General features: G+C 71.4%; 53 protein-coding genes (2 of these 53 cut by a window edge). 29 read left to right on the top strand and 24 right to left on the bottom strand.

All coding sequences use genetic code 11. The annotated features are described in order from the left end of the window. The 8 genes in view from ACFQZY_RS03205 to ACFQZY_RS03170 are tightly spaced (at most 46 nt apart) and all read left to right on the top strand, a layout consistent with a single transcriptional unit that may run on beyond the window. Positions 1-849, top strand: the 3' portion of a protein-coding gene (locus ACFQZY_RS03205; protein WP_377412495.1) for an MFS transporter. Its footprint begins 789 nt before the window's first position; only the last 849 of its 1,638 coding nucleotides appear in the window; the start codon falls outside the window, past its left edge; its stop codon occupies positions 847-849. 46 nt (positions 850-895) lie between these two features. Further along, positions 896-4,678, top strand: coding sequence for a nitrate reductase subunit alpha (locus ACFQZY_RS03200; RefSeq protein WP_377412493.1), 3,783 nt, complete (start codon positions 896-898; stop codon positions 4,676-4,678). Between the two features lie 20 nt (positions 4,679-4,698). Next, complete coding sequence (gene narH / locus ACFQZY_RS03195; RefSeq protein ID WP_377412491.1) at positions 4,699-6,231, top strand: nitrate reductase subunit beta; 1,533 nt, start codon at positions 4,699-4,701, stop codon at positions 6,229-6,231. A 16-nt stretch (positions 6,232-6,247) separates the two neighbouring features. Next, positions 6,248-6,934, top strand: coding sequence for a nitrate reductase molybdenum cofactor assembly chaperone (gene narJ, locus ACFQZY_RS03190; RefSeq protein ID WP_377412488.1), 687 nt, complete (start codon positions 6,248-6,250; stop codon positions 6,932-6,934). Then, the gene (gene narI / locus ACFQZY_RS03185; RefSeq protein ID WP_377412486.1) at positions 6,931-7,659 is read left to right on the top strand and encodes a respiratory nitrate reductase subunit gamma; all 729 of its coding nucleotides are present in this window, start codon (positions 6,931-6,933) and stop codon (positions 7,657-7,659) included. The genes narJ and narI overlap by 4 nt, the downstream gene beginning before the upstream one ends. After that, positions 7,659-8,432: a peptidylprolyl isomerase gene (locus ACFQZY_RS03180; protein ID WP_377412484.1), complete on the top strand. Its 774-nt coding sequence runs from the start codon at positions 7,659-7,661 to the stop codon at positions 8,430-8,432. The genes narI and ACFQZY_RS03180 overlap by 1 nt, the downstream gene beginning before the upstream one ends. A 7-nt stretch (positions 8,433-8,439) precedes the next feature. Beyond that, positions 8,440-9,150 (top strand): carbonic anhydrase, encoded by a 711-nt coding sequence (locus ACFQZY_RS03175; protein WP_377412482.1) that lies wholly within the window; start codon positions 8,440-8,442, stop codon positions 9,148-9,150. Between the two features lie 35 nt (positions 9,151-9,185). Then, positions 9,186-9,872: a nitroreductase gene (locus ACFQZY_RS03170; RefSeq protein WP_377412480.1), complete on the top strand. Its 687-nt coding sequence runs from the start codon at positions 9,186-9,188 to the stop codon at positions 9,870-9,872. A 55-nt stretch (positions 9,873-9,927) separates the two neighbouring features. Here ACFQZY_RS03170 and ACFQZY_RS03165 read toward each other — a convergent pair whose 3' ends face one another. Then, positions 9,928-10,545: an ATP-binding cassette domain-containing protein gene (locus tag ACFQZY_RS03165; RefSeq protein WP_377412478.1), complete on the bottom strand. Its 618-nt coding sequence runs from the start codon at positions 10,543-10,545 to the stop codon at positions 9,928-9,930. Positions 10,546-10,604: 59 nt separating this feature from the next. Here ACFQZY_RS03165 and dmeF point away from each other — a divergent pair, with 59 nt between their 5' ends. Further along, positions 10,605-11,570 carry a CDF family Co(II)/Ni(II) efflux transporter DmeF gene (gene dmeF / locus ACFQZY_RS03160; protein WP_377412475.1) on the top strand — a complete coding sequence of 322 codons (966 nt, stop codon included), beginning with the start codon at positions 10,605-10,607 and terminating at the stop codon, positions 11,568-11,570. 10 nt (positions 11,571-11,580) lie between these two features. Here the strand turns inward: dmeF and ACFQZY_RS03155 are convergent, their stop codons facing one another. From ACFQZY_RS03155 to ACFQZY_RS03105, 11 genes are all read right to left on the bottom strand, one after another. Continuing rightward, positions 11,581-11,970: a hypothetical protein gene (locus ACFQZY_RS03155; RefSeq protein ID WP_377412473.1), complete on the bottom strand. Its 390-nt coding sequence runs from the start codon at positions 11,968-11,970 to the stop codon at positions 11,581-11,583. Between the two features lie 114 nt (positions 11,971-12,084). Then, on the bottom strand, positions 12,085-14,331 hold the full coding sequence (locus ACFQZY_RS03150) for a molybdopterin cofactor-binding domain-containing protein (protein ID WP_377412471.1): 2,247 nt from the start codon (positions 14,329-14,331) through the stop codon (positions 12,085-12,087). Between the two features lie 13 nt (positions 14,332-14,344). Continuing rightward, a complete protein-coding gene (locus ACFQZY_RS03145) occupies positions 14,345-14,806 on the bottom strand; it encodes a (2Fe-2S)-binding protein (RefSeq protein ID WP_377412469.1) in 462 nt (153 codons plus the stop codon). Between the two features lie 40 nt (positions 14,807-14,846). After that, positions 14,847-15,821: a Bug family tripartite tricarboxylate transporter substrate binding protein gene (locus tag ACFQZY_RS03140; protein ID WP_377412467.1), complete on the bottom strand. Its 975-nt coding sequence runs from the start codon at positions 15,819-15,821 to the stop codon at positions 14,847-14,849. Positions 15,822-15,870: 49 nt separating this feature from the next. After that, a complete protein-coding gene (locus ACFQZY_RS03135; RefSeq protein WP_377412465.1) occupies positions 15,871-16,632 on the bottom strand; it encodes an Asp/Glu racemase in 762 nt (253 codons plus the stop codon). A 5-nt stretch (positions 16,633-16,637) separates the two neighbouring features. Next, complete coding sequence (locus ACFQZY_RS03130; RefSeq protein WP_377412462.1) at positions 16,638-17,585, bottom strand: hydroxymethylglutaryl-CoA lyase; 948 nt, start codon at positions 17,583-17,585, stop codon at positions 16,638-16,640. Then, positions 17,582-18,817 carry a CaiB/BaiF CoA transferase family protein gene (locus ACFQZY_RS03125; protein ID WP_377412460.1) on the bottom strand — a complete coding sequence of 412 codons (1,236 nt, stop codon included), beginning with the start codon at positions 18,815-18,817 and terminating at the stop codon, positions 17,582-17,584. Before ACFQZY_RS03125 ends, ACFQZY_RS03130 begins: the two co-directional genes overlap by 4 nt. A gap of 34 nt (positions 18,818-18,851) precedes the next feature. Then, positions 18,852-19,790, bottom strand: a complete 939-nt coding sequence (locus ACFQZY_RS03120; RefSeq protein ID WP_377412458.1) for a LysR family transcriptional regulator — start codon at positions 19,788-19,790, stop codon at positions 18,852-18,854. 50 nt (positions 19,791-19,840) lie between these two features. After that, positions 19,841-21,043 (bottom strand): 3-oxoadipyl-CoA thiolase, encoded by a 1,203-nt coding sequence (pcaF, locus tag ACFQZY_RS03115; protein WP_377412456.1) that lies wholly within the window; start codon positions 21,041-21,043, stop codon positions 19,841-19,843. Between the two features lie 32 nt (positions 21,044-21,075). After that, positions 21,076-21,726, bottom strand: a complete 651-nt coding sequence (locus ACFQZY_RS03110) for a 3-oxoacid CoA-transferase subunit B (RefSeq protein ID WP_377412454.1) — start codon at positions 21,724-21,726, stop codon at positions 21,076-21,078. Positions 21,727-21,738: 12 nt separating this feature from the next. Further along, positions 21,739-22,437 carry a 3-oxoacid CoA-transferase subunit A gene (locus ACFQZY_RS03105; RefSeq protein ID WP_377412452.1) on the bottom strand — a complete coding sequence of 233 codons (699 nt, stop codon included), beginning with the start codon at positions 22,435-22,437 and terminating at the stop codon, positions 21,739-21,741. A 93-nt stretch (positions 22,438-22,530) separates the two neighbouring features. On the opposite strand from ACFQZY_RS03105, the gene ACFQZY_RS03100 reads away from it, so the two are divergent. Next, the gene (locus ACFQZY_RS03100; RefSeq protein WP_377412450.1) at positions 22,531-23,331 is read left to right on the top strand and encodes an IclR family transcriptional regulator C-terminal domain-containing protein; all 801 of its coding nucleotides are present in this window, start codon (positions 22,531-22,533) and stop codon (positions 23,329-23,331) included. Between the two features lie 33 nt (positions 23,332-23,364). Here ACFQZY_RS03100 and ACFQZY_RS03095 read toward each other — a convergent pair whose 3' ends face one another. The 5 genes from ACFQZY_RS03095 to ACFQZY_RS03075 form a co-directional block, all read right to left on the bottom strand. Then, entirely contained in the window at positions 23,365-24,285 is a 921-nt protein-coding gene (locus ACFQZY_RS03095) for an SMP-30/gluconolactonase/LRE family protein (RefSeq protein ID WP_377412448.1), read from the bottom strand. 13 nt (positions 24,286-24,298) lie between these two features. Continuing rightward, a complete protein-coding gene (locus tag ACFQZY_RS03090) occupies positions 24,299-25,264 on the bottom strand; it encodes a Bug family tripartite tricarboxylate transporter substrate binding protein (RefSeq protein WP_377412446.1) in 966 nt (321 codons plus the stop codon). 73 nt (positions 25,265-25,337) lie between these two features. Beyond that, positions 25,338-26,315, bottom strand: a complete 978-nt coding sequence (locus tag ACFQZY_RS03085; RefSeq protein WP_377412444.1) for a Bug family tripartite tricarboxylate transporter substrate binding protein — start codon at positions 26,313-26,315, stop codon at positions 25,338-25,340. A 15-nt stretch (positions 26,316-26,330) separates the two neighbouring features. After that, complete coding sequence (locus ACFQZY_RS03080; protein ID WP_377412442.1) at positions 26,331-27,566, bottom strand: CaiB/BaiF CoA transferase family protein; 1,236 nt, start codon at positions 27,564-27,566, stop codon at positions 26,331-26,333. Beyond that, positions 27,563-28,549, bottom strand: coding sequence for a hydroxymethylglutaryl-CoA lyase (locus ACFQZY_RS03075; RefSeq protein ID WP_377412439.1), 987 nt, complete (start codon positions 28,547-28,549; stop codon positions 27,563-27,565). The genes ACFQZY_RS03080 and ACFQZY_RS03075 overlap by 4 nt, the downstream gene beginning before the upstream one ends. A 105-nt stretch (positions 28,550-28,654) precedes the next feature. On the opposite strand from ACFQZY_RS03075, the gene ACFQZY_RS03070 reads away from it, so the two are divergent. Beyond that, on the top strand, positions 28,655-29,386 hold the full coding sequence (locus ACFQZY_RS03070) for an IclR family transcriptional regulator (protein WP_377412436.1): 732 nt from the start codon (positions 28,655-28,657) through the stop codon (positions 29,384-29,386). 37 nt (positions 29,387-29,423) lie between these two features. On the opposite strand, the gene ACFQZY_RS03065 is transcribed toward ACFQZY_RS03070, so the two are convergent. After that, the gene (locus ACFQZY_RS03065) at positions 29,424-30,098 is read right to left on the bottom strand and encodes a GntR family transcriptional regulator (protein ID WP_377412433.1); all 675 of its coding nucleotides are present in this window, start codon (positions 30,096-30,098) and stop codon (positions 29,424-29,426) included. A 148-nt stretch (positions 30,099-30,246) separates the two neighbouring features. Between ACFQZY_RS03065 and ACFQZY_RS03060 the strand changes: the two genes are divergently transcribed. The 6 genes from ACFQZY_RS03060 to ACFQZY_RS03035 all read left to right on the top strand — a co-directional run bounded on the left by ACFQZY_RS03060 (position 30,247) and on the right by ACFQZY_RS03035 (position 36,389). Beyond that, entirely contained in the window at positions 30,247-31,287 is a 1,041-nt protein-coding gene (locus ACFQZY_RS03060) for a hydroxyacid dehydrogenase (RefSeq protein ID WP_377412430.1), read from the top strand. Positions 31,288-31,327: 40 nt separating this feature from the next. After that, entirely contained in the window at positions 31,328-32,314 is a 987-nt protein-coding gene (locus tag ACFQZY_RS03055) for a tripartite tricarboxylate transporter substrate binding protein (RefSeq protein WP_377412427.1), read from the top strand. Between the two features lie 3 nt (positions 32,315-32,317). Further along, positions 32,318-33,496 carry an alpha-hydroxy acid oxidase gene (locus tag ACFQZY_RS03050; RefSeq protein ID WP_377412424.1) on the top strand — a complete coding sequence of 393 codons (1,179 nt, stop codon included), beginning with the start codon at positions 32,318-32,320 and terminating at the stop codon, positions 33,494-33,496. Positions 33,497-33,581: 85 nt separating this feature from the next. Next, positions 33,582-34,082, top strand: a complete 501-nt coding sequence (locus ACFQZY_RS03045) for a plastocyanin/azurin family copper-binding protein (protein WP_377412421.1) — start codon at positions 33,582-33,584, stop codon at positions 34,080-34,082. 216 nt (positions 34,083-34,298) lie between these two features. Further along, complete coding sequence (locus tag ACFQZY_RS03040) at positions 34,299-35,066, top strand: class II aldolase/adducin family protein (protein WP_377412418.1); 768 nt, start codon at positions 34,299-34,301, stop codon at positions 35,064-35,066. 117 nt (positions 35,067-35,183) lie between these two features. Next, positions 35,184-36,389 (top strand): YbfB/YjiJ family MFS transporter, encoded by a 1,206-nt coding sequence (locus ACFQZY_RS03035; RefSeq protein WP_377412415.1) that lies wholly within the window; start codon positions 35,184-35,186, stop codon positions 36,387-36,389. Positions 36,390-36,474: 85 nt separating this feature from the next. On the opposite strand, the gene ACFQZY_RS03030 is transcribed toward ACFQZY_RS03035, so the two are convergent. Both ACFQZY_RS03030 and ACFQZY_RS03025 read right to left on the bottom strand, forming a co-directional pair. Then, entirely contained in the window at positions 36,475-37,209 is a 735-nt protein-coding gene (locus ACFQZY_RS03030) for an ABC transporter substrate-binding protein (RefSeq protein WP_377412412.1), read from the bottom strand. Between the two features lie 239 nt (positions 37,210-37,448). Further along, on the bottom strand, positions 37,449-37,820 hold the full coding sequence (locus tag ACFQZY_RS03025) for a response regulator transcription factor (RefSeq protein WP_377412409.1): 372 nt from the start codon (positions 37,818-37,820) through the stop codon (positions 37,449-37,451). An 82-nt stretch (positions 37,821-37,902) separates the two neighbouring features. Between ACFQZY_RS03025 and ACFQZY_RS03020 the strand changes: the two genes are divergently transcribed. The 9 genes from ACFQZY_RS03020 to ACFQZY_RS02980 all read left to right on the top strand — a co-directional run bounded on the left by ACFQZY_RS03020 (position 37,903) and on the right by ACFQZY_RS02980 (position 49,364). Further along, complete coding sequence (locus ACFQZY_RS03020) at positions 37,903-38,382, top strand: HugZ family protein (protein WP_377412406.1); 480 nt, start codon at positions 37,903-37,905, stop codon at positions 38,380-38,382. A 225-nt stretch (positions 38,383-38,607) separates the two neighbouring features. Next, positions 38,608-39,138 carry an Lrp/AsnC family transcriptional regulator gene (locus ACFQZY_RS03015; protein ID WP_377412403.1) on the top strand — a complete coding sequence of 177 codons (531 nt, stop codon included), beginning with the start codon at positions 38,608-38,610 and terminating at the stop codon, positions 39,136-39,138. Between the two features lie 23 nt (positions 39,139-39,161). Further along, complete coding sequence (locus tag ACFQZY_RS03010; RefSeq protein WP_377412400.1) at positions 39,162-39,947, top strand: 2-keto-4-pentenoate hydratase; 786 nt, start codon at positions 39,162-39,164, stop codon at positions 39,945-39,947. A gap of 30 nt (positions 39,948-39,977) precedes the next feature. Then, the gene (gene sbmA / locus ACFQZY_RS03005) at positions 39,978-40,994 is read left to right on the top strand and encodes a peptide antibiotic transporter SbmA (protein ID WP_377412398.1); all 1,017 of its coding nucleotides are present in this window, start codon (positions 39,978-39,980) and stop codon (positions 40,992-40,994) included. Between the two features lie 34 nt (positions 40,995-41,028). Then, complete coding sequence (gene serC, locus ACFQZY_RS03000) at positions 41,029-42,114, top strand: 3-phosphoserine/phosphohydroxythreonine transaminase (protein WP_377412395.1); 1,086 nt, start codon at positions 41,029-41,031, stop codon at positions 42,112-42,114. Between the two features lie 87 nt (positions 42,115-42,201). Next, entirely contained in the window at positions 42,202-45,099 is a 2,898-nt protein-coding gene (acnA, locus tag ACFQZY_RS02995) for an aconitate hydratase AcnA (RefSeq protein ID WP_377412392.1), read from the top strand. A gap of 85 nt (positions 45,100-45,184) precedes the next feature. Next, the gene (locus tag ACFQZY_RS02990; protein WP_377412390.1) at positions 45,185-46,372 is read left to right on the top strand and encodes an FAD-dependent monooxygenase; all 1,188 of its coding nucleotides are present in this window, start codon (positions 45,185-45,187) and stop codon (positions 46,370-46,372) included. A gap of 90 nt (positions 46,373-46,462) precedes the next feature. Next, positions 46,463-48,409, top strand: a complete 1,947-nt coding sequence (locus tag ACFQZY_RS02985; protein ID WP_377412387.1) for a hypothetical protein — start codon at positions 46,463-46,465, stop codon at positions 48,407-48,409. A gap of 139 nt (positions 48,410-48,548) precedes the next feature. After that, positions 48,549-49,364, top strand: a complete 816-nt coding sequence (locus ACFQZY_RS02980; protein WP_377412384.1) for a class I SAM-dependent methyltransferase — start codon at positions 48,549-48,551, stop codon at positions 49,362-49,364. 33 nt (positions 49,365-49,397) lie between these two features. Here ACFQZY_RS02980 and ACFQZY_RS02975 read toward each other — a convergent pair whose 3' ends face one another. The 3 genes from ACFQZY_RS02975 to ACFQZY_RS02965 are packed head-to-tail and all read right to left on the bottom strand — an operon-like array spanning position 49,398 to position 51,868. Continuing rightward, the gene (locus ACFQZY_RS02975; protein WP_377412382.1) at positions 49,398-49,724 is read right to left on the bottom strand and encodes a YkgJ family cysteine cluster protein; all 327 of its coding nucleotides are present in this window, start codon (positions 49,722-49,724) and stop codon (positions 49,398-49,400) included. 19 nt (positions 49,725-49,743) lie between these two features. Further along, on the bottom strand, positions 49,744-50,661 hold the full coding sequence (argF, locus tag ACFQZY_RS02970) for an ornithine carbamoyltransferase (RefSeq protein WP_377412379.1): 918 nt from the start codon (positions 50,659-50,661) through the stop codon (positions 49,744-49,746). 13 nt (positions 50,662-50,674) lie between these two features. Then, positions 50,675-51,868 carry an aspartate aminotransferase family protein gene (locus tag ACFQZY_RS02965; protein ID WP_377412376.1) on the bottom strand — a complete coding sequence of 398 codons (1,194 nt, stop codon included), beginning with the start codon at positions 51,866-51,868 and terminating at the stop codon, positions 50,675-50,677. A 211-nt stretch (positions 51,869-52,079) separates the two neighbouring features. Here ACFQZY_RS02965 and ACFQZY_RS02960 point away from each other — a divergent pair, with 211 nt between their 5' ends. Continuing rightward, complete coding sequence (locus ACFQZY_RS02960) at positions 52,080-52,397, top strand: DUF3579 domain-containing protein (protein WP_377412373.1); 318 nt, start codon at positions 52,080-52,082, stop codon at positions 52,395-52,397. A 176-nt stretch (positions 52,398-52,573) separates the two neighbouring features. Here ACFQZY_RS02960 and rpsT read toward each other — a convergent pair whose 3' ends face one another. Beyond that, positions 52,574-52,876, bottom strand: a complete 303-nt coding sequence (gene rpsT, locus ACFQZY_RS02955; protein ID WP_377412370.1) for a 30S ribosomal protein S20 — start codon at positions 52,874-52,876, stop codon at positions 52,574-52,576. Positions 52,877-52,985: 109 nt separating this feature from the next. Between rpsT and murJ the strand changes: the two genes are divergently transcribed. Then, positions 52,986-54,551 (top strand): murein biosynthesis integral membrane protein MurJ, encoded by a 1,566-nt coding sequence (murJ, locus tag ACFQZY_RS02950; RefSeq protein WP_377412367.1) that lies wholly within the window; start codon positions 52,986-52,988, stop codon positions 54,549-54,551. A 52-nt stretch (positions 54,552-54,603) separates the two neighbouring features. Continuing rightward, positions 54,604-55,243, top strand: the 5' portion of a protein-coding gene (locus tag ACFQZY_RS02945) for a SirB1 family protein (protein ID WP_377412364.1). The gene runs 212 nt beyond the window's last position; the window shows 640 of its 852 coding nt (coding positions 1-640); it begins with the start codon at positions 54,604-54,606; the stop codon falls past the right edge of the window.

Genomic DNA, 55,243 nt, shown 5'->3' with positions numbered 1-55,243 from the left:
ATCGTCTGGCTGTACACCCTGGCCTTCATCCCCGCCGGCGTCGGCCTGTACCTGTACCTGCCCGCCCCCAGCGGCCTGGGCCTGCTGAACATGTGGGTGGCCATGCCCCTGATCATCGTGAGCACGCTCATGGTGATGAAGCTCACCGCGTTCGGCACGATGAAGGACAACATCGCCGCGCAGTTCGCGATCTTCCGCAACAAGCACACCTGGTCGATGACGGTGCTCTACATCGTCACCTTCGGCAGCTTCATCGGCTTCTCGATGGCCCTGCCGCTGTCGATCACCGTGATCTTCGGTTTCAGCCACGTGCCGGACGCGCAGGGCGTGATCCAGCACACGCTGAAGAACCCCAACGCCCCCTCGGCCCTGACCTATGCCTGGATCGGCCCCTTCGTGGGCGCGGCGGTGCGTCCCATCGGCGGCTGGGTGTCCGACCGCGTCGGCGGCTCCATCGTCACCCAGGTCATCTCGGCCGTGATGGTGGTGGCCTCCGCCGCCGTCGGCTACGTGATGTGGCTGGCCTACCAGTCGGCCACGCCCGAGACCTACTTCCTGGCCTTCATGGCGCTGTTCGTGGTGCTGTTCACCGCCAGCGGCATCGGCAACGGCTCGACCTTCCGCACCATCGCCGTGATCTTCGACCGCCAGCAGGCCGGTCCCGTGCTGGGCTGGACCTCGGCCGTGGCCGCCTACGGCGCGTTCGTGGCGCCGGTGGTGATCGGCCAGCAGATCAAGTCCGGCACGCCCCAGGTGGCGATGTACGGCTTCGCGGTGTTCTACGCCCTGTGCCTGCTCCTGAACGGGTGGTTCTACCTGCGCCGCGGCGCGGAGATCCACAACCCCTGATGACAACGACCGGGGCCTTCGCAGCCCCGGCACCCCTGGAGAAACCATGAGCCACTTCCTGGACCGACTGACCCATTTCTCGGCGCCCAAGGAGTCCTTTTCCGGCGGTCACGGCGTGACCCTCGGCGAGGACCGCACCTGGGAGGACGCCTACCGCAACCGCTGGGCCCATGACAAGGTCGTGCGCAGCACCCACGGCGTGAACTGCACGGGCTCCTGCTCGTGGAAGATCTACGTCAAGGGCGGCATCGTCACCTGGGAAACCCAGCAGACCGACTACCCCCGCACCCGCGCCGACCTGCCCAACCACGAGCCCCGCGGCTGCGCCCGCGGCGCCTCCTACTCCTGGTACCTGTACAGCGCCAACCGGGTGAAGTACCCGATGGTCCGCGGCCGCCTGCTGCAGCACTGGCGTGCCGCCCTGGCCGTGGCCAGGAGCCCGGTGGACGCCTGGGCCAGCATCGTCGAGAGCGAGCCGGCGCGCCGCGAGTGGCAGCAGCAGCGCGGCCTCGGCGGCTTCGTGCGCAGCACCTGGGACGAGGTCAACCAGCTGGTCGCCAGCGCCAACGTCTACACCGCCAAGAAGTACGGCCCCGACCGCATCATCGGCTTCTCGCCCATCCCCGCCATGTCCATGGTGAGCTACGCGGCCGGCAGCCGCTACCTCTCGCTCATCGGCGGCGTCTGCATGAGCTTCTACGACTGGTACTGCGACCTGCCGCCGGCCAGCCCGCAGATCTGGGGCGAGCAGACCGACGTGCCCGAGTCGGCCGACTGGTACAACTCCACCTACCTGATCGCCTGGGGCTCCAACGTGCCCCAGACCCGCACCCCCGACGCGCACTTCTTCACCGAGGTCCGCTACAAGGGCGCCAAGACGGTGGCGATCACGCCGGACTACGCCGAGATCAGCAAGCTCGCCGACCTGTGGATGCACCCCAAGCAGGGCACGGACGCGGCGATCGCCATGGCCATGGGCCACGTGATCCTCAAGGAGTTCTACTTCGACAAGCGCAGCGCGTACTTCGACGACTACGTGCGCCGCTACACCGACATGCCCAACCTGGTGCAGCTCGAGGAGCGCACCCTGCCGGACGGCCGCACCGTCGTGGTCCCGGGCCGCTACCTGCGCGCCAGCGACTTCAACGGCAAGCTCGGCCAGGACAACAACCCCGAGTGGAAGACCGTCGCCCTGGACATGGACGACAAGGTGGTCCTGCCCAACGGCTCCATCGGCTTCCGCTGGGGCGCCGAGGGCCGTGCCGACGCCGGCAAGTGGAACCTGGAGAACAAGGAGGCGCGCCACGGCGACGAGGTCAGGCTCAAGCTGAGCCTGATGGAGGGCGAGGGCAGCGCCTATGAGGTGGGCGAGGTCGCCTTCCCGTACTTCGGCGGCATCGACACGCCCAACTTCCCCTCCAACAAGCAGGATGACGTGCTGGTGCGCCAGGTGCCGGTGCGCCGCATCAAGCTGGGCAAGGCCGGCGAGGAGCGCCACGCCCTGGTGGCCACCGTGTTCGACCTCACCGTCGCCAACTACGGCGTGGCCCGCGGCCTGGCCGGCGAGAACGCCGCCACCGGCTACGACCACGACACCCCCTACACGCCCGCCTGGCAGGAGAAGATCACCGGCGTGCCGCGTGACCAGGTGGTCGCGGTGGCCCGCCAGTTCGCCGACAACGCGGACAAGACCCGGGGCAAGTCGATGGTGATCATCGGCGCGGCCATGAACCACTGGTACCACAGCGACATGAACTACCGCGGCATCATCAACATGCTGATGATGTGCGGCTGCATCGGCCAAAGCGGCGGCGGCTGGGCGCACTACGTGGGCCAGGAGAAACTGCGCCCGCAGACCGGCTGGACCGCGCTGGCCTTCGCGCTGGACTGGGTCCGCCCGCCGCGCCAGCAGAACAGCACCAGCTTCTTCTACGCCCACACCGACCAGTGGCGCTACGAGAAGCTGGGCGTGGAGGAGATCCTCTCGCCCCTGGCCGACAAGTCCAAGTTCGGCGGCAGCCTGATCGACTACAACGTGCGCGCCGAGCGCATGGGCTGGCTGCCCAGCGCGCCGCAGCTGCAGACCAACCCGATGCAGGTCGTCAGGGATGCCAACGCCGCCGGCATGGACCCGAAGGACTACGCGGTCCAGGCCCTGAAGGACGGCCGCCTGAAGATGTCCTGCGAGGACCCGGACCACCCGCTGAACTGGCCGCGCAACATGTTCGTGTGGCGCTCCAACATCCTGGGCTCCTCGGGCAAGGGCCACGAGTACTTCCTCAAGCACCTGCTGGGCACCAGCCACGGCGTGCAGGGCAAGGACCTGGGCCCCGACGAGGCCAAGCCCGCCGAAGTGGCCTGGCACGACCGCGCCCCGGAGGGCAAGCTGGACCTGCTGGTCACGCTGGACTTCCGCATGAGCACGACCTGCCTGTACTCGGACATCGTGCTGCCCACCGCCACCTGGTACGAGAAGAACGACCTCAACACCAGCGACATGCACCCCTTCATCCACCCGCTGTCGACCGCGGTGGACCCGGCGTGGCAGAGCAAGAGCGACTGGGAGATCTACAAGGGCTTCGCCAAGGCCTTCAGCGAGGTCTGCGTCGGCCACCTGGGCGTGGAGAAGGAGCTGATGCTCACGCCCCTGATGCACGACACCGCCGCCGAGCTGGCCCAGCCCTTCGAGGTGAAGGAATGGCACAAGGGCGAGTGCGACCTGGTGCCCGGCAAGACGGCGCCCCAGATCAGCGTGGTCGAGCGCGACTATCCCAACACCTACAAGCGCTTCACCGCCCTGGGCCCGCTGATGGACAAGGTCGGCAACGGCGGCAAGGGCATCGGCTGGAACACCGCCACCGAGGTCCAGCAGCTGGGCGAGCTCAATGGCGAGGTGAAGGAGGCCGGCGTGACGCAGGGCCGCCCGCGCATCGACACCGACATCGACGCCTGCGAGGTGGTGCTGCAGCTGGCCCCCGAGACCAACGGCCATGTGGCCGTGAAGGCCTGGGAGGCCCTGGGCAAGGTCACCGGCCGCGACCACACGCACCTGGCGCTGCACCGTGAGGACGAGAAGATCCGCTTCCGCGACATCCAGGCGCAGCCGCGCAAGATCATCAGCTCGCCGACCTGGTCGGGCCTGGAGAGCGAGAAGGTCTCCTACAACGCCGGCTACACCAACGTGCACGAGCTGATCCCCTGGCGCACCCTCACCGGCCGCCAGCAGTTCTACCTGGACCATCCGTGGATGCTGGCCTTCGGCGAGGGCTTCTCGAGCTACCGCCCGCCGGTGGACCTGAAGACGGTGGACGAGATGATCGACCGCCGCCCGAACGGGAACAAGGAGATCTCGCTGAACTTCATCACCCCGCACCAGAAGTGGGGCATCCACAGCACGTACAGCGACAACCTGCACATGCTGACCCTGAACCGCGGCGGCCCGGTGATCTGGCTCAGCGAGACCGACGCCAAGAGCGCGGGCATCGAGGACAACGACTGGGTGGAGCTGTTCAACACCAACGGCGCCATCGCGGCCCGCGCGGTGGTGAGCCAGCGGATCAACCCGGGCCTGGTGATGATGTACCACGCCCAGGAAAAGATCATCAACACGCCCGGCTCGGAGATCACCGGCACCCGCGGCGGCATCCACAACTCGGTGACCCGCATCGTGACCAAGCCGACCCACATGATCGGCGGCTACGCGCAATTCAGCTACGGCTTCAACTACTACGGGACCATCGGCACGAACCGTGACGAGTTCGTGGTCGTACGCAAGATGCGCAGGATCGACTGGCTCGACGGCGAAGCCGCCGCCACCACCCAGGCCTGAACCGCGAGAAGGAGATAACCATGAAAGTTCGCGCACAGATCGCGATGGTCCTGAACCTGGACAAGTGCATCGGCTGCCACACCTGCTCGGTGACCTGCAAGAACGTCTGGACCAGCCGGCCCGGCGTCGAGTACGCCTGGCTCAACAACGTCGAGACCAAGCCCGGCATCGGCTACCCGAAGGACTGGGAGAACCAGGACCGCTGGAACGGCGGCTGGACGCGCAAGGCCGACGGCAGCATCGTGCCGCGCCAGGGGGGCAAGTGGAGCCTTCTGATGAAGATCTTCTCCAACCCCAACCTGCCGCAGATCGACGACTACTACGAGCCCTTCACCTTCGACTACGACCACCTGCAGTCGTCGCCCGAGACCAAGGCCGCGCCCACCGCGCGCCCGCGCAGCCTGATCACCGGCCAGCGCATGGAGAAGATCGAGTGGGGCCCGAACTGGGAGGAGATCCTGGGCGGTGAGTTCAGCAAGCGCAGCCAGGACGCCAACCTCTCGAGCTTCGAGCAGGTCCAGAAGGACATGGTCGGCCAGTTCGAGAACACCTTCATGATGTACCTGCCGCGCCTGTGCGAGCACTGCCTCAACCCGGCGTGCGTGGCCTCCTGCCCCTCGGGCTCGATCTACAAGCGCGAGGAGGACGGCATCGTCCTGATCGACCAGGACAAGTGCCGCGGCTGGCGCATGTGCGTCTCGGGCTGCCCCTACAAGAAGATCTACTACAACTGGCAGACCGGCAAGGCCGAGAAGTGCATCTTCTGCTACCCCCGCATCGAGGCCGGCCAGCCCACCGTGTGCTCCGAGACCTGCGTGGGCCGCATCCGCTACCTGGGCGTGGTGCTGTATGACGCCGACCGCATCGCCGAGGCCGCCAGCACCGAGAACGAGCAGGACCTGTACCAGGCCCAGCTGGACATCTTCCTGGACCCCAGCGACCCGCAGGTGATCGCCCAGGCCCGCGCCGACGGCATCCCCGAGGCCTGGCTGGAGGGCGCGCGCAACAGCCCGGTCTACAAGATGGCCATCGACTGGAAGGTCGCCCTGCCGCTGCACCCCGAGTACCGCACGCTGCCCATGGTCTGGTACGTGCCGCCGCTCTCACCCATCACCGCCGCCGCCAACGCCGGCCACGTGGGCGTGCACGGCGAGCTGCCCGATGTCTCGCAGATGCGCATCCCGGTGCAGTACCTCGCCAACCTGCTCACCGCCGGCGCCACGCAGCCGGTGGTGCGCGCCCTGGAGCGCATGCTGGCCATGCGCGCCTTCCAGCGCGGCAAGCATGTCGAGGGTGTCCACAACCAGGCCGTCCTCGACCAGGTGGGCCTGAGCCAGGCCCAGGTCGAGGAGATGTACCAGGTGATGGCCATCGCCAACTACGAGGACCGCTTCGTCATCCCGAGCACGCACCGCGAGTACGCGGAGAACGCGTTCGACATCCGCGGCGGCTGCGGCTTCTCGTTCGGCAACGGCTGCTCCGACGGCGCCAGCGAGGCCAGCCTGTTCGGCGGCAAGAAGCGCCGCACCATCCCGATCCAGCCGGCCGTCTGACGCGAGGAGACACCCGATGAAACACACCCGCTACACCCTGCGCGCGCTGGCCGCCCTGCTGGCCTACCCGGATGCGCAGCGCCGCGCCCAGTGGCCCGCGCTGGTGGACGTCCTCAAGGAGGAGGGCGCACTGTCCCGTGCCCGCCTGGGCGAGCTGGAGGCGATGGTCGCCCAGCTGCGCCGCATCGACCCGCTGGAGCTGGAGTCCCGCTACGTCGAGACCTTCGACCGCGGCCGCTCCACCTGCCTGCACCTGTTCGAGCATGTGCATGGCGACTCGCGCGACCGCGGCCCGGCCATGATCGACCTGGCCCGGACCTACGGGCAGGCCGGCCTGTGCCTCGGCCCCGAGGAGCTGCCCGACCACCTGTGCGTGGTGCTGGAGTTCGCCTCCACCCAGCCGGCCGAGGTGGCCCGGTCCTTCCTCGACGAGATGGCGCACATCCTGAACGCCATCTTCAGCGCCCTGCTGCAGCGCCAGAGCCCCTACGCGGCGGTGCTCGCCGCGGTGCTGGACGCCGCCGGCCACAAGGCCCAGGCGGTGGCCATCGCTCCGGAGGAGCCGCTCGACGCGAGCTGGCAAGAGCCCGAGGCCTTCGACGGCTGCAGCAGCCGCGGGCAGTCCAGACCGGGCCAGCCCCAACCGATCCACATCGTCCGCAAGAACGCCCCGCAGGCCGGGCGTGAAGGAGTGGCAGCATGAACGCCGTCCAGCATTTCGTCTTCGGGATCTATCCCTACATCGCCCTGAGCGTCTTCCTCCTGGGAAGCCTCATCCGCTTCGACCGTGACCAGTACAGCTGGAAGAGCGACTCCTCGCAGCTGCTGCGCGCCGGCCAGCTGCGCTGGGGCAGCAACCTGTTCCACGTGGGGATCCTGTTCCTGTTCTTCGGCCACGCGGTGGGCATGCTCACGCCGCACGTCCTGTACGAGGGCTTCATCACAGCCGGCCAGAAGCAGCTGCTGGCGATGGTCTCCGGCGGCCTCTTCGGCGTGCTGGGCTTCATCGGCGTCACGCTGCTGCTGCACCGCCGCCTGAGCGACGCGCGCATCCGCGCCACCAGCAAGGCCAGCGACATCCTCCTGCTGTGGCTGCTGTGGGCGCAGTTCGCGCTGGGCCTGGCCACCATCCCGCTGTCGGCCCAGCACCTGGACGGCGGCATGATGATGAAGCTGGCCGAGTGGGCGCAGCGCATCGTCACCTTCCGCGGCGGCGCCTCCGAGCTGCTGGCCGAGGCGAGCTGGGTGTTCCGCCTGCACATGTTCCTGGGCATGACGATCTTCCTGGTCTTCCCGTTCACCCGCCTGGTGCACGTGTGGAGCGGCTTCGGCACCCTGGCCTACGTGGTGCGTCCCTACCAGGTCGTGCGCAGCCGCCGTGTCGGCATGACGCCGCGCGCGCCCCTGGGCCAGAACCGGGGGGCGTGATGGAACACATCGCACGCATCAACGGCATCGCCCTGCACGCGCCCGGCGAGGCCGTGGACGCCGAGACCCTGCGCGAGCGCGCCTACGGCGAGCTGCTGCGCCAGGAGGCGGTGCGCACCGGCCACCTGCCGGCCACGCCGGGGGACGCCGCGCCCCGGCTCGACGAGGCCGCGCAGCAGGCCATCGACCGCATGCTCGAGGCCGCCGTCACCGTGCCCGAGCCCGGTGAGCCGGAGTGCCGCCGCTACCACGACGCGAATCGCCAGTCCCTCCTGGTGGGTCAGGCCCGTCAGGTGCGGCACATCCTGTTTGCCGTCACGCCCGGCGTGAACGTGCCGGCCCTGGCGCAGCGCGCCGAGGCCACGCTGTTCGAGTTGCGCAGCCCGCAGGCCGCGCCGGGGCTGTTCGCGCAGCGCGCCGGCGAGCTGTCCAACTGCCCCAGCGGCGCCCGGGGCGGCGAGCTGGGCTGGCTGGGCCCGCAGGACTGCGCGCCGGAGCTGGCCAAGGCGCTGTTCTTCAACCAGGAGTCCAGCCAGGTGTGCGGCCTCCTGCCGCGGCTGGTGCACACCCGCTTCGGCCTGCACATCATCGACGTGCTCGCCATCGAGCCGGGCCAGCTGCCGGAGTTCGAGACGCTGCGCCCGCAGATCGCGCTGCGGCTGCAGGCGCAATCGCGCGCCACGGCGCTGCGCCAGTACATGCGCCGGCTCGCCGGCCTGGCCGACATCGAGGGCGTGGAGATCGAGGCGGCGACCTCCGAGCTGGTGCAGTGAGCCGGTCATGGCCTCGGTGAACCCGCCTTCCCCGGACGCCGGCGACGAGCTGCTGCACCGCCTGCAGCATTTCCACGCCGATTACTTCCCCCTGCACCAGCAGTCCTTCCAGGACCTGGTGGCGCAGGGCCAGCACCCGACCACCCTGTTCATCGGCTGCTCGGACTCGCGCCTGGTCCCCTACCTCCTGACCGGGGCGGGGCCGGGCGAGCTGTTCATCGTGCGCAACGTCGGCGCCCTGGTGCCGCCATACGACGGCTCGCACGGCCTGCACGGCACCACGGCGGCGATCGAGTTCGCCGTCCTGAGCCTGAAGGTCCAGCGCATCGTGGTGTGCGGGCACAGCCACTGCGGCGCCATCCGCGCCGCCTACGAGGGCGTGCCCGACGAGGCCAGGGCGCTGCGGGCCTGGCTGGAGCTCACGCGCGAGTCGCTGCTGCCGGTGCGTCCGGCGCCCGAGGTCCTGCGGCGCACCGAGCAGCGCTGCGTGGTGCTGCAGCTGGAGCGGCTGATGGACTACCCGATGGTGCGCCGCGAGGTCGAGGCCGGGCGGCTCACGCTGCATGGCTGGCACTACGTCATCGAGGACGGCGAGGTCCATGTGTTCGACGTGGCGCAGGGCGGCTTCGTCGCCGCCTCGCACGCGACGAACAGCGGCACCGGGCCCTACCTGCCGTACGTGGAGCACGACGGGCAGGTGCGCGCCGAGGCGGAATGAGCCGCGCCGGCGGCCGCGCGGGAGACAATCCACCCATGACCGACCCGATCGCGCCCGGCCTGGCCGGCGCCCCCGACGAGCGCGGCACGCCGCACGCGCCGGATGCCCCCGGCGCGCCTGGCCTGTCCGTGTCCCCGGCCGAAATGCTGATGCACGTGCAGCAGACCCGGCGCACGGTGCTGCCCAAGCGCCTGGGCGCGCCGGGCCCGGACGACGCCCAGCTGGCCTTGATGTTCCAGGCCGCGGCCACCGCGCCGGACCATGACCAGCTGCTGCCCTGGCGCTTCCTGGTGGTGCCGCCGGCGCACCGCGAGGCGCTGGGCGAGCTGTTCGCGCGGGCCCTGCGCGAGCGCGACCCGCTGGCCACCGGCGAGCAGCTGGCGCAGGCGCGCGAGAAGGCGCTGCGGGCGCCGCTGCTGATGCTGGTCATCGTGCATGCCACCTGCGGCGACGCGCAGATCGACCTGAACGAGCGCCTGCTGTCCGCGGGCTGCGCCGTCCAGAACCTGCTGCTGGCGGCCAACGCGCAGGGCTTCGATTCCTCGCTCACCAGCGGCAAGGCGCTGAAGTCGCAGGCGCTGCGCCAGGGCCTGGGGCTGGCGGCGCAGGAGCACGCCGTGTGCTTCATCAGCGTGGGCACCGCCACCGCGCGCAAGCCGGGGCCGCCGCGGCCGCCGCCGCAGCGCTTCGTCTCGCAGTGGGTGCCGGGCGGCGATCGCTGACGCCGGTGAAGGCCCAGGCGCGGGCGTGGGCGACGGCCGTCCCGCGGCCGTCTGCTCAATCCCCCAGGTCGGCTCCGCCCGCCAGCGGCGCGCGGGTGATGGCCTCGGGCCAGGTGCCGTCGGCCACCACGAAGGCCCGCTTCGACTGGTGGGCCGCTTCCTCCAGCAGCTCGGTCACCAGCTCGCGGCCGCGGGCGTCGAGCGCGGCCCAGGGCGTGTCCAGCAGCGTCAGCGCCGCGCCGCTGGCGAAGGCTGCCACCAGCAGGGCCTTGCGGCGCGTGCCGGTGGACAGCATGTACATCGCCTTGTCCTCCTGCCCGGCGAGCCCGAAGGCCTCGGCCAGGCGCGCCGCGAGGGCGGCGTCCCAGGCCGGGTGGCGGGCCTGCTGCGCCTGCAGCCACTCGGCCAGCGTGTGCTTGTCGTCGCCGCCGGTGCGCGGGTCGATCCAGAACACCGTGGCGCGCGTGCCCTCGATGCGGCCCCGCGAGGGCGCGCGCTCGCCGGCGATCATCTGCAGCACGCTGGTCTTGCCGCGCCCGTCACCCCCGCGCACCAGGTTCAGGCCCGGGCCGACGTTCAGCGACAGGCCGGTGAACACGTCGTAGCCGGGAAAGGACAGGGCGAGGTCCCGGCCCTGCAGGCCGGGGACGGTGGGCGGAGGGGAGGCGGACATGCCGACATTCTTTACCATCGGCGAAGATTCCCGCCACCCCTGGAAGCCAAGGCCCGCCGATGTCCCTGCCCCGAGACCCCAGCCCCTGGGACCACCACCACGACTGGAGCGCCGACAGCGCCGCTGCCGAGCGCGGCACCCGCCTGGTGGCCTGGATCACGGCGGCGGCCATGGTGCTGGAGATCGGCGCGGGCTGGTGGTTCAACTCGATGGCGCTGCTGGCGGATGGCTGGCACATGGGGTCGCACGTGGTGGCCATCGGCCTGTCGGCCGTGGCCTATGCCAGCGCGCGGCGCTACGCCACCGACCCGCGCTTCGCCTTCGGCACCTGGAAGGTCGAGGTGCTGGCCGGCTTCGCCAGCGCGGTGTTCCTGGTGGTGATGGCGGGGCTGATGGCGGTGGGCTCGGTGGAGCGGCTGTTCTCGCCGCAGCCGATCGACTACCGCGACGCGCTGGCCGTCGCCGTGCTGGGGCTGGGGGTGAACCTGGTCTGCGCCCGCATCCTCGGGCACGCGCATGGCCACGGGCATGGGCACGCGCATGGCGAGCATGACCCTGGCCACGGCCACGCCGGCGGGCACCACGACCTGAACCTCAAGTCCGCCTACCTGCACGTGCTGGCGGATGCCGCCACCTCGGCGCTGGCGATCGGCGCGCTGCTGGGGGGCTGGTTCCTGGGCTGGTCCTGGCTGGACCCGGTGATGGGCCTGGTCGGCGCCGTGGTGGTGGCGGTGTGGGCGCGCGGGCTGCTCGCCGAGACCGGGCGTGCGCTCCTGGACCGCGAGATGGACCACCCCGTGGTCGAGGAGATCCGCGAGGCGGTGGAGGGCGACGACCCCGCCACCCGGATCACCGACCTGCATGTCTGGCGCATCGGCCGGCATGCCTATGCCTGCGCCCTCACCGTGGTCAGCACGGACCGTGCGCTGACGGCCGCCACGGTGCGCGAACGCCTGTCCGTGCATGACGAGGTGGTGCACTCGACGATCGAGGTGCACCACGACGTGGCCGGAGGTCCCGGCTAGCCCGCGACGCTCACTTGGGCTCGAACATCACCAGCCGGCAGGGCGCCGTGCCGATGTTCTGGACCGCGTGCGAGGCAATCGGCCCCTGCACCACGGCAAAGCCGGCCGGCCGCGCCAGGTCGGAGGTCGTGCCGTTCGGCAGGAAGAACCGCAGCTGGCAGCTGTCCAGGAAGTAGCCGGCCGATTCGGGGTGGGAATGGTCCGCGTCCTTCTGGCCCGGGGCCCAGGTCACCTGGATGACGCGGTAGCGGGCGTTTTCCGCGACCACCTTGTAGACGTCCGGGGAGGCCGCGGTCGAGTGGGGGACGGCAGGGGACTGGGCCTGCGCCGCGGCGCAGCACAGGGCCAGCAGGGCGGCCGCAAGCCCGCGAGAGGGGCGGGCCAGGGACTGGATCGGCATGATGTCTCCTTCTTTGGAATGGCCGCGCCGCAGGTGCGGCGCGGTCCCATCATGCTAGCGGGAGGGCACTTGCCAGATTGATCAGGATCAACCCGGACCGTGCATCGCCCCGGCTCAGGCCCGGCGGGCCTGGATCGCCGCCTTCACCTTCTCCGGCGTGATCGGGATGCTGCGCAGGCGCGCGCCCGTGGCGTCGTAGATGGCGTTGGCGATGGCCGCCGGGATCGCGGTCGGCGTGGGCTCGCCCGCGCCCCAGGACACCTCGCCGGGCACGTTGATCATGTCCACCTCGACGCGCGGCGCGTCGGGGAAGCGCAGGATCGGGTAGGTGGCCCAGTCCACGCTGGTGACCTTGGTGCGGTCCCAGTTGACCTGCTCCATCAGCGTGCGCGAGACCGTCTGGATCACGCCGCCCTCGATCTGGTTGGCCAGGCCGTCGGGGTTGACGATCTGGCCGCAGTCGTGGCCCACGCACACCCGGGTCACGCGCACCTCGCCGGTGTCGCGGTTCACCTCCACCTCGGCGATCGCGGCCACGTAGGTCGTGGCGTTGTTGTAGCGGACATAGGAGATGCCGCGGCCGCGGCTGATGGTGGACTTCAGCGCGTCGGGGTGGATGCCCACGCGGGCCTGCCAGCCGGCGCGCTTCATGGCGGCGCGCATCACGGCGATGGCGCGCGGGTCGCTCAGGTGCTGCAGGCGGAACTCGGCCGGGTCGACCTTGGCCTCGGCGGCGAGTTCGTCCATGAACGACTCGTTGGCGAAGCTGTTCTCGATGCGGCCCGGGCTGCGCAGGTGCGCCGAGCGGAAGAAGGCCTTCTCGATGTGCCGCGTGTTGACCCGCAGGTTCGGCAGGGCGTAGGGCGCGGCCGAGTTCTGGAACAGGAAGCCCACCCAGTTGCCCGGCTTGGGCTGGCCCAGGTCGGTCGCCGCCAGCAGCGGGAAGTCCAGCGGCTTGAAGGCGACGATGTGGTTCAGGGCGATATGGAAGTCGGCGGACCAGGCCACCAGCTTGCCGCTCGCGTCGAAGCCGCCCTCCATGTCGATGGCGCGGGGGGGGCTCTTGGGCGCGCGGGCGGTCTCGTCGGCGCGCATCCACTGCACGCGCACCGGCTTGCCAATCAGCACCGAGATCAGCGCGGCGTCGGCGCTGGCGTCCTCGTGGCCGTTGCGGCCGTAGCAGCCGGAGCCGTCGAGGTACAGCACGCGGATGTCCTCGGCCTTCACGCCGGTGATGCCGGCCAGCTCGGTCTGCAGGGAGTGGGTGGCCTGCGAGGGCGACCACACGACCAGCTTGCCGTTCTTGTAGTCGGCGACCGCGCAGGACGGGCCGATCGAGGCGTGCGTCTGCACCGCGAACTCGTAGCTGGCCTTGACGCGGCGCGCCGCGGTGGCCAGGGCGGCCGGGGCGTCGCCGACCTTCTGCGTCATTTCCTCCTTGGCCAGGGGCTGCTTGCGCCAGTAGTCGAACACCGTGGCCTGGTCCGGCAGGCCGGTGCCGGCGGACCACTTGGCCTTGACCGCGCGCGCGGCCTTCACCGCGCCCCATTCGGTGCGCGAGACCACGGCCAGGAAGTTGCCCTTGCGCACGGTCTGCACGTAGCCGTTGACCTTGCGCGCGGCGCTGTCGTCCACCGATTCCAGGCTGGCGCCCAGGTCGTCGGGTCGGATCACGCGGGCGTGCAGCATGCCGGGCATGCGGAAGTCGTGGGCGTAGATGAACTCGCCCGTGACCTTCTCGGGGATGTCCACGCGCGGCACCGAGGTGCCCACCACCTTGTACTCGGACACGGGCTTGAGCGTGGCCTTGGCGTCCACCTTCAGGTCGAAGGCGCCGCCTTGCAGGAGCTGCGCGTAGGTGACCGACTTGCTGGCGTCCGCCTTGGCGCGGACCACGCCGCCGGAGGCGACGAGGTCGGCGGCCGGCACGCCCAGGCGCTGGGCCGCGCGCGCCACCAGGGCGGCGCGCGCCGTGGCGCAGGCGCGGCGCAGCTCACCGCCGCCCTGGGCGATGGTGAGGTTGGCGCCGGTGAGCCACTGGTCCGGGGTGGTGGCGGTATCGCCCATCACCATGGTGATGGCGTTGAACGGCACTTCCAGTTCCTCGGCGGCGATCTGCGCCATCGCGGTCTTGGTGCCGGTGCCCAGGTCGACCTTGCCGACGTAGACCGTGACCTTGCCGTCGCTGTGCAGCACCAGGAAGGAGTCGACCAGGTCCTTGGCCACGGCCTTGGCCGGGGGCAGGGCGGGGGCGGCGGTAGCCGCGAGGCTGGCCTCGGCGCTGAAGCCGACGACGAGGGCGGCGCCGGCGGCCTGCAGCAGGCCGCGGCGGGAGATCTGGAATTTCTCGGGAGCGTTCATGGTGTCACTCCCTTCAGGCGGCGGCCGCCGCGCGCTTGACCGCGTTGCAGATGCGCTGGTGGGTGCCGCAGCGGCACAGGTTGCCGGCCAGGGCCTCCTTGATCTGCGCCTCGCTGGGCTTGGGGTTCTTCTTCAGGAGGGCCGCGGAGGTCATGATCATGCCGTTGCAGCAGTAGCCGCACTGCACGGCCTGCTCGTCGATGAAGGCCTGCTGCAGCTTGCCGGGCGCGGCGCTGGTGCCCAGGCCTTCCAGCGTGGTCACCGCCTTGCCGCCCAGGCTGCTCACGGGCAGCAGGCAGGAGCGGGTGGCCTCGCCGTTCACGTGGACGGTGCAGGCGCCGCACTGGCCCAGGCCGCAGCCGTACTTGGGACCGTTCAGCTCGAGGTTGTCCCGCAGCACGTAGAGCAGGGGCGTGTCGGCATCGGCGTCGACGGTGCGGCGCTTGCCGTTCACATTGAGCGTGTACTTCGGCATGTCATGTCTCCTTGGTCGTTATCGGTGGTGGCCGGGCGGGTCAGTCGGCGGTGATGCCGGCGGACTTGATCACCTTGGCCCAGTACTCGGTCTCGCGCTTGACGAGGGCGTCCAGCGCCTCGGGCGGCAGGTAGCGCAGCTCCACGCCGGCGGCGGCAGCGCGGGTCTTGGTGTCCGGCTGGTCGAGCGACTGCTTCACGCTGGCCGTCAGCTTGGCGATCACGTCGGCCGGGGTGCCCGCCGGGGCGAACAGGCCCACCCAGGCTTCCAGCTCGAAGCCCTTGAGGCCGGCTTCGGCGGTGGTGGGGACGTTGGGCAGGCCGGGGTGGCGGGTCTTGCCGGTCACGGCGAAGGCCTTGAGCTTGCCGGACTGCACGTGCTGCATCACCGAGGGCGGCGTGGTCATGAACACCTGGACCTGGCCGGACAGCACGTCCTGGATGGCCGGGCCCGAGCCGCGGTAGGGGATGTGGACCATGCTGGTGCCGGTCTGCGACTTCAGCATCTCGGTGCCGATGTGCGAGAGCGAGCCGTTGCCCTGCGAGGCGTAGCTGATCCGGCCGGGGTTCTTCTTCAGGTAGGCGATGAACTCCTGCAGGTTGTTCGCCGGCACCGAGGGGTGGGCCGCGATCACGTTGGTGGCGGCGGTCAGCAGGGCCACCGGCACCAGGTCCTTCTGCGCCCAGGGCAGCTTGGGCGTGAGCGAGGGGTTGCCCACGTGGTAGGCGGAGTAGGAGATCAGCAGGGTGTAGCCGTCGGCCGCGGAGCGGGCGACATGGCCGTACGCCACGTTGCCGCTGCCGCCGGCGCGGTTGTCCACCACCACGGTGCCATTGAGCACCTTGGCCAGCGGGTCGGACAGCAGGCGGGCGGAGGTGTCCACCACGCCGCCGGGCGGGTTGGGCACGACCAGGGTCACGGGCTTGGTGGGGTAGCCCTGGGCCTGGGCCAGCGTGCCCAGGAGGGCGGCGGCGCTGGCCACGAGGGCGCTGCGCAGGAACGGACGACGGTTCATGAATGTCTCCTTTGTAATCCGGGTGATCGGGGTGATCGGGCGGGAAGGGTCAGTAGCGGCCCGAGAGCAGGGCGCCGGCATCGGGTACGCGGCGCTCCAGGCCCAGGTGCCTGAGCAGCGACCAGGTGGTGCACACCGCGCTGGACACGACCGGCAGGCCGCTGGCCTGCTCGATCATGGGGACCGAGGCCAGCGAGGGCATCTGCACGCAGGCCGAGGCGACGATGGCGTCCACCCCGGTCAGGTCCAGCTGCTTCCAGAGTTCGGCCGGGGCGCGCGGGTCGCGGGCGCCGACGGCGAGGTTGTCGTGGATCTCGAGCGAGACGCTGTCGGCGACTTCGATGCCTTCGTTCTGGATGTAGTCGATGACGAGCTTCGTCAGCGGCTTCATGTAGGGGGCGATGATGGCCACGCGCTTGGCGCCGATCGCCTGCAGGCCTTCCACCAGCGCGCCGGCGCTGGTGGTGACCGGGGCGGCGCCGCCGTTCTTCGCGGCCACGCCGGCCAGGCGGGCCTGGGACTCGCGGTGGTAGCCCAGGCCCATGCTCATGATGGCCACCAGGCAGGCATAGCCCATGACATCCATGCGGGCGTCGGACAGCTCCAGGGCGCAGCGGTCGGAGTCGCGGTCCATGGCGGCAAGCTGCTCCTTCGTGACCTCCATCATGCGCATGCGGCTGGAGTGGAAGGTGAAGCGCTCCGGCAGCATCTGCTCGCGGGCGCGCAGCATGGCCGGGATCTCGGTCTCCATCGTGGTGTTGGAGCTGGGGACGATGAGTCCCACGCGGTAGGAACGGGTCTGGGCGGTCATTCGGTTCAGGCGGTCTGGAGTTGCTGGCGCAGTTCGGTCACGGCGGCGGGGGTCGGGTGCAGGTCGCAGCTGCGGCCGGCCTTGGCGACCTGGCCGGGCACCTCGCGGCCGACGAGGGCGGGGAGGGAGCGCGCGGCTTCGAGCAGGCGCGGCAGGTCCATGCCGGTGTCGTAGCCCATGGCGTCCAGCATGTGGACGGCATCTTCGCTGCAGATGTTGCCGCTGGCGCCGGGCGCGTAGGGGCAGCCGCCGAGGCCGCCGAGCGAGCCGTCGAAGCGGGTGATGCCCGATTGCACGGCGGCCAGCACGTTGGCCAGGCCCATGCCGCGGGTGTTGTGGAAATGCAGGGTCAGCTGCTGCTGCGGGAAGCGGGCCTGCAGCTGCTCGCACAGCGCCGCCACCTGGGCCGGGTGGGCCATGCCGGTGGTGTCGCAGATGGTGAGGCCGCGCACGCCCAGGTCGGCGAAGCGCTGGGCCCAGGCCAGCACCTCGCTGGCGGGCACGTCGCCCTCCATGGGGCAGCCGAAGCTGGTCGACAGCGAGACGTTGATGGCGGCGCGCCCGTCCACCGTGCGAATGACTTCCGACAGCGCCTCGAAGCTCTTGGCGCGCGGCATGCGCAGGTTGGACAGGTTGTGGGTCTCGGAGACCGACATCACCAGGTTCAGCTCGTCGGCCCTGGACTCCAGGGCGCGCTCGGCGCCGCGCAGGTTGGGCACCAGCACGGTGTACTCGACGCCGGGCACGCGGCGGATGCGGCCCATCACCTCCTCGGCGTCGCGCAGCTGCGGGATCGCCTTGGGCGAGACGAAGGAGGTCACCTCGATCTTGGCGTAGCCGCACTGGGACAGCGCGTCGACCAGAGCGATCTTGTCGTCGGTGGGGATGAACTCGGGCTCGATCTGGAAGCCGTCGCGGGTGACGACCTCGTTGAAGTAGATGCGCTGATTCATGCGGCGTCCTTTCGCACGATGCCGCGGGCCTGCAGGGCGGCGATCTGGTCCTCGGTCAGGCCGATCTCGCGCAGCACGGCGTCGGTGTCCTGGCCCACGGCGGGGGCGTTGCGGCGGTGGCTGCCGGGGGTGCGTGAGAGCTTGGGCACCACGCCGGGCACCAGCAGCTGGTCGCCGTCGTCCAGCGTGATCTGCTGCAGCATGCCGCGGGCCGCGTAGTGCGGGTCGTGGGCGATGTCGGCGATGGTGTAGATGCGGCCGGCCGGCACCGAGGCGGTGTCCAGCGCGGCGAGGACCTCGTCGACGGTGCGCTGGCGGGTCCACTCGCCGATGGCCGCGTCGATCTCGGCGACGCGGGCCACGCGGCCGGCGTTGTCGGCCAGGCCCGGGTCGTTGCCCAGGTCGTCACGGCCGATGGTGGTCATGAGGCGCTTGAAGATGCTGTCGCCGTTGCCCGCGATCAGGGCGTAGCCGCCGTCGGAGCACAGGTAGGCGTTGCTGGGGGCGATGCCGGGCAGGGCGCTGCCGGCCGGGCCGCGCACCGCGCCGAAGGCGCTGTACTCGGGCAGCAGGCTCTCCATGCAGTTGAAGACGGCCTCGTAGAGGGCGACGTCGATCACCTGGCCCTGGCCGGAGCGCTGGCGCTCCTGGAGGGCGACCAGGATGCCGATGACGCCGTGCAGCGCGGCCAGCGTGTCGCCGATGCTCACGCCCACCCGCACCGGCACGCGGCCGGGTTCGGCGGTGAGGTGGCGCAGGCCGCCCATGGCCTCGCCGACCACGCCGAAGCCGGGGCGGTCGCGGTAGGGACCGGTCTGGCCGTAGCCGCTCACGCGCAGGATGATCAGGCGCGGGTTGGCTTCCAGCAGGGATTCGGGCGAGAGGTTCCAGCCCTCGAGCGCGCCGGGGCGGAAGTTCTCGATCAGCACGTCGGCCTCGCGGGCGAGGCGGCGCACGATGTCCTGGCCCTCGGCCTGGCGCAGGTCCACCGCCACCGAGCGCTTGTTGCGGGACTGCACCTGCCACCAGACGGAGGTGCCGTTTTTCAGCAGGCGCCAGTTGCGCAGCGGGTCGCCGGCGCCGGGGGGTTCGATCTTGACGACGTCGGCGCCGAAGTCGGCGAGCGTCTTGGCGGCGAAGGGGCCGGCGATCAGCTGGCCCATCTCGAGGACCTTGAGACCGGCAAGGGCGCCGGCGGTCAGGCCGGGGGCGGCGGGCGTGGCGTATTCCATGGCCGCGCAGTGTGCGCGGGCGACTCACCCGGGTCTATTGCTTTTTGGCCGGGGAAGCCTTCGCGTTCTGCGAAGGCTCGACCAGGAACCGCAGCAGCGAGAGCACCGCCGGGTCCTGGGTGCCGGGGCGCACCGCCGCCAGCAGGTTGCGCGAGGACCAGGGGTCGGACAACGCCCGGCACCGCAGGTTCATGGAGCGCACCAGGGGCATGACCGCGTGTCGGGGCAGCACCGCCACGCCCAGCTCCGAGGCCACCAGGTGGCAGACGGTGTCGAAGCTGCGCACCTGCATGCGCACCCGCAGCGGGCGGCGCGCGGCCAGGGCGGTCTCCTGCTGGCGCTGCAGGAGGGCGGCGCCGTCGCTCAGGGTGATCCAGTCCTCGTCGAGGGCGTCGGCGAAGGCGATGGCGCCGGGGCCGGCGAGGCGGTGGCCGGGCGGGGTCACCAGCACCAGCTCGTCGTGGCGGAAGACGTGGCACTCCAGGCCGCGCGGGTCGATGCCCTCGGCGAAGACGCCGATGTCGGCGCGGCCCTCGACCAGGGAGGTCACCACGCCGTTGGACAGCTGCTCGTCGAGGTCCACCCGCACCTGCCGCTCCTGGCGGGCGTAGCGGGCCAGCAGCGGGGGCAGGAACTCGTTGATGGCGGCGGTGTTGGCGCACAGGCGCACGTGGCGGGCGACGCCCTGGCGCAGGTCGGCCAGTTCGACGGCCATCTGCTCCACGTTCTGCAGCAGGGTCAGCCCGTGCCGGGCGAAGACGCTGCCCGCCTCGGTGGGCCGCACGCCCCGGCCATGGCGCTCGAACAGGGGCTCGCCGACCGCATCCTCCAGCTCGCGGATGCGGCGGCTGGCGGCGGCCAGCGCCAGGTGGGCCTCGCGCGCCGCGGCGCTCAGGCTGCCCAGGCGGGCGCAGTCCACCGCGAGGCGGATCGAGACCAGGTCGAAGCGGGCGAGGTTGTAGGGGGAGGGCATCGGCGGGTCACTGTAGCCGATGCCCCGGGCCCCCGTTCAGGCCTCGTGCGTCAGACCTTCTCGAGGATGACCGCGATGCCCTGGCCCACGCCAATGCACATGGTGCACAGCGCGTAGCGCCCGCCGGTGGTGTGCAGGCGGTTGATGGCGGTGGTCACCAGGCGCGCGCCGGAGGCGCCCAGGGGGTGGCCCAGGGCGATGGCGCCGCCCCAGGCGTTCACGCGCTCGTCGTCGTCCTTCAGCCCCAGCAGGCGCAGCACGGCCAGGCCCTGGGCGGCGAAGGCCTCGTTCAGTTCGATCACGTCCATCTGGTCGAGGCTGAGGCCGGTCTGCGCCAGCACCTTCTGCGTGGCCGGCGCCGGGCCGATGCCCATGATGCGCGGCGCCACGCCGGCGGTGGCCATGCCCACCACGCGGGCGCGCGGCGTGAGGCCCTGCAGCCGGGCCTGGGCCTCGCTGGCCATGATCAGGGCGCAGGCGCCGTCGTTCACGCCGGAGGCGTTGCCGGCGGTCACGGAGCCGTCGGGGCGGACCACGCCCTTGAGCTTGGCCAGCGCCTCGAGGCTGGTCTCGCGAGGGTGTTCGTCCTTGTCGACGACGAGGGCCTCGCCCTTCTTCTGCGGGATGGTGACCGGGCAGATCTCGCGCGCCAGGTGGCCGGCCTTCTGGGCGGCCACGGCCTTGAGCTGGCTGGCCAGGGCCATGCGGTCCTGCGCCTCGCGCTCGATCTTGTAGTCGTCGGCCACGTTCTCGGCGGTCTCGGGCATGGCGTCCACGCCGTACTTTTCCTTCATCAGCTTGTTGACGAAGCGCCAGCCGATGGTGGTGTCGTAGACCGCGTTGTCACGCGAGAAGGCGCTGGTGGCCTTGGGCATGACGAAGGGCGAGCGGCTCATGCTCTCCACGCCGCCGGCGATCATCAGGCCGGCCTCGCCGGACTTGATGGCGCGCGCCGCGGTGCCCACGGCGTCGAGGCCGGAGCCGCACAGGCGGTTGATGGTGGCGCCAGGCACCTCCTGCGGCAGGCCCGCCAGCAGCAGCGCCATGCGGGCGACGTTGCGGTTGTCCTCGCCGGCCTGGTTCACGCAGCCATAGAGCACGTCGTCGACGGCGTTCCAGTCCAGGTTCGGGTTGCGCGCCATCAGCGCCTTCAGCGGGATGGCGGCCAGGTCGTCGGTGCGCACCGAGGACAGGGCGCCGCCGTAGCGGCCGAAGGGGGTGCGGATGGCGTCGCAGATGAAGGCTTGGTTCATGGGGATCTTTCGTGGGGTGTTCAGGCGGCGGCTCAGGCTGCGGGCTTGCGAATCGGCAGGCCGACCAGGCGCTCGAGTTCCTCGTGGGCCAGGCCCTCGACGACGTCGATCAGCTCCAGCCCGGTGGGCGTGCAGGCCAGGGTGGCGAGGTCCGAGTAGATGCGCTTGACGCAGCCGATGCCGGTGAGCGGGTAGGTGCAGCGCGGCACCACCTTGCTCTCGCCGGCCTTCGTGAGCAAGTCCATCATCACCCAGGTCTGCTTGGCGCCGATGGCCAGGTCCATCGCGCCGCCGACGGCGGGGATGGCGCCGGGCTCGCCGGTGCTCCAGTTGGCGAGGTCGCCGGTGGCCGAGACCTGGAAGGCGCCGAGCACGCAGATGTCCAGGTGGCCGCCGCGCATCATCGCGAAGCTGTCCGCATGGTGGAAGAAGGCGCCGCCGGGCAGCAGGGTCACCGGCTGCTTGCCGGCGTTGATCAGGTCGTAGTCCTCCTCGCCCTTGGCGGGCGCGGGGCCCATGCCGAGGATGCCGTTCTCGCTGTGGAGGATCACTTCCAGGCCGGCGGGGATGTGGTTGGCCACCAGCGTGGGCTGGCCGATGCCGAGGTTGACGTAGGCGCCGTCGGGGATGTCGCGGGCCACGCGGCGGGCGAGTTCGTCCTTGGTGCGTCGGGTGTAGCTCATGTCGTTCTCTCCTCAGGCCGCCTTGAAACCGCCGGCCTGGGTGGCCACGCGGGGGATCTTCACGACGGCGGACACATGGATGCCGGGCGTGACGATGGCCTCGGGGTCCAGCGTGCCGAGCTCCACGACCTCATGCACGGTGGCGACGGTGCGGCGCGCCGCGGTGGCCATCACCGGGCCGAAGTTGCGGGCCGCCTTGCGGAAGGTCAGGTTGCCCCAGCGGTCGCCGGCCTCGGCCTTCACCAGGGCGAGGTCGCCGTGGATCGGGTGCTCCAGCACGTAGTGCTTGCCATTGATCTCGCGGGTTTCCTTGCCCTGGGCCAGCTCGGTGCCGTAGCCGGTGGGCGAGAAGAAGGCGCCGATGCCGGCACCCGCGGCGCGCAGGCGCTCGGCGAGGTTGCCCTGGGGCACCAGTTCCAGTTCGAGCTTGCCGCTGCGGTACAGGCCGTCGAAGACATGGCTGTCCACCTGGCGCGGGAAGCTGCAGATGATCTTGCGCACGCGGCCGGCCTTGAGCAGGGCGGCCAGGCCGGTGTCGCCGTTGCCGGCGTTGTTGTTCACGACCGTGAGCTCACGGGCGCCCTGGGCGATGAGCCCGTCGATCAATTCGGAGGGGATGCCGGCGGTGCCGAATCCGCCAATGAGCACGGTGGCCCCGTCGGGGGTGCCGGCCAGGGCTTCTTCCACCGAGGCCGCAATCTTGTTGATCACCGGAGGGACTCCTGTCTGGATGGGGGTGAGGAATGAACTGTGTTCTAATATCGAACAAGTGTTCGCGTAAAGAATTCTAGCCCAGACTTGCCCATGGCCCAAGCCGCCTCACGCCCGCCCGGTGCGCCCGCGCCCGGGGATGCCTATGTCCAGTCCTTCGCGCGGGGGCTGGAGGTCATTCGTTCCTTCAGCGCCCAGGCGCCGGCGCAGACCCTGAGCGAGGTGGCGGCGCGGGCCGGCCTGACGCGGGCCGGGGCGCGGCGCATCCTGCTCACGCTGCTGGCGCTGGGCTACGTGGAGTTCGACGGCAAGCTCTATCGCCTGACTGCGCGCATCCTGGACCTGGGCTATGCCTACCTGACCTCCATGCCGATCTGGGAGCTGGCGCAGCCGGTGATGGAGCGGCTGTCGGAGCAGGTGCGGGAGTCGTGCTCGGCGGCGGTGCTGGAGGGCACGGACATCGTCTACGTGCTGCGGGTGCACGCGCACCAGGTGGTGTCGCTGGCGCTGAGCGTGGGCACGCGGCTGCCGGCGTACTGCACGTCGATGGGTCGGGTGCTGCTGGCGCAGATGCCGGAGGACGAGGCGCGCCGCCTGCTGGAGTCCATGCCGCGGCCGGCGCGCACGCGCCACACCCTCACCGAGGTCGACGCGCTGATGGCGCGGGTGCGCCAGGCGCGCCAGCAGGGGTGGTCGATCGTGGTCGAGGAGCTCGAGGAGGGCCTGATCTCGCTGGCCGCCCCGGTGCGCGACCGCCACGGGCGCGTGATCGCGGCGCTGAACGTCTCGGGCCAGCTGCGGCGCACCAGTGCGGCGGTCGCGAAGGAGACCCTCCTGCCGGCGCTGCTGGAGGCGGCGCAGGAGGTGTCGAGGCTGGTGGGGAGCCGGGCGTAGGCGGCCGCGAGGGCTGCCCGCCGCCGGCGCGCGTCAGGCGTGCGAGTACAGGGTGCACCCGGTGTCCGGCAGCGTCGCCGCCAGCACCACGCCCTGCTCGGAGTCCGTCATCACCACCTCGCAGGTTCCCGGCCGGAAGGCCACGTTGGTGATGGTCTGCCCGGTGGGGCTGCGCACCACGTGCGTGACCTCGCCGCGCGGGTTCAGCACGAAAACGCAGCCCAGGCTGGCATGGGCGACCAGCAGCCGGCCGGCGGCGTCCACCGCCAGGCCGTCGGGGCCGCTGGTGCCGAAGAAGCTGCGGAAGGTGCCTACCTTGGAGATCGAGCCGTCCGGCAGCAGCGGCCCGCGCCACACCGCGTTGCCCCGCGTGACGGCGACGAAGAGGAAGCGGCCCGACGGGTCGAGCGCGATGCCGTTGGGGCTGGGCGCGTTGGACAGCAGCAGGTCCAGGCGGCCGTCGGTGCGCCAGCGCAGGACGCGGCCCGTGGGGTCGTGCATGCCGGTCTGGCCCTGGTCGGTGAACCAGCAGTGGCCCTCGGCGTCGAACACCAGGTCGTTCAGGCCCTTGAAGCCCTCGGAGTTGCGGTGCCCCAGCAGCACCTCGACCCGGCCGCTGTCCGCCTCCACCCGCAGCAGTCCGCGCCGGTAGTCGGTGACCCAGAGCGAGCCGTCACGGTGGACCGCGATGCCGTTGGGCCAGCCGCCGGTCTGCGTGACCTCCTGCCACTCGCCGGCCGGCGTGAGCCGGAAGATCCGGCCGTGCGGGATGTCGGTCAGGTACAGGTTGCCGCTGCGGTCGAAGGCCGGGCCCTCGAGGAAGCAGTCGACCACGTGGCCGGGCTTGTTCGCATCGGCCCACTCGCTGCGCACCGGGCGGCGCAGGGCGTCGGGCAGGCGCGCGAGCACGCGCGCCACGATGACCGCCGGGGGCTGGAAGTCGAGGTTCCACATGGCGGCCGGCTCCTCACTCGGCCCGCACGCCGGCGGTCTTGCTCACGTCGGACCACAGCTTCGTCTCGCGCTGGATGAAGCTGGCGAAGTCGGCGCTGGCAAGGCCGCCCGGGGCCGCGCCCATCGCGTTCAGCCGCTCGCTGACCTTGGGGTCCGCCATGGCCTTCTTCACCTCGGCCTGCAGCCTGTCCACCACGGCCTTGGGCGTGCCCTTGGGGGCCGCCAGGCCGAACCAGTTGGTCACGGTGTAGCCTGGCAGGCCGACCTCCTTGAACGTAGGCACGCCCGGCAGGCCGGGCAGCGGCTTGTCGCCGGTGACGGCGAGGGCGCGCACCTTGCCGCCCTGCACCTGGGGCACCGCGGTCGGCGCGGCGGTGATCAGCAGGTCCACCTGGTTGCCCAGGAGGCCGACCATCGCATCGCCCGCGCCCTTGTACGGGATGTGGGTGATGAACAGCCTGCCCTCCTTCTTCAGGACCTCGGCCGAGAGATGGGTGGAGCTGCCGGTGCCGCCGGAGCCGAAATTCAGCTTGCCGGGGTTGCGGCGCGCGTGCTCGACGAGCTCCTGCGCGGTCTTGAACGGCGAGTTCGCCGGCACCACCAGCACCACCGGCGTGACGGCCAGCGTGGTCACGGGCACCAGGTCGCTGGCATGGTCCCAGGGCAGCTTCGCGAACAGCGAAGGCAGCATGGCGTAGGTCGTGTCGTTGACCAGGAAGGTGGCGCCATCGGGCGCGCTCTTGGCCACCTGTGCGGTGGCGATGGTGCCCGAGGCGCCGGCCTTGTTCTCGACGAAGAAGCTGGTGCCGGTCTGCTGCGTGAGGCGCTCGGCGACGAGGCGGGCCGCGAAGTCGGTGGTGCCGCCGGGCGCGTAGGGCACGACGAGGCGCACGGGCTTGTCGGGCCAGGCCTGGGCGAAGCCGGCCAGGGGGGCGGCGGCGACGGCCAGCGCCGCGAGGAAGGTACGGGTCCGGGTCATGAGGGTCTCCAGTGGATTCAGGTCGAAGGGGCTGATGCGTCTCGTTCGAAGGGAGCGGGCGGGAGGGCGGCGTTCAGTCCAGGGTGATCCCCGCCTTGCTGATCACCGCGCGCCACTTGTCCTCGTCCCGCTTGACCCAGGTGGCGACTTCCTCCGGGCCCGTGGGCACCAGTTCCATGCCGTGGGGCTCGATCCGGGCCTTGAGGTCCGGGTCCTTCAGCACCTGCTGCATCAGGGCGTTGATGCGCGCGACCACGGGGGTCGGCGTCTGGCGCGGGGCGTACATCGCGTACCAGGAGGCGTACTCGAAGCCGGGCAGCGTCGCCGACATCTGCGGCAGCGAGCGCGTCGCCGGCGAGGTGCTGGGCGCCGTCGCGGCCAGCAGGCGCACATAGCCCTTGTCCACCAGCGGCTGCAGCGAGGGCAGGCTGCTGAACATGGCCTGGACCCGGCCGGCCGCCAGGTCGTTGACGGCCCCCGCGCTGCCCTTGTAGGGGACATGCACCACGTCGGCCTGGGCCAGACTCTTGAACAGTTCCGCGGCCAGGTGGGCGGTGCCGCCGACGCCTGCCGACGCGAAGCTCAGCTGGCCCGGGTTGGCCTTCGCGTAGGCCACCAGTTCCTGCACGTTCTTCACCGGCAGCTTGGACGACACCACCAGCACGTGGGCGCTGCTGGTCACCATGCCGACCGGGCGCAGCCGGGCGATGTACTCGGCGCCGCCCTGCTTGCTCAGGAGGGGCTGGAGGACCGCGTTGCCCAGTGCCGGCATCCACAGGGTGTGGCCGTCGGGCTCGGCGCGGGTCACGGCCAGCAGCGACGGGATGCCCAGGGACCCGCCCTGGTTGTCGACCACGAAGGACTGGCCGGTGGCCGCCGCCAGCTTCTGCGCGATTTCCCGGGCCGTCACGTCGGCGGGGCCGCCGGCCGCATAGGGCACGACGATCTTGACCGGTTTCACCGGCCATGCCGGGGCCTGCGCGTGCACGCCGCCCGCCAGGGCCAGCAGCGGGAGGGCGAGCAGGCTGCGCCGCGTCGTCGAAAAATTCATGGGTTGTCTCCAGTCTCAGGGGTTCGATGGGGTGGGGGAGGCCTGCATGCCGATGATCCGGGCCTGGCGCAGGCCGTCGATGGCGGCCTCGTCGTAGCCCAGCTCCCGCAGCAGGGATTCGGTGTGCTCGCCCAGCGCCGGCGGCGGCGCGCGCAGGCCCAGGCGCTCGCCGTCCAGGGCCAGCGGCAGCAGCGGCGTGCGCGTCTCGACGGCGCGCCCCGCGCCGCTGGCGTCGGCCGGCAGGGTCACCGGGGCCAGGCCGCCGGTGGCCAGCAGGTGCGGGTCGTCGAACAGGTCCTGCGGGCGGGTGATCGGCGCATGGGGCAGGCCGACCTTCTCGAAGCGCGCCGCGAGCTCGCTGGCGGCCAGCGGCGCGAAGCGTTCGCGCAGCAGCGGCATCATCCACTCGCGCGCCTGCACCCGGGCGTTGTTGGAGGCCAGGCGCGGGTCGGCCTTCAGGTCGGCGAAGCCGAACTCGTCGCACATCAGGGCCCACTGCGTGTCGCTCACCGCGGACAGGAAGATCTGCTCGCCGTCCTTCACCGTGAACACGTCATACACCGCCCAGGCGCTGATGCGGCTGGGCATCGGCGAGGCCGGCTTGCCGGTCACCGCGAACTGCATCATGTGCTGCGCGACGAGGAAGACGTTGTTCTCGAACAGCGCGCTCTCCACCTCCTGGCCGCGGCCGGTGCGCTCGCGCCGGGCCAGGGCGGCCAGCACGCCGATGGCGCCGAACATGCCGCCCATGATGTCGTTCACGCTGGTGCCGGCGCGCAGCGGGCGGCCCTCGGGGCCGGTCATGTAGGCCAGGCCGCCCATCATCTGCACCACCTCGTCGAGCGCGGTGCGGTGCTCGTAGGGACCGGGCAGGAAGCCCTTGTGCGAGACGTAGATCAGGCGCGGGTTGAGGCGGGCGAGGGCCTCGGCGCCGAAGCCGAGCTTGTCCATGGTGCCGCCCTTGAAGTTCTCGCTGAAGACGTCGGCCTGGGCCAGCAGGCGCAGCACGATCTCGCGCCCGCGCGGGTCTTTCACGTCGACCGCGAGGCTCTTCTTGTTGCGGTTGAAGGTGCCGAAGAAGCCGGCGCCGGAGCCGAGCAGCTTGCGCGTGCTGTCCCCGGCGACGGGTTCGACCTTGACCACCTCGGCGCCGAGGTCGGCCAGGATCATCCCGCAGGTGGGGCCCATCACCATGTGGGTGAATTCGACGACCCGCAGGCCGGCCAGGGGGAGTTCGCTCGGGGAAGTCATTCGCAGGGTCCGGTGGTGGCGGCGAGCAGCTGCTCGCGGTGGGGGCGGCGGCCGTCGGCGTAGGTGAAGCCCTTGGTCAGGCCGGCCTCGGGGGTCATGCCGTAGACCGGCTCGCCCGGCAGGCCGGCCTGCAGCGCGGCGCGGGCCGGGACCAGCTTCTCCAGGTCCACGCCGGTGCGCACGCCCATCGCCTCGAACATGAAGACCAGGTCCTCGGTGACCACGTTGCCCGAGGCGCCGGGGGCGTAGGGGCAGCCGCCCAGGCCGCCCTGCGAGCTGTCGAAGGTGCGCACGCCGACGTCGTACGCGGCCAGGCAGTTGGCCAGGCCGAGGCCGCGGGTGTTGTGCATGTGGGCCGCGCCGGTGCGCGGGCCGATCTCGGCGCGCACGCGGTTGAACAGGCGGCGCACCTGGGCCGGGTTGGCCATGCCGGTGGTATCGGACAGGCCGATTTCGTCGGCGCCCGCGGCGGCGAGGGCGGCGGCCAGGCGGACCACGTCGTCCTCCGGCACCACCCCCTGCAGGGTGCAGCCGAAGGCGGTGGACACGCCGGCCTCGATGCGCACCCGCGGCGCCAGCGCGTCGCGCAGCCCCACGATCTCGCGGACCGCCTCGACCATCTGCGCGCAGGTCTTGCGCACGTTGGCCAGGGAGTGGGCCTCGCTGGCCGAGACGGGGAGGGTGAGCTTGTGGACGCCGGCCTCCAGGGCCGCCTGCGCCCCGCGCAGGTTGGGGACCAGAGCCATCACGGTGAGGCCCGGCTTGCCCAGGGCATGGCGTACGACCTCGGCGACATCGGCCATCTGCGGCAGCAGCTTCGCGGGCACGAAGGAGCCGACCTCGATCTCGCGCAGGCCGGCGGCATGCAGCGCATCGATCCAGGCGAGCTTGCGCGCGGTGGGCATCGTGGCCTTCACGCTTTGCAGGCCGTCACGCGGGCCGACTTCGCTGATCAGGACCTGGGGTGGGTTCTCGGGGGGCATGGGCCTTCTTTTTTGTTCTGACAGACAGAACGCAATGCTGTAAGATGGACCAATTATCGAAACCCGGCCGCCGGATGTCAAACCGGTTGCGGCCCGCCGCACGCCATGCCCAGGAAATCCTCCGTCCTCTCCGTCGCCGATGAACAGGCCGCGCCCGGCGGGGCGGCGGCGGTCGACCGGGCGATCAGCCTGCTGGCCGCCTTCCGGCCCGGCGACAAGGCGCTGACCGTGACCGAGCTGTCCGACCGCACCCGGCTGTACAAGAGCACGGTGCTGCGGCTGCTGGCCTCGCTGGCGCACGGGGGGCTGCTGCGGCGGACGGCGCAGGGGCACTGGGCGCTGGGGCCGGAGGTCTCGCGCCTGGCATCGATCCACGCCGCCTCGTTCTCGCTGGAGGACGTGGTGGTGCCCGAGATGCGCGCGCTGGTGGCGCGCACCCAGGAGAGCGTGGCCTTCCACGTGCGGCAAGGGGACCAGCGGCTGGTGCTGTTCCGGGTCGATTCGCCGCAGCTGCTGCGGGACCACGTGCGCGCGGGCGACCTGCTGCCGCTGGACCGCGGCGCCGGCGGACGGGTGCTGATGGCCTTCAGCGGCGCGAAGGGGCGCCTCTACGAGCAGGTGCGGCGCGACGGCCATGTGGTGGTCACCGGCGACCGCGTGCCGGGGCTGGCCGGTATCTCCGCGCCGGTCTGGGATGCGGCGGGCGAGCTGGTGGGCGCGCTCACGCTGACCGCCCCGGAGCAGCGCCTGCGCCCGGCGTTCACCGGCGAACTCAAGGCCTCGGCGGCGCGGCTGACCGTGGCCCTGGGCGGGCGGCCCGCCGAGCCGCGGGCCTGACCCGGCCAGGCCCTGGGCGCGGCTCGCCGCGCCGGGCTCATGCGGCCGGCCCTGGCTGCCGCGCCTCGCGAAGCGCCTCGCGCTGGCGGCGGAAGCGGTGCTGGGCCACCCGCAGGTGCAGCTGCATCACCTGGCGCGCCAGGTCGGCATCGCCGGCGCGCACGGCGGCGGCAAGGTCGCGGTGGTGCTGCAGGCTCTGCACCTTGTCCTGCAGGGTGCTGATGAAGTGCGATCGGGTCACGACCGGCATGTCGATCACGCCCGCCAGCATGCCGCGCAGGCGCGGCGAGCCGGCCGCCTCGAGGACGGCGCGGTGGAAGCGCGCGTTGATGTCCTGCAGGCGCTCGGGCAGGGCCCGGCCGCCTTTGGCGATGGCCCGGTCCATCTCGTCGTTCAGCGCGTCGAGCCGGTCGGCCAGCGCCAGGCCGCCGCGCCGCGCCGCGAGGGCGGCGGCATGGCCTTCCAGGAGGCCGCGCAGCTCGTAGGTTTCCTCGATGTCGGACTCGGTCCACTGCGCCACGCGCACGCCGCGGCCGGGTTCGGCGGTGGCCAGGCCGTCGTCCACCAGGCGCTGTAGGGCGGCGCGCACCGGCGTGCGGCTGGTGCCCAGCTCGCGCGCGAGGTGCTCCTCCTTCAGCTGCGCCGCGGGCGCATAGGCGCCGGCCACCACGCGCTGCTTCAGCACTTCGTAGACCTTGTCGGTGGCAGCCATTTTTGTTTCCGTTTTGTATTCTCGAGCCGGGAATCGATGGCGCGGCGCCTGTGAAGGGTTAACCCTTGGGTAGGGCTAGGCTTCAAATTGTTTTTTTATTGTACATTTTGAGCGATCGAATCTTCCCCCCGGAATCCCCAGGCAGCACATGGCCGCAACCCAGATTTCCAAACGCGTCGTCCGCTCGGACCTGTGGATCGATGCCGCCTTCGACGAACGCCTGGCGCGCGAGCCGGGCGTGGCGCTGCGGGTATTCAAGATCCGCGGCGACGACGCCGCCACCCGCGATGCGCTGTCGCAGGCCCACGTCTATCACATCTCCGCCGCCAAGGACGAACTGCCCCAGGCCTGGTTCGCCCGCGCCGGGCTGCTGGCCCAGTGCCCGGACCTGCTGTGCGTGTCCGCCGGCGGCGCGGGCTACGACACGGTGGACGTGGCCGCCTGCACCGCGGCCGGCATCGCGGTGGTGAACCAGTCCGGCGGCAACGCCGTCTCGGTGGCCGAGCACACCCTGGGCCTGATGCTCGGCGTGTCGCGCCGCATGCTGGAGGGCGACCGCCGCATGCGCCGCGAGGTCGGCTACGCCCGCGAGGACGTGATGGGCCATGAGATCAGCGGCAAGACGCTGGGTCTGGTGGGCATCGGCCACATCGGCACCCGGGTCGCCGCGCTGGCCCGCGCCTTCGGCATGCAGGTGGTGGCCGCCGACCCGCTGCTGCCTGCCGCGGAGATCGAGCGCCGCGGTGCTCGCGCGGTGTCATTCGCCGAGCTGCTCGCGCAGTCCGATTTCGTCTCGCTGCACTGCCCGCGCGACGCCACCACGCTGAAGATGATGGATGCGGCCGCCTTCGCCGCCATGAAGCGCGGCGCCATCTTCATCACCACCGCGCGCGGCGGCATCCACGACGAGGCCGCCCTGGTGCAGGCCCTGCAGTCGGGCCACCTGGCCGGCGCCGGCGTGGACGTGTGGGACCAGGAGCCGCCCCCGCTGGACCACCCGCTGCTGGCGATGGACAACGTCTTCGCCACCTTCCACGTGGCCGGCGTGACCCACGAGGCGCGCCGCAACATGGGCGCCATCGCGGCCGACCAGATCGCCGCCGTGCTGGCGGGCGAGCGCCCGCCGCGCCTGGTCAACCCCGAGGTCTGGCCCGCGTTCGTGGAGCGCCGCGCGCGCATCCTCGGCTGAACCGGCCGCCGCACCGCTCAAACCCCCAGGAGACAACCCCATGCAACGCTTCTCCCACCTCGTTCGCCGCGTGCTGCCGGCGCTGGCGCTGTGCGCCGCCGCCGTGGCGCCGGGCCTGGCCCGCGCCGCCTACCCGGAGCAACCGGTCAAGATGATCGTCGCCTACGCCCCCGGCGGCGGCACGGACATCATCGCCCGCCTGATGGCGCAGTACATGCAGAAGCACCTGGGCCCCAATGCCTCGATCGTGGTGGTGAACCGCCCGGGCGCAGGCGGCGGCATCGGCTTCGCGGAGCTGGGCAACGCCGCACCGGACGGCTACACCATCGGCTTCATCAACACGCCCAACGTGCTGACCATCCCGATCGAGCGCAAGTCCAGCTTCCACTGGCAGAACTACGACCTGCTCGGGAACATCGTGGACGACCCGGGCAACTTCTCGGTGCATGCCGACACCCCGATCCGCAACCTGGCCGAACTGGTGGCCTTTGCGAAGGCCAACCCGGGCAAGGTCACCTACGGCACCACCGGCGTCGGCTCCGACGACCACCTCGCCGCGCTGATGGTGGAGCGCGCCGCCGGCGTGAAGATGACCCACGTGCCGTTCAAGGGCGCGGCCGAGGTCCACAACGCGATCGCCGGCAAACAGATCATGGTCGCCGCCATGAACATCGGCGAGGCGCTGCAGTACCAGAAGGGCGGCACCCCGCTGCGCCACCTGGGGCAAATGAGCGAGAAGCGCTCCGGCCTCGCGCCCAACGTGCCGACCTTCAAGGAGCAGGGCCTGGACGTGATCATGGCGTCGCTGCGCGGCATCGCCGCGCCCAAGGGCCTGCCGCCCGCGGTGCGCGAGCAACTCGTGTCGGCGGTGCAGAAGGCCGTGACGGACCCGGAGTTCCAGGCCAAGGCCGCGGGCTACTTCGCGCCGATCCGCTACCTCGCGCCGGCCGCCTACGCCGCCGAACTCAAGGAGGACGAGGCCGGGTTCAAGGCGCTGTGGCAGACCATGCCCTGGACCGACAAGTAAGCGATGCCCCCTTCCGCCGCGCCGGCCCTGCCTCGCCGCCTGGGCCACATCCTGTGCCTCGACGACTTCGAGGCGGCGGCCCGCCGGCACCTGCCGGCTCCCGTGTTCGCGTATGTCTCGGGCGGGGTGGAGCGCAACCAGTCGTTGCGCGCCAACGCCGCGGCCTTCGAGCGCCACGAGTTCGTGACCCGGGTGCTGGTGGACACCTCCCGGCGCTCCACCGAGACCGAGCTGTTCGGCCACACCTGGTCCGCGCCCTTCGGCATCGCGCCCATGGGCATCTGCGCGCTGTCCGCCTACCGGGGCGACCTGGTGCTCACGCAGGCGGCGGCCGCCGAGAACGTGCCCATGGTCATGAGCGGCTCCTCGCTGATCCGGCTGGAGGAGGTGGTGCAGGCCAACCCGCGGGCCTGGTTCCAGGCCTACGTGCCGGGGCGCGAGGACCAGATCGAGGCGCTGGTCGAGCGGGTGAAGGCGGCCGGCTATGGCACCCTGGTGGTGACGCTGGACGTCACCATCGCCGCCAACCGCGAGAACAACATCCGCGCCGGCTTCTCGACGCCGCTGCGACCGAGCCTGTCCCTGGCGTGGCAGGGCGTGACGCATCCGCGCTGGCTGGTCGGCACCTTCCTGCGCACCCTGGTGCGCCATGGCATGCCGCACTTCGAGAACAACCACGCGCAGCGCGGCGCGCCGATCCTCTCGGCCTCGGTGCTGCGGGACTTCTCGGACCGCGGCCACCTGACCTGGGACCACCTGCGCCTGATCCGGCGGCTGTGGCCGGGCCGGCTGGTGGTCAAGGGCGTGCTCGACGTGCGCGACGCGCGCATGGCGGTGGACTGCGGGGCCGACGGCCTCATCGTCTCCAACCATGGCGGTCGCCAGCTCGATGGCACGGTCTCGCCGATGCGGGTGCTGCCCGGCATCGTGCAGGCCTGCCCGCAGGTGCCGGTGATGATCGACAGCGGCTTCCGCCGCGGCACCGACGTGCTCAAGGCCCTGGCCCTGGGGGCCCGGTTCGTATTTGTCGGCCGGCCGTTCAACTACGCCGCCTCGGTGGCGGGCGAGGCCGGCGTGCGCAAGGGCATCAGCCTGCTGCGCGAGGAGGTCTCGCGCGACATGGCGATGCTGGGCGTCTCGCGCACCACGCAGGTCGACCCGGGGCTGCTCCTGCCGGTGTGAGCCGGGCGGGGGGCGGCGGAACTTCGGCGGGGCCGACGCATCTGCCATCATCATGCGCTCCCGACATCCTGATCACCGGCCCTCGATGACACGCTTCCTCTCCTGCACGCTGGCGGCCCTGTTCGCCCTGGCCCCGATGCTGCCGGCCCGCGCCCATGGCGATGCGGCCCATGGGGGCGCGCCCCGCGCCTTCGACCCCGCGCGGGTCGAGGCCACGCCCTTCGGTCAGGAGGGCGACCCGAAGAAGGTCACCCGCACCGTGCAGGTCCGCATGGGTGACGACATGCGCTTCGTCCCCGGCACGCTCACCGTGCGGCGCGGCGAGACGGTGCGCCTGCGCGTGGCGAACCGGGGCCAGGTGATGCACGAGCTGGTGATCGGCACCCCCCGGGAGCTGGCCGAGCATGCGGAACAGATGCGCAAGTTCCCCGGCATGGAGCATGACGCGCCGCACATGGCGCATGTGAAGCCGGGTGCGACCGGCGAGATCGTCTGGCAGTTCACGCAGGCTGGCGAGTTCCAGTTCGCCTGCCTGATCCCGGGCCACTTCGAGGCCGGGATGGTCGGCAAGGTCGTCGTGCGCTAGGGTTGCGCCTGGCGGGCTGGATCGAGGCATCCATGCAGGCCGTCCCGGGCCGGCCGCTCCAGGGCCCGGGCGTGCCGGTCTTCGACGTGCTGGCCGGCTCCTTCACCCGCCTCACGCGGGGTGCGCGCGGCGACACCTTCCGTGCGACCGCGGCCCGCTGGGTACCATTTCCTTCCGTTTCGCCTGAGAAAACCCCTGCAACGCCCTGGAGCGACCATGACCCAACGCACCGCCGCCGACTTTCACCCCGACGAGTGGAAGGCCCGCGTCGAACTCGCCGCCTGCTACCGCATCTTCGACATGCTGGGGTGGACGGAGATGATCTACAACCACATCACCGTGCGCGTGCCCGAAAGCGTGTCCGGCAGCGAGCGGCAATTCCTGATCAACCCCTTCGGCCTGCACTACTCCGAGGTCACCGCCAGCAACCTGGTGAAGATCGACGTGCAGGGCCGCAAGCTGGACGACTCGCCCTGGCCGGTGAACCCGGCGGGCTTCACCATCCATGGCGCGATCCACGAGCATGTGGAGGGCGCGCACTGCGTGATGCACACCCACACCACCGCCGGCCTGGCGGTGGCCTGCACGCAGGGCGGGCTGGCGCAGAACAACTTCTATTCGGCGCAGCTGCATGACCTGGTGGCCTACCACGACTTCGAGGGCATCACGGTGCATGCCGAGGAGGCGCCGCGCCTGCTCGCCAGCATGGGCAGCAAGCCGCTCGTGATCCTGCGGAACCACGGCCTGCTGGCCGCGGGGCCGACCCTGCCCCTGGCGCTGGTGCGCCTGTGGACCCTGCAGCGCGCCTGCGAGGTGCAGGTGATGCAGGCGGCCCTCGGCCCGGCGATCCCGGTGAGCGAGGCGGTGGCCCGCAAGACCACCGACGACGCGTTGCAGTGGGACGCCCGCTTCGGCGCCGGGCAGGACGTGTTCGACGCCCTGGTGCGCCGCGTCGACCGCATCGACGACAGCTACAAGCGCTGAACGCCGAGGGCCGGGCGGGGTCGCGCCATTCGCTAGACTCGGTTTCGCGCCCAGGGGCGGCCAGGCCAGGCCGCCCGGCGCCCCGATCCACGCCGCAGGCAGGAGGAGCCCCACGCCATGCACGGCCAACGACAACGCCTGCGCGTCCTCGCCGCGGGCATCTTCAGCCTGCTGCTGTCGGTGGGCGTGGCCCGCTTCGCCTACACCCCGCTGCTGCCGCTGATGCAGTCCCAGGCGGGCCTGGGCGTCGCCGAGGGCGGCTGGCTGGCCGCCATCAACTACGCCGGCTACCTGACCGGCGCCCTCATCGCCTCCCTGGTCGGCGACCTCGTGCTGAAGGACCGCCTCTACCGCCTGGGCATGGTGCTGGCCGTGGCCACCACGGTGATGATGGGCCTGGCGTCCAACGTGGTGCTGTGGGCCGTCTCCCGCTACCTCGCCGGCCTGGGCAGCGCCGCCGGCATGCTGCTTGGCACCGGCCTGATCATGAACTGGCTGATCCGCCATGGCCACCGCAGCGAGCTGGGCATCCACTTCTCGGGCCTGGGCCTGGGCATCGCCGGGGCGGCGGTGCTGGTGGAGGTGTTCGCGCGCTGGTTCGACTGGCAGGGCCAGTGGTTCGCCTTCACCGCCGTCGCCGTGGTGCTGCTGGTGCCGGCCCTGCGCTGGCTGCCGCCGCCCGACACCACCGGCCTGACCGCCGCCGGCGCGAAGATGGAGGACCATCCCCCCGGCGCGCTGTACCTGCGGGTCTTCATGGCGGCCTACTTCTGCGCCGGCGTCGGCTACGTGGTCAGCGCCACCTTCATCGTGGCCATCGTGAACCAGCTGCCGGGCCTGGGCGGCCGCGGCAACCTGGCCTTCCTGGCCATCGGCCTGGCGGCCGCGCCGGCCTGCATCTGCTGGGACTTCGTGGCCCGGCGCACCGGCGACCTGAATGCCCTGATCCTGGCCGCGGTGCTGCAGGTCGTGGGGATCCTGCTGCCGGTAGCGGTGGGCGGGCTGGCGATGACGCTGCTGGGGGCCGTGATGTTCGGCGGCACCTTCATCGGCATGGTGAGCCTGGTGCTCACCATGGCGGGGCGCTACTACCCCACGCGGCCCGCCAAGATGATGGGCAAGATGACGATGACCTACGGCGCTGCCCAGATCGTGGCGCCTGCCGTCACCGGCGCGCTGGCCGCGCGCTTCGGCGGCTACGCGGTGGGGCTGTACCTTGCCGCCGCGGTGATGGTGGCGGGTACCGGCCTGCTGCTGGTGCTGCGGGTGATCGAGCGGCGCGACCGGCGCGCCGCCGCCGCGGGCCTCACGGCCGGGGCGTGAGCACCGGGCACGCCGGGCCGCCGCAGGGCGGCGGCGCGCGTCGGGGGGGCGGGCGCAAGCGAGGCCCGGCGGCCGCAGCCGCCGCTCACTCCGCCGGCGCCACCGAGGCGCCTTCGATGCCGTGGCGCGCCAGCGCCCGGGCCACGAAGCCGCTGGCCTTCTGCTCTTCGACATAGGCGCGCAGGGCGGCGGCCGCCGCGTCGCCGCGCCCGCGCGGGCAGCCCATGGCCTGGCGGATCACCATGAAGCGGCCCGGCAGCAGGCGCAGGCCGCCGATGCGCGAGGCATCGGCCTCGAGCTGCTGCTTCACGCCGGCGGCCACGTCGGCCCCGGTGGCGATGAAATGCTCCACCACCGCGGGCGAGCTGGGCGCGCGCTCGATCGTGGCGGCCTTGATCTCGCGGGTCAGGTACAGGTCGTAGGCGCTGCCCAGGCCCACCACCAGGCGGATGCCCGCGTGGTCCACCTGCTCGTTGCTTTCCAGGGGGGACTCCTGGTTCACCAGGTAGCAGCCCTCGATCAGCACGTAGGGCGCGGTGAAGTGGATGCCTTCGCCGCGCTTGGGGTCCACCGCGAAGAAGCCGATGTCGGCCTCCTCGCGGGTCACCGCGTCGACCGACTTGCCGGCGGTGTCGAAGACCACCAGCTCCAGTTCCACGCCCAGGCGCTGGGCGAAGCCGCGCGCCAGGTCCACGGACACGCCGTGGACCTCGCCGGTGTCGGCCCGCTTGCCGGCGAGGATGGGGTTGCCCAGGTTGATGGAGGCGCGCAGCCGCCCCGTGGGGGTGAACGCTTTGACGATGTCGGCAGCCAGGGTCATGGTCGGTCTCAGGGGTTGAGGATGTCGCGGATGCGTATCAGGTTCCTGAGCTTGCCTGGCAGGGGCCCGGGCATCAAGGGGGAGGCATGCCGATTGCGTGCGCGCTCCAGCAGGCGGCGCACGCGGGTGATGCGGCGCTTGCCGGCCCAGGTGCTGCTCCAGGATCGAAGGTATCACGCCGCCGTCGCGCAGCAGCGCCCGCGCAGGCGCATTCCAGCCGGCCCCCGGCGCCGGCTCGTTCAGGCGGGCAGCAGCTCGCGGATGCGCCCCACCAGGTCGGTGGCGCTGAAGGGCTTGGGGAAGGCGGCGGTGGCGCCGGGGATGTCGATGGAGCCGATGCCCAGGCGCGTCGCCACCGAGCCGCTGCTGCCGGAGACCACGATCACCGGCAGCGCCGGCTGGTCCTCGCGCACGCGCCGCACGAACTCCACGCCGTCCATGTTCGGCATCACCAGGTCGGTGACGACCAGGTCCACCCGCGTGCCGGCCATGCGATCCAGCGCCTCGGCCCCGTCACCCGCCACCAGCACCTGGAAGCCCTGGAGCTCGAGCACCTCCTGGATGCCGCTTCGCAGCAGCTCTTCGTCTTCAACGAGCAGGATGGTGTGCAAGGAATCTCCAGGTGGGGCAGGGGCGAAGCCGCGGATTGTAGGTGGCGCCTCGGGCGCCGGCTTGACGCACCACAATGCGCGGATGGATGCCGAATCTTCACGCCTGCTGCGGAGCCTGCTGGCGGGCCGCCGCGTCGCCGCCCTCGCCACCCTGCATCGCGGCGAGCCCGCCGTCTCCATGGTGCCCTTCGTGCTCGCACCCTGGGGCGACGCGTTCCTGGTCCATGTCAGCGAGCTGGCCACGCACACGCGCGACATGCGCGAGCACCCGCGGGTGGGCCTGCTGGTGACGGCGGCGGAGGACGGCCCCTGGCCGCCGCAGGCGCTGCCGCGCGTGGCCCTGCAGGCCCGGGCCGCGCCCCTGCCCGCCGGCGACCCGCGCCATGCCGCGGCGCGCGCGCACTACCTCGCGCGCTTCCCCGACTCGGCGCCCACCTTCGAGCTGTCCGATTTCTCCCTCGTGGTCCTGGAGCCGCTGTCCGCCCGCCTGGTGGCCGGCTTCGGCCGCGCCTCGGCCCTGGCCGGCGAGGCCCTCCTGGCCTGGCTGCGCGAGGCGGGCTGAGGCCTTCCGGCGCCTCGCCGGGTTACCCACGGCGCCTGTGGGCGAGGCTGTGGACAGCGGGCGGGACAACCTCCGCAAGCCGCGCCAGGCTTGGGTTTCCACGGTTTGCCCAAAAAACGGGCAGGCCGGCGGCGCTGGCGGGATGGCGTTCGGCGGTGTCGCCTGCGTGGCGGAAATTCCTTCGGTCCTTGGGCAGAATCCGCGCAGGAATTCAGGAGCATTTTCATGACCCGGCCGAAAAACACCCGCAAGCCGGCCAAGCCGGCCCGCACCGCGCCCCTGGCCGATGACGCCCCGGCCAGCTTCGACAAGTTCGACCTCGCCATCCTGCGCGAGCTGCTGTCCGACTCGCGCCGCACCCTGCAGGAGATCGGCGAGGCGGTGAAGCTGTCGCCCACCACCTGCTGGAGCCGCATCAAGCGCCTGGAGGCCGAGGGCGTGATCCGCAAGTACAGCCTCGAGATCGACCGCGCGCGCCTGGGCTACAAGGAGACGGTGATCCTGCAGCTCACGCTGGAAAGCCATACCGACCAGACGCTGTTCGACTTCGGCAAGACCCTCGCCCAGATCCCCGAGGTGCTCGACGCCTATCTCGTCTCCGGCGACTACGACTACCACCTGCGCATCGCCGTCAAGGACACCCGCGACTACGAGCGCCTGCTGCGCGAGAAGCTGTACAAGATCCCCGGCATCCGACAGAGCAAGTCCAGCTTCGTGCTGCGCGTGCTGAAGGACACGAACGTCCCCGCCGTCTGAACACCCATCCCAGGAGCCACCCCATGCACGACCACCTGCTTCGCGCCGCCACCGAGCTGGCCGACAGCCTGCGCGGCGACCGCCATGTCGACGCGCTGCCCGACGCCATCCGCCCGCGCACCCGCGCCGAGGGCTATGCGGCGCAGGCCGCCTGGCCGGCGCTGCTGGGCCAGCCCGTCGCCGGCTGGAAGATCGCCGCCACCAGCGAGGCCGGACAGCGCCACATCGCGGTGAGCGGGCCGCTGGCCGGGCCGGTGTTCGCCCACCGCGTGGCCGGCCCGGGCGCCGCCGTCTCGCTGGCCGGCAACCGCATGCGCGTGGCCGAGTGCGAGGTGGTGTTCACCCTCGGTCGCACGCTGGCGCCGCGCGCCGGCGGCTACACCCGCGAGGAGGTGCTGGCGGCGGTGGCCACGGTGCACCCCGGCATCGAGGTGCCGGATTCGCGGTTCGCGCAGTTCGAGCGCGCCGGCGAGGCCCAGCTGGTCGCCGACTGCGCCTGCTGCCGTGACATGGTGCTGGGCGCCCCGGTGGCGCCCGAGCCGCAGCAGCTCGCGGCGCTGCCCGGCCTGCAGGTGCGCGCCCGCGTGAGCGACGGCCGCACGGCCGAGGGCGTGGGCCGCAACGTGCTGGGCGACCCGGTCGAGGCCCTGGTCTGGTTCGTCAACGAGATCGGGGCGGCCGGCCAGGCGGTGCAGGCCGGCCAGTTCGTCACCACCGGCGCCTGCGTGCCCCCGATCCCGGTGGCGCCGGGGCAGCGGGTGGAGGCGGACTTCGGCTGGCTCGGCACCCTCGCCGCCGAATTCACCTGAGCCCCCGGCGGGCGGCGGGGCGCCGCTACCATGCCCCGCATGTTCAAGTCCTTCTTCCTCTCGCGCCGCTGGTGGGTCTGGGCTTTCCCGGGCTCGGCGCTGATCCTCTACACCACCTGGTACCGCGTCAGCCTGGACGTGCAGATCAACGAGTGGTTCGGCGTGTTCTACGACACGGTGCAGAGCGCGCTGTCCAAGCCCGGCAGCGTGACCCTGCCCCAGTTCTGGGGCGAGCTGCTCACCTTCGGCCGCATCGCCATGCTGTACGTGGTGATCACCGTGGTGGTGGAGTTCTTCACCAAGCACTTCATCTTCCGATGGCGCCAGGCCATGAACGACTACTACATGGCCCACTGGGAGCGCCTGCGCCACATCGAGGGCGCGGCGCAGCGCGTGCAGGAGGACACCATGCGCTTCGCCCGGATCATGGAGGGCCTGGGCGTGGAGCTGATGCGAAGCCTCATGACCCTGGCCGCCTTCCTGCCGATCCTGTGGGCGCTGTCGGCGCAGGTCACCGAGCTGCCCTGGCTCGGGCCGGTGCCGCACTCCATGGTCTGGGTCGCGATCGTCTCCGCCATGGCCGGCACGGTGCTGCTCGCGGCGGTGGGCTTCAAGCTGCCGGGGCTGGAGTTCCAGAACCAGCGGGTCGAGGCGGCCTACCGCAAGGAGCTGGTCTACGGCGAGGACGACCCGCAGCGCGCCCAGGGCCCGGCGGTGAAGGCGCTGTTCGACGACGTGCGCCGCAATTACTTCCGGCTGTTCTTCCACTACCTGTACTTCGACGTGGCCAAGTGGTCGTACCTGCAGTTCTCGGTGCTGATCCCGCTGATCGCGCTGGCGCCCACCGTGGTGGCCGGCGTCATCACCCTGGGCGCGATGCAGCAGATCACCCGGGCCTTCGACCGGGTGGAGGGCTCGTTCCAGTTCCTGGTCCTGAGCTGGGGGACCATCGTCGAACTGATCTCGGTCTACAAGCGCCTGAAGGCGTTCGAACGCCAGATCCATCTCCAGCCGGGGGAGGGCGCGCTGGCGGCGGTGCGAAAATAGCGCCTTTCGCCGCATTCCCGGAGATCCCGTTCCCATGACCCGCGTCTTCAACTTCAGCCCCGGCCCCGCCACCCTGCCCGAGGCCGTCCTGCGCCAGGCCGCCGACGAGATGCTGGACTGGCGCGGCACCGGCATGTCCGTCATGGAGATGAGCCACCGCGGCCCGGAATTCATCTCCATCTTCGAGGAGGCCGAGGCCGACCTGCGCGAGTTGATGGCGATCCCGGCGAACTACAAGGTGCTGTTCCTGCAGGGCGGCGGCATCGGCGAGAACGCCATCGTGCCGATGAACCTGATCGCCCGCACCGGCCAGGCCGACTACGTCGTCTCCGGCGACTGGTCGAAGAAGTCGGCCAAGGAGGCCGCGCACTTCGGCACCATCCGCATCGCCGCCAGCAGCGAGGAGGGCGGCCGCTACCTGCGTACGCCGGCGCAGTCGACCTGGCAGATCGATCCGAAGGCCGCCTACGTCCACATCTGCTCCAACGAGACCATCGGCGGCGTGGAGTACTTCTGGACGCCCGACACCGGCGACGTGCCCCTGGTGGCCGACATGTCCTCGAACATCCTCTCGCGCCCGATCGACGTCTCCAGGTACGGCCTGATCTACGCCGGCGCCCAGAAGAACATCGGCCCCTCGGGCCTGACGGTGGTGATCGTGCGCGAGGACCTGCTGGGCCACGCGCTGCCCTACACGCCCGAGGTCTTCAACTACAAGACCCAGGCCGACGCCGGCTCCATGTACAACACCCCGCCGACCTACGCGATCTACATCGCCGGCCTGGTGTTCAAGCACGTCAAGGCCATGGGCGGCGTCACCGCCATGGAGGCGCACAACCGCGCCAAGGCCAAGGTGCTGTACGACTTCCTCGACGGCAGCCGCTTCTTCAGCAACCCCATCGACCCGGCCGACCGCTCCCTGATGAACGTGCCGTTCTGGCTCGCCAACCCGGCGCTGGACGAGGCCTTCCTGGCCGGCGCCAAGGCCCGTGGCCTGATCCAGCTCAAGGGCCACCGCTCGGTGGGCGGCATGCGCGCCTCGATCTACAACGCCATGTCGGTCGAGGGCGTGCAGGCGCTGGTGGGCTACATGCAGGAGTTCGAGGCGGCCAACGCCTGAGCCCGGCGGGGACCGCGCGGGCGGCGCCCCGCGCCGGCGCGGGCGGGAGCACAATCGTCGGGTTGCGACGACCGGGAGGCCCGCCCCATGACCCACGCATTCGCCCACACCCTGCGTCCCCTGCGCCTCGGCGCCGGCAAGTCCGCCACCGGGGGGCGCCTGTTCAGCCTGCCGGCGCTCGCCGCGGAGTACCCCGGCGTTTCGCGCCTGCCGCACTCCCTGCGCATCGTCCTCGAGTCGGTGCTGCGCCACTGCGACGGGCTCAAGGTCACGCCCGGCCATGTGCGCGCCCTGGCCAACTGGCAACCGCAGGCGCCGCGCACCGAGGAGATTCCCTTCACCGTCGCCCGGGTGGTGCTGCAGGACTTCACCGGCGTGCCCCTGCTGGCCGACCTCGCCGCCATGCGCAGCGCCGCCGCCCGCCTGGGCCGCGCGCCCGGGGCCATCGAGCCCCTGGTGCCGGTGGACCTGGTGGTGGACCACTCGGTGATGGTGGACCACTACGGCACCCGCGACGCGCTCGACCTGAACATGCGCCTGGAGTTCCAGCGCAATCGCGAGCGCTACGAGTTCATGAAGTGGGGCATGCAGGCCTTCGACACCTTCGGCGTCGTGCCCCCGGGCTTCGGCATCGTGCACCAGGTGAACCTGGAGTACCTGGCCCGCGGCGTGCACCGCGACGCGGACGGCATCCACTACCCCGACTCCCTGGTCGGCACCGACAGCCACACCACCATGATCAACGGGGTGGGCGTGGTGGCCTGGGGCGTGGGCGGCATCGAGGCCGAGGCCGCGATGCTGGGGCAGCCGGTCTACTTCCTCACGCCCGACGTGGTGGGCGTGGAACTCTCCGGCCGCCTGCGCGAGGGCTGCACCGCCACCGACCTGGTGCTCACCGTGACCGAGCTGCTGCGGCGGCACAAGGTGGTGGGCAAGTTCGTGGAGTTCTTCGGCGAGGGCGCGCGCACGCTCGCCGTCCCCGACCGCGCCACGCTGGGCAACATGGCCCCCGAGTACGGCGCCACCATGGGCTTCTTCCCGGTGGACGACAAGACCATCGCCTACTTCGAGGGTACCGGCCGCGACAAGGGCGAGGTCGCGGCGCTGGAGGCGTACTTCCGGGCGCAGGAGATGTTCGGCATCCCGCTGGCGGGCGAGGTCGACTACTCGCAGGTCGTGCGGCTGGACCTGGGCAGCGTCGCCCCCAGCCTGGCGGGCCCCAAGCGCCCGCAGGACCGCATCGAGATCGGCCAGGTGGCGCGCCAGTTCGCCACGCTGTACAGCCAGCCCGCCGCCGCCAACGGCTTCAACCGGCCCGCCGAGACCCTGCTCACGCGTCACCTGGTGCATGCGGGCGGCGAGGCCCGGGACCCGAAGGTGCCCGCCACGCCGCCATCGCGCGCCCATGCGCCGCGCCACGAGCAGGAGATGGAGGCCAACAGGCCCACCCTGCAGTCGGCCGTGCACGAGGCGCCGCCGCGCGAGCGCCATGTGCAGGACGTGACCATCGGCAACGGCGACGTGCTGATCGCCGCCATCACCAGCTGCACCAACACCTCCAACCCCGGCGTCATGCTGGCCGCGGGCCTGCTCGCGAAGAAGGCGGTGAAGGCCGGCCTGCGGGTGGCGCCCCACATCAAGACCTCGCTGGCGCCGGGCTCGCGCATCGTCACCGAGTACCTGGTCAAGGCCGGCCTGCTGCCGTACCTGGAGGAACTGGGCTTCACCGTGGCCGGCTACGGCTGCACCACCTGCATCGGCAATGCCGGCGACCTCGCGCCCGAGATCAACGAGGCCCTCGTCAAGAGCGACCTGGTATGCGCCGCGGTGCTCTCGGGCAACCGCAACTTCGAGGCGCGCATCCACCCCAACCTCAAGGCCAACTTCCTGGCCAGCCCGCCGCTGGTGGTGGCCTACGCCATCGCCGGCACGGTGCTGCGTGACCTCATGACCGAGCCGGTGGGCCGCGGCCGGGACGGCAAGGACGTCTGGCTCGGCGACATCTGGCCCACCAGCGACGAGGTCCATGCGCTGATGCGGCATGCCATGAACGGCAAGGCCTACCGCGCCAACTACGCGCGGGTGCAGTCCGACCCGGGCCTGCTGTGGGAGCGCATCCAGGGCGGCTCGGGCGAGGTCTACGACTGGCCGGCCAGCACCTACATCGCGCAGCCGCCGTTTTTCGACGGCTTCACCCCGCAGCCGCCGGCCGCCGGCGAGCCGGTGAAGGTCGTGGGGGCGCGGGTGATGGCGCTGTTCGGCGACTCCATCACCACCGACCACATCTCGCCGGCCGGCTCCATCAAGGAGCACTCGCCGGCCGGCCAGTGGCTGATCGCCCACGGCGTGGGCAAGGCCGACTTCAACAGCTACGGCGCGCGCCGCGGCAACCACGAGGTGATGGTGCGCGGCACCTTCGCCAACGTTCGCATCAAGAACCTGATGATCCCGCCCGGGGCCGACGGCTCGCGCGAGGAGGGCGGCTTCACCCTCCACCGCGACGACGCGGGCAACGTGCAGAAGATGTTCATCTACGATGCGGCCATGAAGTACATGGCACAGGGGCTGCCCACCGTCGTTTTCGCCGGCGAGGAGTACGGCACCGGCTCCTCTCGCGACTGGGCGGCCAAGGGCACGCTGCTGCTCGGGATCAAGGCGGTGATCGCCCGCAGCTTCGAGCGCATCCACCGCAGCAACCTGGTGGGCATGGGCGTGCTGCCGCTGCAGTTCAAGGGCGATGACAGCTGGCAGTCGCTGGGCCTGGACGGCAGCGAGCGCATCGACGTCCTGCCCGACCCGCAGCTGGCCCCGCAGAGCGACGCCACGCTGGCCATCACCCGCGCCGACGGCCGCCGCCAGGAGGTGGTGGTCACGCTGCGCATCGACACCCCGATCGAGGTGGCCTACTACCGCCACGGCGGGATCCTGCCCTACGTGCTGCGGCAGCTGCTCGCGCAGCCGGTCTCCCGCATGGCGTCCGCATGAGCGCCGCGCCGGGCCGCCCCGAGCCGGCGAACGCCGCCCCGCGGCGCAGCGACGCACACGCCGTGCCGGGCGCGGGGGCTGGCGCGTGAGCCGCGACCTGCTGGTCGCGGGGGGCGGCATCGCCGGCCTGGCCGCTGCGCTGGCCGCCGTGCGCGCGGGCTGGATGGCCCGCGTGTTCGAGCAGGCGCCGCATTTCTCCGAGGTGGGCGCGGGCCTGCAGCTCGGGCCCAACGCCACCCGGGTGCTGCGCGCCTGGGACGTGCTGCCGCTGGTCAAGGACATCGCCTGCGCCCCGCGCCGCCTGGTCACGCGCGACGCGCTCACCGGCCGCGAGATCGCCAGCCTGCCGCTGGGCACCGATTTCGAGCGCCGCTACGGCGCGCCCTACCTCACGATGCACCGCGCCGACCTGCATGGCGCGCTGCTGCAGGCCGTGGGCGGCCTGGAGGTGGGGCTGCATCCGGGCGTGCGCATCGCCGGCTTCCTCGAGGAGGGCGCGGCGGTGGGCCTGCGCCTGGACGGGCGCGAGGCGCCGCAGGCCGATGCCCTGGCGGCCTGCGACGGCCTGTGGAGCGTGGCCCGCCAGCAGCTCCTGGGCGACGGCCCGGCCCGGCCCTCCGACCATGTGGCCTACCGCGGCCTGGCCACGCTGGCCGACCTGCCGGCCCCCTGGCAGGCCGGCGCGGGCGGCGGCGAGGTCACCGCCTGGCTCGGCCCGCGCCTGCACGCCGTGACCTACCCGGTGCGCGGCGGCGCGGTGCTGAACGTGGTGTGCGTGGTGCAGCAGTCCGTCGACGGCGAGCGCTTCGGCTGGGACCTGCCCGGCACCGTCGACCGCCTCCGGGCCGCGATGGGCCCGGCCTGCGCCCGCCTGCAGGAGGCGCTGCAGGCGGTGCCGTCCTGGGGCCTGTGGGTGCTGCATGACCGCGACCCGGTGGCCGGCGCGCACCAGATGGCGCTCGGCCGCGTGGCCCTGCTGGGGGATGCGGCGCACCCGATGCGCCCCTACCTCGCGCAGGGCGCCGCGATGGCGCTGGAGGATGCCTTCGAGCTGGGCCGCAGCCTGCAGGCGGTCACCGACCGCGTGCTGGACGTGCCCGACGCCCTGCAACGCTACGCGCTCGGGCGCTGGCAGCGGGTGGCCCGCGTGCAGCGGCGCGCGCTGCGCAACGGGACCATCTTCCATGCCACCGGCCCGGTGCGGCTGGCGCGCGACCTGGCCCTGCGCGGGCTGGGGGCGCGGCTGATGGACCAGCCCTGGCTGTACGGCTGACGGGTCGCGCCCGGCCGGGAACCCGGTGACGGCTCCGGCCACACCTCGCGGGTCGCGCCATGGTGGCCGACCTTGCAGGAGATGCCGCCCATGGCTGTCAGAGAGACCACGTTCAACCCCTACGCCGGACGGCCGCCGTCCGGACCTTCCTCCTCCGGTGACGGCAAGTCCGCGGGCGTGCGCCCCGCCGACTCCAAGGGCCGGCCGGTATGGCCGGATTCCCGGCGCGAGGCGCAGTCCTGTGTGCCGCGTCCCGCCCGCTACCCGGTGGCCGCGGCGGACGAGGAGGCGCTCCCGGTCCAGGGGCGCAAGGCCGAGGCCCTGCCCGCGCGCGGGCCCGGCGCCAAGCGCAAGGCCGAGGCGCAGGCCACGCCGCCCGAAGACCCGAAGCAGGCCCGCGCCGTGTGGGGGGGCCCGTCGCTCGCCACGGCGCAGGATTGCGCCCGGGTGTTCGCCCGGGCCCTGGAGACGGGCCAGGCGGCGTCCATCGCGTCCGCCGGGCGGAAGGTCGCCACGCAACTGGGCGGCGACGCGATCGACAGCGATTCGCAGGACCGGTTGTTCGATGCCCTGCTGCTGTCCTGCCCCGGCCGGGCGCTGCCCGACCTGGTGTCACTGATGCAGGGGACCGTCTCGGCCTGCCTGCCGGCCCCCGTCCCCGCGGCCCGCGCCGCCGCGTGGCTGGGCCAGTTCCATGCCGCCCTCGCCCGTGGCGAGGCCCTCCTGGGGCGGGACGAATGGGCCGCCCAGGCGCAGGCCGGCGAGCCCCTTGCCTGCATGGCCGCGGCCTGCGGGCAGCCGGTGGCATGGACCCTCGCCCACGTGATGCGCCTGGCCCATGACCCGGCCGACGACGTCCTGCAGGTGGACCTGGCCCGCGCCCTGGCTTCGGCGTTCGAGGCCCTGGCGGCGCGCGGCGAGGACCCGCACGCTGCCCTGGTGGCGGCGCTGCGCACCTGGGCGCAGGAGGGCTTCTGGTGGGGCCACCTCCTCGATGCCCTCACGCCGACCCAGACGCCGCAGGCGCGCGCCTGGGCCCTGGAGCGGTTGCGGGCCGGCGGGGAGGGGGCGCGTGACGCGGCGCAGCTCCTGGTGATGCTGGAACGCCAGCCCGACGAGGACGCCGAGACGCCGACGCTGTGCTCGCGGCTGCTCGATCGGCTGGTGGCCGCGACCCCCGAGGGCCTGACGCAGAACCCCGACCTGCCGCACGTGCTGGCGGGCGTCCTGCACCTCGTCCCGCGGACGTTTCCCCTCGGGGCCTGGCGTGACGTCCTCGAGGAATTCGTCTCCTGGGGCGATGGGCATGTCACGGATGCGCAGTGGCTGGCGTTCGGCCTGTTCGACCAGTCCCTGCGGTACCAGGGTGAGGGCGAGGGGGCCGGATGGGCCGAGGGCGAATGGCTCACCGTCGCCGCCCGGTTCCAGGCGCTGGCGACCGAGTGCGCCGACGACCCGCTGTGCGACAGCCTCATGGGCAGCGAGGACTTCACCGAGCGGGAGAAGGTCCGCCTGGCACGGCTGGTCCTCACGCTGTGGTCCCACGACGCGCCCAGGCCCGCCCGCTGGCTCGGGACGGCGGCCACGCTGCGCCTGTCCTTCGAGACGCGGATCGACCTCATGGCCGCCGTGATCGAGCTCCAGGGCGACGGCGTGGGCCGCCCGGACTTCGCCTTCGCCCGCCGGCAAGTGGTGGCGCGCATCCTGGAGGCGGGGAACGAGGGGGAGGGCCGGGAACCGGGCGAACGTCTCGCCCGCCAGGTCGAGGCGGCGCAAGGCCTGGTGGCCCTGTACCGCGCGTGGCAGGCGCGCAGGGGCCTGGAGCCGCTGTCCCGGATCACGCCACCCGACGCCGCCTGGGTCAGCGACAAGCTCGAGGATTTGAAGGATTACCAGGAATTCCTGGCGGACGAGGTTCGCGAACTCGAGCGGGAGCACCTGCCGGCCCTGGCGCTGCGCCCGGTGCTCGAGAGCCTCCTGCGGCCGATGCTGGAGCAGGTGGGCCGCCTGGTGGCCCCCGCGGCCAAGTCGTCCTGACGTGCGCAGGTCCGGGTCCTCGCAGGCGCCGGCCGCTCACATCCTGTAACTCTTCAGTAGCTTCGCTTTCATGCCCCCCGGGGGTACCGTGCGCGTTGGCGCCGGGGCTGTCCCGGTGCCATCAGCAAGGAGCGGTCACATGAATCCGAACCAGGCGTTGTGGGAGAAGGGCGATTTCACGCGCATCGCGGCGGCGATGCGCGAAAGCGGCGAGGACCTCGTGCGCGCGATCGGCATCGCGCCCGGCATGAAGGTGCTGGACCTGGGCTGCGGCGATGGCACCACCGCGCTGCCGGCGGCCCGCGCCGGCGCCGACGTGCTGGGCGTGGACATTTCCACCCCGCTGGTGGCGGCCGGCCGCCGGCGCGCCGAGGAGGCCGGCCTGGCGAACTGCCGCTTCGAGCACGGCGACGCCTGCGACCTGCAGGGCCTGCCGGACGGCCACTTCGACCGCGTCGTGAGCATCTTCGGCGCGATGTTCGCCCCGCGCCCGTTCGACGCGGCGAAGTCCATGGTGCGGGTGACGCGCCGGGGCGGGCGCATCGTCATGGGCAACTGGATCCCCAACGACCCGACCCTGGTGGCGCAGCTGCTCAAGACCAGCGCCGCGTTCTCGCCGCCGCCGCCCGAGGGCTTCATCAGCCCCATGACCTGGGGCGTGGAGGCCAACGTCATCGAGCGCTTCGGCGCCGCCGGCGTGCCGGCGCAGCGCATCGAGTTCGTCCGTGACACCTACACCTTCCGCCACCCGGGCTCGCCCACCGATTTCGTGGACCACTTCCGCCGCTTCTACGGGCCGACGATGAATGCCTTCGAGGCCGCGGAGAAGACCGAGCGCACCGAGGAACTGCGCGAGCAGCTCGAGGACCTGTTCGCCCGGCACAACACCAGCGGCAGCGCCGCCACCACCGTGATCCCGGCGACTTTCCTGCGGGTCACGGTGAACGTGGACTAGCCGGGGCGTGTGGGCGGTGCGCGCCCGCGGCGCTCAGTGCAGCGGGCCTTCCAGCGCCGGCAGGCCGTGGCGCGCGCGGGCCCGGGCGCAGGCGTCGCTGCCGGCCTCGAACTCGCGGCAGGGGGAGGGGCGCCACTCGTAGATGCCGCAGGCGGCCTTCACGCCCACCTGGCCGGTGAGCGCCGCGCAGCGCGGGGGCGAGTGGTCGGTGCCGCGCATGCGGCAGGTGTGGGCGGTCACCGGCACCGCCAGGCCCGAGGGCACGCGGCCGAACTGCTCGTCGAGTTCGTCGGCCGCGAAGTCCACCCGGAAGCTGGCGCAGCAGGCGCCGCAGGTGAGGCAGGGATGGACGTCGGCCACGCGAGGCGATCCAGGCCGGTCAGGCGACGCGCCCGAGCAGCAGGTACTCCATGAGCGCCTTCTGCACGTGCATGCGGTTCTCGGCCTCGTCCCAGACGACCGACTGCGGGCCGTCGATCACCTCGGCCTCGACCTCCTCGCCGCGGTGGGCAGGCAGGCAGTGCATGAACAGCGCGTCGGGCTTGGCCACGGCCATCATGCCGGCGTCGACGCACCAGTCGGCGAAGGCCTTCTTGCGCGCCTCGTTCTCGGCCTCGTAGCCCATGCTGGTCCAGACGTCGGTGGTCACCAGGTCGGCGCCCTTGCAGGCTTCCAGCGGGTCCTTGAACACCTTGTAGCTGCCGGTGCCGCGCACGCCGGCCACCGACTGGTCGACCTCGTAGCCGCTGGGCGTGCTCAGGTGCACGGTGAAGCCCAGGAGCTCGGCGGCCTGCAGCCAGGTGTTGGCCATGTTGTTGCCGTCGCCCACCCAGGCGACCACCTTGCCCTGGATCGAGCCGCGGTGCTCGATGAAGGTGAAGATGTCCGCCATGATCTGGCAGGGGTGGAACTCGTTGGTCAGGCCATTGATCACGGGCACCCGCGAGTGCGAGGCGAAGCGCTCGATCTTGTCCTGGCCGAAGGTGCGGATCATCACCAGGTCGACCATGCGGCTGATCACCCGGGCCGAGTCCTCGATCGGCTCGGCGCGGCCCAGCTGGCTGTCGCCGGTGGTCAGGTGGACCACGCTGCCCCCCAGCTGGTACATGCCGGCCTCGAAGCTCACGCGGGTGCGCGTGGAGGCCTTCTCGAAGATCATCGCCAGCGTGCGGTCGGCCAGCGGGTGGTACTTCTCGTAGGCCTTGAACTTGGCCTTGATGATGGCCGCGCGCTGGAACAGCCAGGCGTACTCGTCGGCCGTGAAGTCGGTGAACTGCAGGTAGTGCCGGATCGTCATGGTCGCAGGAAGGTCATTCGGCCAGGAAGGCCTTGATCAGCGGCACCAGGGTGCCCAGGATCTCGTCGGCCTCGGCCTGGGTGAGGATCAGGGCGGGCACCATGCGCACCACGGTGTCGGCGGTCACGCTCAGGAGCAGGCCGGCGTCGGCGGCGCGCTGCACCAGCACGCCGCAGGGCTTGGCCAGCTCGACGCCGATCATCAGGCCCTGGCCGCGGATCTCCTTCACGCCCGCCACGCCGGCGAGCTCGCGCTCCAGGGCCGACTTCAGGTGCGCGCCCACGCGGGCGGCGTTCTCCAGCAGGCCGTCCTCCTCCATGATGCGGATGGTCTCCACGCCGGCGCGCATGGCCAGCGGGTTGCCGCCGAAGGTGGTGCCGTGGTTGCCCGGCTGGAAGATGTTGGCGGCCTTGGGGCCGGCCACCACCGCGCCGATCGGCACGCCCGAGCCCAGGCCCTTGGCCAGCGGCATGACATCGGGCTTGATCCCGGCCCACTGGTGCGCGAACCACTTGCCGGTGCGGCCCATGCCGCACTGCACCTCGTCGATCATCAGCAGCCAGTCCTTCTGGTCGCACAGGGCGCGCACCTGGCGCAGGTACTCGGCGCGCATCGGGTTCACGCCGCCTTCGCCCTGGATGGTCTCGAAGAAGACGGCCACCACGTCCTTGTCGCCCTCGGTGGCCTTCTTCAGCGCCTCGATATCGTTCAGCGGCACGCGGATGAAGCCCTCCACCAGCGGGCCGAAGCCGGCCTGCACCTTGGGGTTGCCGGTGGCCGAGAGGGTGGCGATGCTGCGGCCGTGGAAGGCCTTCTCGTAGACCACGATCTTGGGGTTCGTGATGCCCTTGTCATGGCCCCACTTGCGCGCCAGCTTCAGGGCCGCCTCGTTGGCCTCCAGGCCGCTGGAGCAGAAGAAGGCGTTGGTCAGGCCGGACAGTTCCACCAGCTTGGCCGCCAGGCGTTCCTGGTCGGGGATGTGGTAGTAGTTGCTGCAGTGGATCATCTTGGCCACCTGGTCCTGCAGCGCCGGCACCAGCCGGGGGTGCCCATGGCCCAGGGTGTTGACGGCGATGCCGCCCAGCGCGTCGAGGTACTGCTTGCCGTTCACGTCCCACAGGCGCACTCCCTTGCCGTGCGACAGGGCGATGGGCAGGCGCCCGTAGGTGTTCATGACATGCGGCGACGCGGCCTCGATGTGAGCCATTGCAATCCTCTCCAAAAACAAAATCGGCCCAACGAATTGAGCCGCCGAGGGTCGATTTTAGGCACAGGTCGTGCTAATCACTGATGACACGCCCGGGCCCGCCGCGGCCCCCGCCGCGCGGGGTCGGCAAGTCTTATATAAGATATAATTCTTGAGCGCTGCGGCAGACAGGCGATCCCTGGCCGCGGCGTGCAAACCACCCCTGATCCAGATGGTCTCTAACGCTGCCAAAGAAGTCTTCATCCAGGGCATCACCAGCCAGGGGCGCACCTTCCGCCCGAGTGACTGGGCGGAGCGTCTGGCCGGTGTCATGAGCTCGTTCCGCCCCGGCGGCGCCCATCCCGGCAGCCACCTGAGCTACTCCCCCTGGTGCATCCCCACCGTCATCGGCGGCGTCAAGTGCGTGGTCGTGAACCGCGAACTGCGCGACTTCGAGCCCATGGCCTGGGACTTCCTCATGAACTTCGCCAAGGACAACGACCTGCAGGTCTCCGAGGCCTGCCTGATCCCCGACGAGCCCGCGAAGTAGGGCCGCGGCCAGGCGGGGAGGGCGGGCCTGGGTCGACCCGGCCCCTTGCCCCGGACCCGGTAACCCCGGAAACGAAAAAACCGCCCGAAGGCGGTTTTTCTTTTTTGCTTTGCTGGCAGCGCACCCGGTTCAAACGGCGGGCCGGTGAGGGCCCGTGCGAATGCCCAAGCGGGTGCTTAGGCGGCGGCGAGTGCCAGGGCCTTGACCTTGGCGGACAGGCGGCTCTTGTCGCGAGCAGCCTTGTTCTTGTGGAAGATCGCCTTGTCGGCCACGGAGTCGATGACCGACTGGGCCTTGGCAAACAGTTCGGTGGCCTTGGCCTTGTCGCCGGCGGCGACGGCCTTTTCCACGTTCTTCACCACGGTGCGGTACTTGGAGCGCAGCGAGGAGTTGGCGGCGTTGAGCTTGACGTCCTGGCGGGCGCGCTTGCGGCCCGATGCCAGGCGGGGGTTCTTCTTCTTGGGTTTTCCAGAAGCCATTTCAAAAATCCTTTAGGTGTCTGAGGATGATGCCAGCAAAGCCCTCCATTGTACTCCAGGCCGGCCGAACTGCCCAGACCATGCCGTGGGGCCCCGGTAAACTCGGCGCGTGAGCCTCTTCAAAGCCGCCTCCACCGTCTCCCTGCTGACCCTGGCTTCCCGCGTCACGGGCCTGGTGCGCGACCTGCTCATGGCCTCGGCCTTCGGCGCCTCGGCGCTGACCGACGCGTTCAACGTCGCCTTCCGCATCCCGAACCTGTTCCGCCGGCTGTTCGCCGAGGGCGCCTTCAGCCAGGCCTTCGTGCCGGCCCTGGCCCATGTGAAGGAGCGCGAGGGCGAGGCCGCCACCCATGCCCTGGTGGACCATGTAGCCACCGCCCTGGCCTGGGCCCTGGTGGCCACCTGCGTGGTCGGCGTGGCCGGCGCGCCGGTGCTGGTCTGGGCCATGGCCAGCGGCTTCCAGAAGGACCCGCGCGCCATGGAGGCGGCGGTCTTCATGACCCGCTGGATGTTCCCCTACATCGGGTTCATGTCGATGGTGGCCCTGTCGGCCGGGATCCTGAACACCTGGAAGCGCTTCGCCGCGCCGGCGGCCACGCCGGTGCTGCTGAACCTGTGCATGATCCTCGCCGCCTGGAAGGGGGCGCCGGCCTTCGCCGGCTGGGGCATCGAGCCGATCTACGCCATGGCCGCGGGTGTCATGGCCGGCGGCGTGCTGCAGCTGGCGGTGCAGGTGCCGGCCCTGGCCCGCATGGGGTACCTGCCCCGCATCGGCCTGACCTGGGCGCGCCTGCGCGCGGCCTGGGCCCACCCCGGCACCCGGGGGGTGGGCCGCAAGATGCTGCCGGCCCTGCTCGGGGTGGGGGTGGCCCAGATCTCCCTGCTGATCAACACCCAGATCGCCTCCTGGCTGCCGCATGGCAGCGTCACCTGGCTCAGTTACGCCGACCGGCTGATGGAATTCCCCACCGCGCTGCTCGGCGTGGCCCTGGGCGTGGTGCTGATGCCCCAGCTGGCCGCGGCCCATGCCAAGGCCGACACGCAGCGCTATTCGTCCATGCTGGACTGGGGCCTGCGCCTGGTGGTGCTGCTGGCGGTGCCCAGCTCGGTGGCCCTGCTGGTGTTCGCCCAGCCCCTGGCGGCCACGCTGTTCCACTACGGCGCCTTCACCGGCCACGACGTGGCCCAGGTGTCCGTCGCCCTGGCCGGCTACGGCGCCGGCCTGCTGGGGCTGGTGGCGATCAAGGTGCTGGCGCCCGGCTATTACGCCAACCAGGACATCCGCACGCCGGTGCGCATCGCCATCGTGGTGCTGGTGGTCACGCAGCTGCTGAACGTGGTGCTGGTGCCCGCGCTGCAGCATGCCGGCCTCGCCCTGTCCATCGGCCTGGGGGCGCTGCTCAATGCGGGCTGGCTGCTCGCGGGCCTGCGCCGCCGCGGCAGCTGGCGGCCTTCGCCGGGCTGGGGCCGCTTCCTGCTGCAGGTGCTGGCGGCCACGGTGCTGCTGGCGGTGTTCCTGCTGTGGGCCGGCGGCTCGTTCGACTGGGTGGCGCTGCGCGCCCAGCCCGGGCAGCGGGTGGCCACCCTGGCGGGCCTGCTGGCGGCCTCGGGTGCCATCTACTTCGGCGCCCTGTGGGTGGCCGGCCTGAAGCTGCGGCAGTTGCTCGCGCGCTGAAACGCAGCTTGCCCTGCTTGACGCGGCCCAAGGTCGCGCATACAACTTCCGCATGCAGTTGAACCTCTCGCCGCCGACGCCCCTCGAGTACTTCCGGGCTCTGGTGGCCAGCGACGAGCACTTCCCCCTGCTGGAGGCCGCCGCCAGCCTCGCCCAGGACGAATACCCCGAGTTCGACGTCCAGCAGGTCCTGGACGACGTCGACCAGATGCTCGCCCGCCTGCGACGGCGCCTGGCGGCCGATGCGCCGCCTCTGCACAAGCTGCGCATGCTCAATCAGTTCTTCTTCCGGGACCTGAGCTTCGGCGGCAACGTCAACGACTACTGCGACCCCGACAACAGCTACCTGCACGTGGTGATGCGCACGCGCCGCGGCATCCAGATCTCGCTGGCGGTGCTGTGGGTGGAGCTGGCCCAGGGGCTGGGGCTGCACGCGCGCGGCGTGTGCTTCCCAGGGCATTTCATGGCCAAGGTCAACCTGCCCAAGGGGCAGGTGGTGATCGATCCGTTCACCGGCCACTCGCTCTCGCGCGAGGAGCTGGCCGAGCGGCTGGAGCCGTACAAGCGCCGCAGCGGGCTGACCGGGGAGTTCGACGTGCCGCTGGGGCTGTACCTGCAGTCGGCGCCGCCGCGGGACATCGTGGCCCGCATGTTGCGCAACCTGAAGGAGATCCACCGGGCCCAGGAGGACT

Source organism: Ramlibacter sp. GCM10027632, assembly GCF_042675325.1.
Lineage (GTDB): Bacteria > Pseudomonadota > Gammaproteobacteria > Burkholderiales > Burkholderiaceae_C > Ramlibacter.
This window is presented reverse-complemented; position numbering and strand designations above follow the sequence as displayed.

What these genes read in the sequence shown, in the direction of transcription:
- narH (WP_377412491.1), top strand. Translation starts at nt 4,699, where the DNA reads ATGAAAGTTCGCGCACAGATCGCGATGGTCCTGAACCTGGACAAGTGC.
- ACFQZY_RS03090 (WP_377412446.1), bottom strand. Translation starts at nt 25,264, where the DNA reads ATGACCCGGACCCGTACCTTCCTCGCGGCGCTGGCCGTCGCCGCCGCC.
- ACFQZY_RS03150 (WP_377412471.1), bottom strand. Translation starts at nt 14,331, where the DNA reads ATGAACGCTCCCGAGAAATTCCAGATCTCCCGCCGCGGCCTGCTGCAG.
- dmeF (WP_377412475.1), top strand. Translation starts at nt 10,605, where the DNA reads ATGTCCCTGCCCCGAGACCCCAGCCCCTGGGACCACCACCACGACTGG.
- ACFQZY_RS03130 (WP_377412462.1), bottom strand. Translation starts at nt 17,585, where the DNA reads ATGAATCAGCGCATCTACTTCAACGAGGTCGTCACCCGCGACGGCTTC.
- ACFQZY_RS02965 (WP_377412376.1), bottom strand. Translation starts at nt 51,868, where the DNA reads ATGGCTCACATCGAGGCCGCGTCGCCGCATGTCATGAACACCTACGGG.
- rpsT (WP_377412370.1), bottom strand. Translation starts at nt 52,876, where the DNA reads ATGGCTTCTGGAAAACCCAAGAAGAAGAACCCCCGCCTGGCATCGGGC.
- ACFQZY_RS03055 (WP_377412427.1), top strand. Translation starts at nt 31,328, where the DNA reads ATGCAACGCTTCTCCCACCTCGTTCGCCGCGTGCTGCCGGCGCTGGCG.
- ACFQZY_RS03080 (WP_377412442.1), bottom strand. Translation starts at nt 27,566, where the DNA reads ATGACTTCCCCGAGCGAACTCCCCCTGGCCGGCCTGCGGGTCGTCGAA.
- ACFQZY_RS03125 (WP_377412460.1), bottom strand. Translation starts at nt 18,817, where the DNA reads ATGGAATACGCCACGCCCGCCGCCCCCGGCCTGACCGCCGGCGCCCTT.
- ACFQZY_RS03120 (WP_377412458.1), bottom strand. Translation starts at nt 19,790, where the DNA reads ATGCCCTCCCCCTACAACCTCGCCCGCTTCGACCTGGTCTCGATCCGC.
- serC (WP_377412395.1), top strand. Translation starts at nt 41,029, where the DNA reads ATGACCCGCGTCTTCAACTTCAGCCCCGGCCCCGCCACCCTGCCCGAG.
- ACFQZY_RS03100 (WP_377412450.1), top strand. Translation starts at nt 22,531, where the DNA reads ATGGCCCAAGCCGCCTCACGCCCGCCCGGTGCGCCCGCGCCCGGGGAT.
- ACFQZY_RS03010 (WP_377412400.1), top strand. Translation starts at nt 39,162, where the DNA reads ATGCACGACCACCTGCTTCGCGCCGCCACCGAGCTGGCCGACAGCCTG.
- ACFQZY_RS03135 (WP_377412465.1), bottom strand. Translation starts at nt 16,632, where the DNA reads ATGACCGCCCAGACCCGTTCCTACCGCGTGGGACTCATCGTCCCCAGC.
- ACFQZY_RS03145 (WP_377412469.1), bottom strand. Translation starts at nt 14,806, where the DNA reads ATGCCGAAGTACACGCTCAATGTGAACGGCAAGCGCCGCACCGTCGAC.
- ACFQZY_RS02985 (WP_377412387.1), top strand. Translation starts at nt 46,463, where the DNA reads ATGGCTGTCAGAGAGACCACGTTCAACCCCTACGCCGGACGGCCGCCG.
- ACFQZY_RS03140 (WP_377412467.1), bottom strand. Translation starts at nt 15,821, where the DNA reads ATGAACCGTCGTCCGTTCCTGCGCAGCGCCCTCGTGGCCAGCGCCGCC.
- acnA (WP_377412392.1), top strand. Translation starts at nt 42,202, where the DNA reads ATGACCCACGCATTCGCCCACACCCTGCGTCCCCTGCGCCTCGGCGCC.
- ACFQZY_RS03045 (WP_377412421.1), top strand. Translation starts at nt 33,582, where the DNA reads ATGACACGCTTCCTCTCCTGCACGCTGGCGGCCCTGTTCGCCCTGGCC.
- narJ (WP_377412488.1), top strand. Translation starts at nt 6,248, where the DNA reads ATGAAACACACCCGCTACACCCTGCGCGCGCTGGCCGCCCTGCTGGCC.
- ACFQZY_RS02980 (WP_377412384.1), top strand. Translation starts at nt 48,549, where the DNA reads ATGAATCCGAACCAGGCGTTGTGGGAGAAGGGCGATTTCACGCGCATC.
- ACFQZY_RS03060 (WP_377412430.1), top strand. Translation starts at nt 30,247, where the DNA reads ATGGCCGCAACCCAGATTTCCAAACGCGTCGTCCGCTCGGACCTGTGG.
- ACFQZY_RS03030 (WP_377412412.1), bottom strand. Translation starts at nt 37,209, where the DNA reads ATGACCCTGGCTGCCGACATCGTCAAAGCGTTCACCCCCACGGGGCGG.
- pcaF (WP_377412456.1), bottom strand. Translation starts at nt 21,043, where the DNA reads ATGAACCAAGCCTTCATCTGCGACGCCATCCGCACCCCCTTCGGCCGC.
- ACFQZY_RS03065 (WP_377412433.1), bottom strand. Translation starts at nt 30,098, where the DNA reads ATGGCTGCCACCGACAAGGTCTACGAAGTGCTGAAGCAGCGCGTGGTG.
- ACFQZY_RS03020 (WP_377412406.1), top strand. Translation starts at nt 37,903, where the DNA reads ATGGATGCCGAATCTTCACGCCTGCTGCGGAGCCTGCTGGCGGGCCGC.
- ACFQZY_RS03095 (WP_377412448.1), bottom strand. Translation starts at nt 24,285, where the DNA reads ATGTGGAACCTCGACTTCCAGCCCCCGGCGGTCATCGTGGCGCGCGTG.
- ACFQZY_RS03165 (WP_377412478.1), bottom strand. Translation starts at nt 10,545, where the DNA reads ATGTCCGCCTCCCCTCCGCCCACCGTCCCCGGCCTGCAGGGCCGGGAC.
- ACFQZY_RS03175 (WP_377412482.1), top strand. Translation starts at nt 8,440, where the DNA reads ATGGCCTCGGTGAACCCGCCTTCCCCGGACGCCGGCGACGAGCTGCTG.
- ACFQZY_RS03015 (WP_377412403.1), top strand. Translation starts at nt 38,608, where the DNA reads ATGACCCGGCCGAAAAACACCCGCAAGCCGGCCAAGCCGGCCCGCACC.
- ACFQZY_RS03085 (WP_377412444.1), bottom strand. Translation starts at nt 26,315, where the DNA reads ATGAATTTTTCGACGACGCGGCGCAGCCTGCTCGCCCTCCCGCTGCTG.
- ACFQZY_RS03040 (WP_377412418.1), top strand. Translation starts at nt 34,299, where the DNA reads ATGACCCAACGCACCGCCGCCGACTTTCACCCCGACGAGTGGAAGGCC.
- ACFQZY_RS03110 (WP_377412454.1), bottom strand. Translation starts at nt 21,726, where the DNA reads ATGAGCTACACCCGACGCACCAAGGACGAACTCGCCCGCCGCGTGGCC.
- ACFQZY_RS03035 (WP_377412415.1), top strand. Translation starts at nt 35,184, where the DNA reads ATGCACGGCCAACGACAACGCCTGCGCGTCCTCGCCGCGGGCATCTTC.
- ACFQZY_RS03170 (WP_377412480.1), top strand. Translation starts at nt 9,186, where the DNA reads ATGACCGACCCGATCGCGCCCGGCCTGGCCGGCGCCCCCGACGAGCGC.
- narI (WP_377412486.1), top strand. Translation starts at nt 6,931, where the DNA reads ATGAACGCCGTCCAGCATTTCGTCTTCGGGATCTATCCCTACATCGCC.
- ACFQZY_RS02960 (WP_377412373.1), top strand. Translation starts at nt 52,080, where the DNA reads ATGGTCTCTAACGCTGCCAAAGAAGTCTTCATCCAGGGCATCACCAGC.
- argF (WP_377412379.1), bottom strand. Translation starts at nt 50,661, where the DNA reads ATGACGATCCGGCACTACCTGCAGTTCACCGACTTCACGGCCGACGAG.
- ACFQZY_RS03050 (WP_377412424.1), top strand. Translation starts at nt 32,318, where the DNA reads ATGCCCCCTTCCGCCGCGCCGGCCCTGCCTCGCCGCCTGGGCCACATC.
- ACFQZY_RS03200 (WP_377412493.1), top strand. Translation starts at nt 896, where the DNA reads ATGAGCCACTTCCTGGACCGACTGACCCATTTCTCGGCGCCCAAGGAG.
- sbmA (WP_377412398.1), top strand. Translation starts at nt 39,978, where the DNA reads ATGCCCCGCATGTTCAAGTCCTTCTTCCTCTCGCGCCGCTGGTGGGTC.
- ACFQZY_RS03155 (WP_377412473.1), bottom strand. Translation starts at nt 11,970, where the DNA reads ATGCCGATCCAGTCCCTGGCCCGCCCCTCTCGCGGGCTTGCGGCCGCC.
- ACFQZY_RS03075 (WP_377412439.1), bottom strand. Translation starts at nt 28,549, where the DNA reads ATGCCCCCCGAGAACCCACCCCAGGTCCTGATCAGCGAAGTCGGCCCG.
- ACFQZY_RS03070 (WP_377412436.1), top strand. Translation starts at nt 28,655, where the DNA reads ATGCCCAGGAAATCCTCCGTCCTCTCCGTCGCCGATGAACAGGCCGCG.
- ACFQZY_RS03180 (WP_377412484.1), top strand. Translation starts at nt 7,659, where the DNA reads ATGGAACACATCGCACGCATCAACGGCATCGCCCTGCACGCGCCCGGC.